The organism is Ruminococcus flavefaciens AE3010 (genome assembly GCF_000526795.1).
Taxonomy (GTDB): Bacteria; Bacillota; Clostridia; order Oscillospirales; family Ruminococcaceae; genus Ruminococcus; species Ruminococcus flavefaciens_D.
This window is the reverse complement of sequence record NZ_JAGT01000001.1, coordinates 1-57,445: the sequence shown is the minus strand read 5'-3', so window position 1 is coordinate 57,445 and position 57,445 is coordinate 1. Positions and strand designations below refer to the sequence as shown.

The following is a 57,445-nucleotide window of genomic DNA, read 5'->3' as shown; positions in this document are numbered from 1 at the left end:
GGAAAAGCGAAGCCGCAAGTGCTGCGGTAGCTCCTGTCTTTTCAAACACCTCATAGAAATCGTTTATCTTTCCTGCTCCGCCGCTGGCGATAACAGGTATTGAGCAGTTGTCGCATACAGCCTTCAGCATGGGTATGTCAAAGCCCTCCTTGGTGCCGTCGGCGTCTATGGAGTTAAGGCATATCTCGCCTGCTCCAAGCTTTTCTATGGTGTGTACCCAGTCGATAAGGTCTATGCCCATATCCTTGCGTCCGCCGTTTATATAGACAGTCCACTTGTTGTCGGCTATCTTCTTGGCGTCGATACCTACGCAGATACACTGGCTGCCGAAAATGTCAGCGCCGTCCTTGATGAGCTGAGGATTCTGAACAGCCTGAGAGTTTACGGAAACCTTGTCCGCACCTGCTCTGAGAGCCTCACGTATATCGTCAACGGTCTTTATGCCGCCGCCTACTGTAAGTGGTACGAATACCTTTTTTGCCGTATCTCTTACAACGTCGAGGAAAACTCCTCTTCCCTCAAATGAAGCCGTGATATCGTAGAAAACTATCTCATCAGCTCCCTGCTTGTTGTACTCCTCGGCACACTCCACAGGGTCGCCCACATCACGGACTCCCTCAAAATTTACACCCTTTACTACCTTACCGTTACGCACGTCAAGACAAGGTATTATTCTCTTTGCAAGCATTGCTTCACTTCCTTTTTATCCGTTCTTTGCTTCTTTGTACATCCTTATTGATGAAAATACCATGACAGGCAGTGCTATAAGAACTGCTATGCCCAATATCCTCCTCAGAAAATCAGGCAGGTCTATGCCGATTATCTTGGAAAAAATAATGATAAGGGAACATATACTGCCCACCAGCAATGATATTATCCATGCCTTAGTAGGTTTTACATCGTTCATATTATTTCTCCGCATATTCAACGGCTTCTCTGAGATCCAGAGTGCCCTTATATATTGATTTTCCGCATATTGTGCCGTAAAGTCCCATTTCCTTGCAGGCGATGATGTCCTCCATGGTGTGAACTCCGCCGCTTGCAACAATATTAGCTCTGCCCTCGGTGGCGTCAGCCAGCTTTTTCAGCTGAACGCGGTTTACGCCCGAGAGAGTGCCGTCCTTGGAAATGTCCGTGAAGATGAAGTACTTCACTCCCGCTTCTATCATTTTGTCTGCAAGGTCGATGTAGTGTACGTCGGAGCTTTCCAGCCAGCCCTCTGTAGCCACCATTTCATTCATTGCGTCTATCCCAACTACTATCTTTTCGCTGCCGAACTTCTCAACGGCTTCGCGGACAAGCTTGGGATTTTTCAGCGCTACGGAGCCGAGGATAACTCTTGTGATACCCATGTCAAGGTACTCCTGAATGGTCTGTATGCTGCGGATACCGCCGCCCAGCTCTACCTTTAAGTTAGTCTTTTCGGCAACGTCCGTGTATATCTTTGTGTTGACAGGTCTGCCCTCCTTGGCACCGTCAAGGTCTACCATGTGTATCCACTGAGCGCCTGCTGCTTCAAAGCTCTTTGCAGTCTCGAGGTAATCACTTGCCACCTTTTCAACAGTGGAAAAGTCGCCCTTGAACAGTCGGACGCAGTTGCCGTCTTTAATATCTATTGCGGGGAAAATTATCATTTTTATTCTCCTTAAATAAGTTTATTTCGTATCATATCGGCATACTCAGCCGATAATCCGATAGCTTCAAAATAGCTTTCAACATTGCCGAAGCGCTCTGTGAACAGTTCAATGAAGACATTCATGCTCTTCTCATTTGCAAGCACGATATTTTTGTCCACATCGGGGTGTGCCGCCAGAAAAGCTTTCAACTTCTCCTTGTTGTACTCGCGGCTGACAACGTAGTCACTGACTATGTCATCACGGTCAGCTCCGCAAGCCATTAGTATTATTGCACTTACAACGCCCGTCCTGTCCTTGCCTGCCGTACAGTGGAAAAGAACACCTTTATCTGCTTCCGCAAGGACTTTCATCACCTTCGGCATATTTTCTGCCGCGGCTATGCTCATATATGACAGCGGAACAGCTTCAAGGCTTTCGGGAACACCGCTTCCCTCAATTATCGGAAAGTGATGATACTCAAACTCAGCCATATCCGCCAGAGTATTTGGAGTTTTAAGCCTTTCCGCTTCCGTGCGCATATCTATTACAGCAGTTATGCGATTTGAAATAAGCTTCTCAACGTCATCGGAAGTGGGATTTACAGGAACATCGCTGCGCCAGAATACGCAGTTTTTCGTCATTCCGCCGTCAGCTGTTTTGAAACCGCCAAGCTCCCTTGTATTAGCCGATGATAAAAGCAGGCTCTTATATACCATCGTCACGTTTCCTCACTTTATCTTTGCAAGTATGTCCGAATACGCCTTGTCCCAGTCCTTTTGCGGATTGTCGAGTACAATGCTTTCGATGTCAAGTCCGCGGAGTATCTCCACCTCGCGGCGCTGTCTCTCTTCAAGAGCTGATATGTAGCCGTCAAAGCCGCTGAGAGCCTGCGATCTGCCGTACTTGCCATTGCAATGATAGTCGATAACGGCATTGAGCCAGTCGTCATCACGCTCTGCGGACGCTCGCTTCACGCTGTCATACACCTCGGTGTTTCGCAGGTACACAACAAACGGCGAGAGCGTAGCGATAATGCCGCATATCTCGCGGATATAAGCTTCGGAGACAGTCACGTCAAAGCCAAAGCGCATCATTGTCTCGCACATAGGATTCTGCAAAAGCACACAGTTGAAAACAAAGCCAACATTGCAGTTCCGCGCGAAATCACGCCATTTATCAAGCATTATCGGTCGCTCTTTCTCCCATGGGAGAAAGTCATATATCTTGTATTTCAGCAGCTTTTCAAACAGTTCGCCGCTGAATGCTCCGAGCGGTACGATATACCCTCCCGACTTCCGCTTGCTCTGTGCAGCGATAAGTTCGCGCTGGGGAGCGTTAAAGCTGCCAAGGTCACTCTCCGTAAGATATGCATCGAATTCATAGTCCGCAGGGTGAGCCCCGCTGCCCTCGTCGATGAAGGTCATACCGAGCTGCTCCGCGATATATCGGGCTGTGGTGCTCTTACCGGAGCAAGGCAGCCCCTCTGCAATTATCAGCTTTCTCACCTGATAAGTCCTGCGAAGCTGCGGAGAATTTTAAGTCCTGTTTCGCCCGATTTTTCAGGGTGGAACTGTGCTCCGTAAACGTATTTGCCGTCGTAAACAAGTGCTGGAACACGTCCGCCGTACTCAACGTAAGCGGCTATATCCTTATCCTCGCAGTGAGCCTTGTAGCTGTGTACAAAGTAGACGTACTCGTTGTCGCCCACATTTTCAAGAAGCGGACAATCATTGAGCTTTTCAAGCTTGTTCCAGCCCATGTGAGGTATTATAAGCTCGGGCTCTTCCATTTTGCGGACGCTGCCGCCGATAAGTCCCAGACCGTCGCACTCCTCGAACTCGTAGCCCTTGTCGAATATGAGCTGCATACCGAGGCAAATGCCGAGGAAAGGCTTTCTTGCGGCTTCCTCCTTGATAGTGTCCACAAGTCCTGTGGCTTCAAGCTTTTTCATGGCTGCGGGAAAGGCACCCACACCGGGAAGTATAACTGCGTCCGCAGCCTTTACGGACTCCTTGTCGCTGACAAGCCTGCTTTCAAGTCCAAGGTAGTCCAGTGCATTCTTGACGCTGAAAATGTTTCCTGCGCCGTAGTCGATTATCGCTATCATCAGAGAACTCCTTTCGTGGAGAGCGTTGAGCCGTCCTTGTTCTCGGTAACGGCTGTTTTCAGTGCGTGTGCAACTGCCTTGTAGACAGCCTCTGCCTTGTGGTGGTCATTGCTGCCATAGAGCAGATTGATGTGCAGGGTCATGCCCGAATTGAACGCAAATGCACGGAAGAACTCCTCCGTCATGCAGAGGTCGTACTCGCCGCAGCTCTGATTTGTAAAGTCGCAGTTGAACACAAGGAAGGGTCTGTTGCTCAGGTCGAGACTTGCCATTGCAAGGGACTCGTCCATAGGGATATAAGCCGTACCGTAGCGGACTATGCCAGCCTTTGTACCGAGAGCCTGTCCCAGTGCCTGTCCCAGAGCGATACCTGTGTCCTCGATTGTGTGGTGGCAGTCAACGTGCAGGTCTCCCCTGACCTTGACAGTCATGCTGATACCGCTGTGTACAGACAGAGCTGTGAGCATGTGGTCGAAAAACCCAATGCCCGTGTCGATGTCAGCCTTACCCTTTTCGTCAAGAGATACGGATATCTTGATCTGAGTTTCCTTGGTAACTCTTTCTATTTCAGCCTTGCGCATTGCAGCCGCCTCCTTTATTTACTGAAGTATTTTTCAAGCACTTCCATAAAGCGCTTGTTTTCCTCTGCGCTTCCGGTTGTTATACGGATAAAGCCCTTGAACTTTCTTATTGCTATTGAATTGTCCAGCATGAACTTGTATATCTTTTCAAACTCGTCTGTCTTGATAAATACGAAGTTGGTGCATGGCTCGTAAACCTTTTCAAAGCAGCCGTACTTCTTATCAAGTGCAGCGATATCAGCATATAGCTTCTTTGTATTGGCAACTATAATGTCGCGGCACTCTTTCAGGTACTCCTTTTCGCTGAGTATATCAGCGACTATGGTCTGTGCAACCGTATCATTGTTGTATGGAGACTTTGCTGCACGGATAGCATTTGTGATAGTCTTATTTGCAACTGCAAAGCCGAATCTTACAGCAGCCATGCCGATAGCCTTCGAGCAGGTCTTGAGGATAATGAGATTGCTGTAATTATCCACCTCTGAAAGTACTGACTGATCCCAGAAGTCCATGTAGGCTTCATCAAGGATAACCAACACATCTTCAAGTGACTCGATTATCTTTCTGACAGCAGCCCTGTCCAGTCCAAGAGAAGTGGGGTTGCAGGGGTTCGAGAAGATAAGCCCTTTTGCGCCCTTTTCCTTACAGAAAGCAATGAGCTTGTCAACGTCGATAGTAAGGTCTGCTTCTTTCTGATAGGTCTCCACATTTACCTCATAGAGCTGTGCGTAGAACTCATACATGGAGAAGTCGTGGGATACATTCACGATAGTGTCCCCTGCTTCAAAGAAGCAGCCCTCGATAATGCTTATGAGCTCGTCGGAGCCGTTGCCTGCACTGATAAGCTCCTCGGGTATATTGTAGAGCTCCGAAAAAGCCTTTGTGGGAGCTTTTGCAAGGCAGTCGGGATAGCGGTTGAAGTCTATCTGCGAAATGCTTCTGCCTATCTTTGCTTTGAGCTCATCGTTGAGGTTGAAGCAGCTCTCGTTAGCGTCAAGTCGTATGTCGTAGTGTCCCGTTATGGGATCGTAGGGCACTAAATTTACCAGCTTTTTGTTCAGTTTGTAACTCATGATTTATCCTTTCCGAAAAACGCCTATAGGGCAGCCGTTTTCCAAGCCGCCCCATTGCGTGATTCAGTCTTCAAATCTTACCTTTATAGCATTAGCGTGAGCGGTAAGTCCCTCGCGCTCTGCGATAAGAACGATGTCGTCCTTTGCCTGTCTGAGAGCGTCCTCAGTGTAGTAGGTATAAGCAGTACGCTTTGTGAAGCTTGCTACGCCAAGGGGCGAGAAGAAACGAGCAGTACCGCTTGTGGGCAGGACGTGGTTAGGTCCTGCGTAGTAGTCGCCGAGAGGCTCGGAAGCATAGTGACCGAGGAATATAGAGCCTGCATTGTCAAGGCTTCCAAGAAGCTCGAATGGATTCTCCATGAGAACTTCAAGGTGCTCGGGAGCTATCTCGTTTGCCAGTTCAACGCACTTCTCACGGCTGTCAGCGATGATAACTGCGCCGTAATCCTCCAGTGACTTCTCGATGATAGACTTTCTGGAGAGATATTCCTTCTGGCGGTCTATCTCCTTTATCGTATCGTCAGCAAGCTTTTCGCTTGTTGTTACCATAATTGCGGAAGCAAGCACATCGTGCTCTGCCTGTGACATAAGGTCTGCCGCAGCGAACTTTGGATTTGCGCTGTCGTCAGCAATAACCAGTATCTCGCTGGGACCTGCTATCATGTCGATATCAACAACGCCGTAGAGCAGCTTCTTTGCAGTAGCTACATAAATGTTTCCGGGGCCTACTATCTTGTCGCACTTTGGTATCTCCTCAGTGCCGTAAGCAAGTGCAGCAATAGCCTGTGCGCCGCCTGAAAGGAACACTCTGTCCACGCCGCAGATAGCAGCTGCAACAAGGATATCCTTGTTGGGAGTACCGTCCTTCAGCGGAGGAGTTACCATGATTATCTCCTTGACGCCTGCGATTTTAGCAGGGATAGCATTCATAAGAACGCTTGACGGATATGCAGCTGTACCGCCGGGAACATAGAGACCTACCCTGTGCAGTCCGCGGACACGCTGTCCCATGATAACGCCGTTCTCCTTGGGAGAGATAAAGCTCTGCTCCACCTGTCGCTGGTGGAAATCAGCAATGTTCTCCTGTGCGTTGAGGAGTGCGTCAACCAACTCCTGATCTGCCTCTGTGAGAGCATCGTTGATGACCTCACGGGGTACTTCGTAATACTGTGGAAGATTGCCGTCAAATTTAAGGGTATAGCCCTTTACAGCCTCGTCGCCCTTTTCCTTGACGTTCTCGATTATTTCGGAAACGACCTCTGTGACCTTTTTATTGGTCTCGCCGCTTCTCTTTTTCAGGTCGCTGAGGAAAGCAACTTCGTCAGTGCCGTTTGCAAATATTTTCTTCATCAGAGATTCTCCTCTATAAGTGTGATAAGTCTGTCTATTTCAGCGTGTCTCATTTTGAGACTAACAGTGTTTGCAATAAGTCTTGCGGAGATAGGTGCAACGTCCTCAATTACCTCAAGTCCGTTTTCTTTGAGAGTAGTACCTGTCTCAACTATATCAACGATACCGTCTGCAAGCTCAAGGAGCGGTGCAAGCTCAACAGAGCCCTCTATCTTGATTATCTCGGTATCCATGCCCTTCTTCTCGAAGAAGCTTCTTGCCACGTTGGGGTACTTTGTGGCGATAGTTTTTATGCCGTAGCCGCTGTAGAAGTCGTAGCCCTTCTTTGTTGCAAGAGCGAACTTGCACTTTCCGAAGCCAAGGTCAACAAGCTCATAGAACTTGCCCTTCATCTCCATGATAGTGTCCTTGCCAACAACGCCCATGTCGCACACGCCGTGCTCAACATAGGTGATAACATCGTTTGCCTTTGCGAGAACTACTTCAAGATTTGCGTCAGGTACAGGAAGTATGAGCTTTCTGCCCTTTTCGCGTACAGCTGTACAGTCAAATCCAAGCTTTTCAAGGAGATCTACTGTGTCCTTTTCAAGTCTGCCCTTTGTAAGAGCCATTCTTATAGGCTTGTTCATATGTTTACCTCCTTGCTCTCGCCGTCGATAACTACTACCTTTGCTATCTTCTTCTCCATTGCGTACTCACGGACGCTTTCAAGGTCGTCGAAGAGAGCATTCTCAACTACCAGTCCCTGCTCGCGAAGCTCGCTTGCAGCCTTGAGAGCAGCTACCTCGCAGCCCTCCTCGGCATATACGATAACGTCAGCCTTTGGCTCGGCAGGAAGCACGTCGCTCTTTTCCATGAGCTTTGCAACAGCGTTGATGTTTACAGCAAAGCCGATAGCGGGAACGTCATAGCCGAACTCGGAGATAAGCTTGTCGTAGCGTCCGCCCGAGAGTACCTCCTCGCCGTGTCCCTGTAAATATCCCTTTATGATAAGACCTGTGTAGTAGTCGGTCTTGTTTACAAGTCCAAGGTCAACGGTGATAGAACCGTCGCCGCCGCAGAGCTCGGAAGCGTCTGCGTATACCTCTCTCAGCTCGTCAAGGATACGCTTGATATTGTCGTCGGGCATGAGCTCCTCAGCCTTTTCAAATACCTCCTCGCCGCCAAAGAGCGCGGGAAGCTTTTTAAGCGCATTTGTAACGGCTGAATTGCCGAAGCTGTCCAGCAGATCGTTGAGAGCGGGGAAATTCTTGTTCTCGATGAGCTTTCTTATGCTCTCCTTGTCCTTTTCGGAAGCGTCAAGCTTGCTGACAAGCTCCTTGAATATGCCTATATGACCAAGTTCAAGGGAGAACTCCATGCCGAAGGAGCTGAGTGAATCAACTGCTGTTGATATAACTTCAAGATCGGCTATTTTCAGCTGTGAGCCTATAAGCTCGATACCTGCCTGAACTACCTCGTCGCTTCTGCCCTTTAATGAGGGCTCTGTGGTGTATACAGCCTGAGCGTAGCAGAGCTTCAGAGGAAGGTCTGCGTCTCTGAGACGTGTTGCCACTATTCTTGCGATAGGCATTGTGGTATCGGGACGCATGACCAGGAGCCTGCCCTTGCTGTCAGTGAGCTTGTACAGGTTCTCCTGGGGAAAATAGCGTGAATTAAGGTTGAATACGTCAAAGAACTCCAGACCGGGAGTAATAGTCTCGCTGTAGCCGCGGCTCCTGAAAATTCTCATGAGAGTATTCTCTATATTTCGTCTTACTATGCACTCTCCGAAGAGCAGGTCCTTTGTGCCCTCGGGAGTGATAAGGTCATAATTTTTCATCAGTAACCTCCTTGGTCAAACACTTTAGTCTGCTAACATGATAATATGATAACATATTACTACAGAAAAGTCAAGTTAAAAGAACGACATTTGAGTGGATTCGGGTAAATCACCAAACGCCCCTATACTTTTCAACATATCTATTGTTGTTTTTGACGCTCCGCTTTCGGACTGGAATTCCTCGATAGACATGAATCCGCCCTTCTGCACAGCCTCGTAAATGCCCTTTGCAGCGTTGTCTCCGACGCCGCTCATAGCCGAGAACGGTATCCTCAGCTTGCCGTCCTCAACAAGGTAGTCCGTAGCATGGGACTTGAACAGGTCAATGGGCAGAAACTCATAGCCTCTGGACATCATTTCGTTTGTAATGAGCAGGATATCGTAGAGAGCGCTGTCCTTGTTGGTCTTGTCGTTGCCCAGAGCCTTTATCTCCTCTATCTTGGCACGGACTGCACCAATGCCCTTTACAGCCAGCTCCGCGTCAAAGTCTTCACCTCTTACGGAGAAGTATGTGGCGTAATACTCCAGCGGCATATGGAGCTTGAACCAGCCCAGCTTTATAGCCGCGATAACGTAAGCAGCCGCGTGGGCTTTCGGGAACATGTACTTTATCTTCAGACAGCTCTCGATGTACCACTCAGGTACATTATGGTCGCGGAGCATCTGTATTATTTCGGGTGTGAACTGCTTGGGAGCTTTGCCCTTACGTGTCCACTCCATTATCTGGAACGCCATTTTCGGCTCGACGCCCTTATATAAAAGGTAGGTCATAATTGAGTCACGGGTTCCGATAACGTCGGAAATGGTACATACGCCGTTATCTATAAGGTCTTTCGCATTGCCCAGCCAAACGTCGGTACCGTGTGAAAGTCCCGATATTTGCAGGAAGTCGCTGAACTTTGTGGGCTTAGCGTCCAGAAGCATCTGTATGGTAAAGCCCGTACCCATTTCAGGTATGCCGAGACTTCCCGTCTTGCAGTAGATGTCCTCGGGAGTAACTCCCAGCACATCGCAGTTGGTACACATACGGATAACATCGGGGTCAGATGTGGGAACGTCCTTTATCTTGATGCCCGTAAGGTCTTCAAGGTGCTTGTACAGCGTAGGAACAACGTGTCCAAGCTCGTCAAGCTTCAGTATGGTATCATGGAGAGAATTGAAGGTGAAGTGAGTGGTGATTATCTCCGAATCCGCGGTGTCGGCAGGGTGCTGAACTGGTGTGAAGTCGTAAACGTCGTAATCCGATGGCACAACGACCATTCCGCCCGGGTGCTGTCCTGTAGTTCTTTTGATACCTGTACAGCCGATAGCGAGACGGCTCATTTCCGCATTGTTAAGAGTGATGCCGTTCTCCTCGCAGTACTTCTTAACGTAGCCGTAGGCGGTCTTTTCAGCAACAACGGAAATAGTTCCCGCCTTGAACACGTTGGATTTTCCGAAGAGCTTCTCCGTATAGCGGTGAGCCCAGAACTGATACTCATCGGAGAAGTTAAGGTCGATATCAGGCGCTTTATCGCCGTCGAAGCCGAGGAAGGTCTCGAATGGTATATCGTGTCCGTCACGGTTCATGTCCTTGCCGCAGTCGGGACACTTCTTTGGCGGCAGGTCAAAGCCCGAGCCGTAAACACCGTCCAGCAGGAACTCACTGTGCTTGCAGTTGGGGCATACATAATGGGGCGGAAGCGGATTTACCTCTGAGATACCCGCCATAGAAGCCACGAAAGAGGAACCGACAGAACCTCGGGAACCTACAAGGTAGCCGTTCTCAACGGAGTTCCACACAAGCTTCTGAGCGATGATATACAGCACGGAGAAACCGTGCTTGATGATTGACGAAAGCTCTCTGTCAAGGCGCTTGTCAACCAGCTCTGGCAGCGGATCGCCGTATATCTCATGAGCCTTGTCGTGAGTTATCTTAACAAGCTCCTCCTCCGCCCCCTCAATGGTGGGAGTAAAAGTGCCCTTTGGTATAGGTCTTACGACTTCGATCTGATCGGCAATGGCATTGGTATTGGTGATGACTACTTCCTTAGCCTTGTCCTCGCCCAGATACATGAATTCCGCCATCATTTCCTCGGTAGTTCTCAGATACAGCGGAGCCTGCTCCTCTGCGTCCTTGAAGCCCATGCTGGCAAGGATTATCTTACGGTAGATTGCGTCCTTGGGATCCATGAAATGCACATCGCAGGTAGCACAGGTAGGTATGCCAAGTCTGTCACCCATTTCAACTATATAGCGGTTGAAATCTCGTAGCTCCTCATCGTCCTTTGCCACGCCGTCACGGACCATGAACGCGTTATTGCCGATAGGCTGTATCTCAAGATAATCGTAGAACCTCGCCATATTGTCGATGTAGTCCTGATCGCGTATATCCAGCATAGCCTGAAATAGCTCGCCTGCCTCACAGGCGCTTCCGTAGATAAGTCCCTCGCGGTGCTCGATGAGCTTTGATTTCGGTATAAGGGGCTTCTTGTAGAAGTATTCAAGGTTGCTGAGTGAAACAAGTCTGTAGAGATTTTTCAGACCTGCCTGATTTCTTACAAGTATGATGAAGTGGTAGCTTTTCAGCTTCTTTGTCTCTATTTCTTCAACAAGGGTATTGAGCTGCTGCACGGACTTGAAGCTTCTTTCACTTTTCAGTCTGCCAATAAGCTCAATGAATATCTTTGCCAGCATAAGAGCGTCGTCTGAGGCTCTGTGATGGTCGAATTTTCCTAATTTCAGCTGCTTTGCCACAAGGTTCAGCTTATGGCGTCCCATTTCGGGAAGCATGGACTGACACATTACAAGAGTGTCCACCCATGTATATTCAAAATCAATGTTCTGACGCTTGCAGACCTGATTTATCATATTGGTATCGTAGCGTGCGTTATGAGCCACAAGAACAGGCTTATCTCCGCAGAACTCCATGAACATGCGAAGCGCTTCTGCCTCGTCGGGAGCGTTTGCAACGTCTGCGTCGCTTATGCCTGTGAGCTCGGTTATCCTCTCGGGGATATGAAATCCCGGGTTGACTTTTGTATTGAAGTCATCGACAACCTGCATATTTTTAAGCTTTACCGCACCTATCTCGGTGAGGCGGTCATTGCGGAAGCTCAGTCCCGTAGTCTCAACGTCGAATACTATTATCTCGTCGTCAAATGAGCGGTCATCACTGCCGTAGACTGCCATATCCCGCTCTATATCGTTGACGATATATGCCTCCATGCCATAGATGACCTTGAAGTTCTTGGGCATATTATACATACAGTCCGGGAAAGCCTGCACATTGCCGTGGTCGGTTATAGCCATAGCCTGATGTCCCCAGCTTGCCGCCCTGTTGATAAGAGCAACGGGGTCTGTTACGGCGTCCATAGCGGACATATTGCTGTGGCAGTGAAGCTCAACACGCTTCTCGGGATAGTTGTCCATTTTGGGGATACGCTTTACCTTTATGAGAGAATTCGCGGATATAACGATATCTCTTGCGTAGGAGTCATAGTCCAGCTTGCCCGATACAAGGAGAGTTGCCCCACTCTTTATGGAGCCCAGCTTCATCTCCTCGACCTCTTCGTTCTTTGCGAATATCTTTACTTTCAGTGAGCCGCTGTAGTCGGTAATATCATAGGTGACAACGGTCTTTTCGTTGCGGACTTCTTTGAGCTCAGACGCAAAAACATCGCCTACAACAACCACCTTGTCTCCGAGACGCTGTACCGCTTCACATATGGATATGGGCTTTTCGCGGATAGCTCTGCCCTTGACTATCTCTGCTGACTCAGCGTCGAAGTCCTTATCAAGAGCCGTAACGTCAAGTGTGGCTGTTGGGATAACGGACTTCATTTCCTCAGTCTTTATCTCGTCGGGAGTCTTGTCGGGTATGAGCTGATTGCTGTAATCGGGCATATCAGCTTCGATACGCTCTATCATCTCGTCGTACTGCTCAACGCTCACCGAGGTATCGCCGTCAAGGACTACCTTGACTCTCACGCCGAACTGGTTGTATATCATTCGTGAAAAGCCCGTGCAGAAATTGAACTTGTCCAGTATATCTCTTCCGCCGTGGACTATCCTTATGCGGAGTTCCCCGTTTCCGAGAGACACGTCCGCATCATCAAGGAAGCCGTTGACTACAGGGATATCGCGCTTCAGCAGCTTCAAAAGCTCGCCGTAGCACTCCATGCCGAACTTCTCGGAGGGATAACGGCAGGCAAGTCTCACCTGCTCCACCTTTATGGCAGTCTCAACTGCTTTTTCAAACGCGAATATATCATCGCTTGGGACTACCTCGTCAAAACGTGCATGGAAGCGGATATTTTCAAGATTTTCACTGTATGTAAGCTTGAATATCTCGCCGCTGAGCACGCTCTCGGGCAGTTCAGATGTATATTCCCTGAGAAATTCGGATATTTTGACCTGCATTTTAAAACTCCCTGCTGAAAGAATAATTTAAATATACACTTTGGAAAGGACTATCAGAGCTTGTCTATCTCTGCAAGAAGCTCGGGAACGATGTCCTCTTCCTTTATCTTGCGCTGTGAGCCGTCCTTTTTGAAGATGATAGCACAGCCCTCGCCGCCTGCGATCCCCACATCGGCTTCACGGGCTTCTCCGGGGCCGTTGACTATACAGCCCATAACCGCTACTGTTATGTCTTTGTCCATGTCCTTGACCGCTTCTTCCACCTTTTTGGCAGCTCCCACAAGATCGATACGTGTTCTGCCGCAGGTAGGACAGGATACTATCCTTACGCCGCCACGCTTGCCGATACTCTTTAGTATATCCTTGGCAGCTGCTATCTCGCGGATAGGGTCATCGGTAAGGGATACACGGATAGTCTCGCCGATACCGTCGCAGAGCAGCGAGCCGATACCGATAGCGGACTTGATAAGTCCCATTCTCTCAGTACCTGCCTCGGTAACGCCCAGGTGGAGAGGATAATTGCACTTCTGAGCGGCAAGCCTGTATGAAGCTATCATCTTGTTTACGTCCGAGGACTTTATAGAAATAACGATATCGTTGAAGTCGAAATGCTCCAGCATAGCAGCGTGTCCCATAGCGCTCTCAACAAGAGCTTCAGGTGTCGGAGAGCCGTACTTTGCAAGTATCTCCTTTTCAAGAGAGCCCGAATTAACGCCGATTCGGATAGGCAGATTCCTTGCACGGCAGGCATCAACTACAGCCTTTACTCTGTCCATGCCGCCGATATTTCCCGGGTTTATGCGTATCTTGTCAACTCCTGCTGCTGCTGACTCGATAGCCAGCTTGTAGTCGAAATGTATATCCGCAACGAGAGGTATCTTCACTGCTTCCTTGATAGCAGGTATAAGCTTTACAGCTTCCATGTTGGGAATAGCTGCGCGGATTATCTCGCAGCCTGCCTTTTCAAGCTCAACAGCCTGCTTTACGCTGCCCTCGATATCGTCCGAGCGCATGTTCAGCATGGACTGAATGTATATATGTTTTCCGTCGAGGACGCAGTCCCCTACCTTAACAGGTCTGACATTTCTCATAATACTTCTCCTAATCATAATGTTATTTTAGCTCCGTCCTCAGTAACAGTGACCTGTGGGAATATCTCACGAAGCTCCTCCTCATAAACTGAGGGCTCCTTTTCCGCAGGGCTGTAATGGGTGAGCCACAGCCGCTTCACATTTGCTGCCGCCGCTATACTGCAGGCGTCCTGCATGAGCATATGGCATTTCTCGTTCATGGACTCCTTTTTGTCGGAGCTTCCGTACATACCCTCGCATATAAAAAGGTCGGAGCTCTCGGCAAGATCTTTCAGCTCCGCTATGGGAAGAGTATCAGTCGTATAGGTTATCTTTATGGGAGGGCGCTTTTCTCCCGTAACAGCCTCGGGAGCAATGCTCCTGCCGTCACTGAGTGTCACTGTCTCCCCTGCGTGAAGCCGTTTCCAGTACTCCACGGGGATACCAAGAGCTTTGGCGTTCTGTGGCTGAAACTCAGGCTTTCTTTCAAGTGAAAGGCTGTAGCCGAGACAGGATACCCTGTGGGAAAGGGGCAGAGTCCTTATTTTCAGCATTGGGTCTATCATCTCAGCCGCGAACTCATAAGGCTTATCCTCGGGAAGTCCGTGGAGCCTTACCTCATAGGGCAGAGCACCGCAGACGCTCATAAGGCTGCCTATTACGGACAGGCAGCTCTCGGGAGCAGCTATATCAAGGGGCTCGGTGCGGGAGCTGTTTCCAATGGAGAGCAGCAGTCCCGGAAGTCCCGTAACGTGGTCTGCATGGCAGTGAGTAATGAGCAGAAGCTCTATCTTACTCATTTTCAGCCCGTGCTTTGCAATGGCTACCTGTGTGCCCTCGCCGCAGTCGATAAGGACTGCCTTTCCGTTGTATTCGGCATACAGGCTGGTAAGGAATCTGTCCTTTAAGGGCAGCATCCCGCCTGTTCCCAATAAGCAGATATCAGGCATCTTATCCTCCTGTAATAAGTCTTGCTATATCGTTGTAGGTTGCGAATATCATAACTCCGAAGAGGAGCACCATGCCTGCAAGGTGAACGTAGCCCTCATGCTCTGGCTTTACGGGCTTGCGGCGTATGAGCTCGATGAAGCAGAAGAGAAGACGTCCGCCGTCAAGTCCGGGTATAGGAAGAAGATTGAATATACCAACGTTGATGGTGATAAGGGCTGTCATATAGATTATCTTGTAGATAGCGTCAGCAATGGACTCATTGTCCTTGGTCTGCTCGCTGATAGCTGTTACGACACCTACAGGTCCCGATACATCTTCCTTATTGAGCTGTCCTGTCATCATCTGTTTCAGTGAAAGACCGACAATATGGCTCATGGACATGAATATGTCTCCCGAGCCCTTTATTACAGTAAGAGGATTCTTATCCTTGTATACAACGCCGAAGTCGATAACTCCGCCGCCCTCAGCCTTATCCTCGAAGAACACATCATTGAGTGTAAGCCTTTTGCCGTCACGCTTTACGACCACCTTGTGTCCCTCATTGCTTGTTATTGAATCAAAGATATAGTTCAGGTCGAGAGTGCTGTATATCCTTGTACCGTCAATAGAAATAAGCTTGTCACCGTGACGAAGTCCGGACTCATAGCTTGCGGCAAAATATGTCACTGTGCCGTCATCGTTGCGCTGACCGCTGAAACCCTTTATAGTAGTTGTGGGTACCTGATCCATCATGCAGACAAGTATCATCAGCATAACGATCCCAAGTACAAAGTTCATTGCAGCTCCTGCCACAAGGACTACCATACGCTTCCAGAGCTTTGCATTTCGGAAGCTTCTCGGGTCGCTGTTGGTGGCGTCCTCGCCCTCCATTGCGCAGTAGCCGCCTATAGGCAGAGCTCTCAGAGAATACTTGGTCTCGCCCTTATGCTTCTGGAGAAGCTTGGGACCCATACCCACAGAGAACTCCAGCACCTTTATGCCGCTGAGCTTAGCGCATATAAAATGTCCGAATTCATGGACTGTAACTATCAGTCCGAATATAAGTATCGCAATAATAATACCCATGTTGCCTGTTCCTTTCTTAATGCAGCTTATTTCGCTGCGATGCGCTCCCTTACGTATGCTCTTGCCGCAGTATCGGCTTTCATAACGTCATCGTAGCTCTTTATCTCCGAGGGCTCGAACTTATCAAGCACCGATGATACGGTCTCGCCTATCTCTATGAAGCTTATCTCGTCATGGAGAAATGCCTTGACTGCTTCCTCGTTGGCTGAATTTACCAGACAGGGATAAGCTCCGCCCCGCCTGATAGCCTCGATAGCCGCAGACAGACACTTGAATGTGTCGTAGTCGGGCTTCTCAAAGGTGAGCTTTCCATAGTCTGTAAGAGAAAGTCTTCCCGTAGGACAGCTCATGCGGTTCGGATAGAGCAGAGCATACTGTATCGGTATTTTCATATCGGGAACGCCCATCTGAGCAATTACGGAGTAGTCGTTGTACTCAACTGCTGAGTGGACTACGCTCTGGCGGTGTACCACGATCTCTATCTGTTCGGGAGCAAGGTCAAAGAGCCATTTCGCCTCAATGAATTCAAGTCCCTTGTTCATAAGTGTAGCAGAGTCGATGGTGATTTTATTGCCCATCTCCCAGTTGGGGTGGTGGAGAGCCTGAGCCTTTGTTACATTTTTAAGCTCGTCGTAGCTCCTGCCGAAGAAGGGGCCTCCCGAAGCCGTAAGGATTATCTTGCTGAGCTGCTCCCGCTTGTTGCCCTGTAAGCACTGGAATATAGCCGAGTGCTCGCTGTCAACGGGATAGATCTTCACGCCCTTTTTCGCAGCTGCGTCCATTACCAGCTCGCCGCCTGCCACAAGGGTCTCCTTGTTTGCAAGGGCAAGGTCCTTGCCTGCGTCAATGGCTGTAAGAGTGGGCAGAAGTCCCACCATACCCACAACGGAATTGAGAATGATATCAGCTTCGTCAAGAGAAGCCAGCCTGCAAAGTCCCTCCATGCCGCTGTAGAGCTTTACATCGAGGTCGGAGATTCGGCGTTTCAGTTCGCCGTACTTCTCCTCGTTGTAGATACATGCATAGGCAGGACGAAAACGTCTTATCTGCTGCTCAAGAGCTTCAATGCTACTGTGTGCGGCAAGTGCTGCGACCCTGAGTCCGTGCTTCTCGCAGACCTCTAATGACTGCGTACCGATAGAGCCTGTGGAACCAAGTATCGACACTGTTTTATTCATTATATTTTCCCCTTTTCGCGGAAATAACTTCCCGATTGATATTAAGACAAAAGTCCTTTATAAAATGCGAAAGGGACTATCCGTGAATAGTCCGTTTCAGAAATATCACTGTACGCCGAATAAGGCGATAAATGCATAAAATGTAGGCAGCACGAAAAGCACGCTGTCAAAGCGGTCCATAAGTCCGCCGTGTCCGGGCATTATCTTTCCGTAGTCCTTGAAGCCTATCTGACGCTTTACCATAGAAGCGGAAAGATCGCCGACTGTGCCGATTACTGCGCATACAGCTCCCGTCGCAAAAGCGATAGCTGCTCTTTTAGCAGTAAAGCCGTAGTATGCCGAGAATGCAATGGCATAGACAACAGCTGTAGTAACGATACCGCCAACAAGTCCCTCGATAGTTTTCTTGGGGCTTATCTCGGGGCAGAGCTTGTGCTTGCCGATAGCCACGCCTGTGAAGTATGCTCCCGTGTCTGCTATCCATGCGCCGCACAGTCCCATAACGAGCAGGAAAAGTCCGCTGACTGTATAGGTGCTTCCTATCAGCATGGGCTTACCGAGACGCTCGATGCGTATCATAGTCGTCATTGCCTGCGGAACAAGCACCATGACCGCAAGTACGAAGAATACCTGCTCATAGCGTATCTCCTTGTGTTTTTTCAGCCATGTGATGAAGATAACAAAGGCTGCAAGGAGAACTGCGCAGAACACATAAAGAGTATACGCAGGGTCTATTATTGTATTCTCGCCGTACATCCTGAAATCTGTCAGATAGTACTGAACGTCCTTTGCTTTATGGAAATAGCCGTACAGAAGCGGAACGGCTATGCCGCAGGCTTCTGCTGCCAGAAGTATCGGGATACACTTGTGGAGCTTCACCGCGCGGAGAAGCTCAAAGAGCATTACTGCGATAATTGCTGCAACCGCAATTGGGAGCACTATAGTAGCATGAAAGCAAAGTACGATACCCAGCAGTACAACGCCGACTGCTCCCGAAATAATGCGAGTAAGCATCAGACACCTCCGAAGCGGCGGTTTCTCTTTGCGAACTCGATGATAGCCTTGTCAAGCTCCTCGGGAGTAAAGTCAGGCCAGAGAACGTCGGTATAGTAGAACTCCGCATATGCACACTGCCATATGAGGAAGTTGGATATTCTCTGCTCGCCGCTTGGACGGATAAGCAGGTCAACGTCGGGATAGCCTGCTGTGTAGAGGTTATCGGAAACAGCCTGCTCGTTTATATCCTCGGGCTTAATCTCACCGTTTGCAGCCTTCTGTGCAAGAAGCTTCGCAGCGTGAGTTATCTCGTCACGGCCGCCGTAGTTTACAGCCATGAGAATGGTCATTTCGTCGTAGTCTGCGGAGTCAGCCTCCAGCTTTTCCATCTTCTCGCGGATATCGTCAGCAAAGGCGCTCTTGTCGCCGAGGAACACCATTCTTGTATTCTCGCTGAGGAAGTTTCTAACGTCTGCAAGATAGTCACGGAAAAGGTTCATGAGAGCGCCTACCTCTTCCTGCGAGCGCTTCCAGTTCTCGGTTGAGAAAGCGTAGAAGCTTATGGTCTTGAGTCCGATATCCTTGCAGTGACGGACGATAGTACGGAAGTTCTTAGCTCCCTCACGGTGTCCCAGTGAACGGGGCAGTCCGCGCTTTTTTGCCCATCTGCCGTTGCCGTCCATGATAAATGCTACATGGTCGGGAAGCTTCTCGGGCAGTACGAGCTCCTCCGATCCAGTTTTATCTTTTTTTCCGAATAATGCCATATTTCACCAATTATACTGTCATGATCTCTTTTTCTTTGTCTGCTACCATTTTATCAACGTCAGCACACATCTTGTCTGTGAGATCCTGAACCTTCTTCTCGCAGTCCTTCAGGTCGTCCTCTGTGATCTCGGAGTTCTTCTTCATTGTCTTGTACTTCTCCATAGTATCACGTCTGATAGAACGAACAGTTACCTTACACTCCTCGCCGTACTTCTTGATGCTCTTGCAGAGCTCCTTACGGCGATCCTCAGTGAGCTGAGGGAATGCAAGACGGATAACGTTTCCGTCGTTTACAGGCTGGATACCGATGTCGGAAGCCTGTATAGCCTTTTCGATAAGCTTGAGTGTTGACTTATCCCATGGCTGGATAACAAGGATTCTTGCCTCTGATACGGAAATAGCTGCCATCTGATTGACAGGTGTGGGAGCTCCGTAGTAATCTACCATTACCTTATCGAGTACGCCCGGGTTTGCTCTTCCTGCACGGATAGAAGCAAATTCGTTTCCGAGAGCATTAAGGCTCTTGTTCATTTTTTCCTTAGCGATATTAAGCTGTTCTTTCATTGTTGTTCATTCCTTTCGGTATTAGTCTTCGTATACAACGGTTCCGATGTCAGCACCCATAACAGCATCATATATGTTATCGGGACGGCTGAGATCGAATACCAGCATCTTCATGTGATTGTCGCGGCACATAGCAGCAGCTGTGCTGTCCATTACGCCGAGGTCCTCGCCGATGACCTGTGAGAAAGTAAGAGTGTCGTACTTCTTTGCGTCGTCATACTTGTGGGGGTCTTTATCGTATACACCGTCAACAAGAGTTGCCTTGAGGAGAATATCCGCCTCTATCTCAACCGAACGAAGCGCAGCAGCTGTATCTGTTGAGAAGAAGGGGTTTCCTGTACCGCAGCCGAAGATAACTATTCTTCCCTTGTCCAGATGTCTTACAGCTCTGTTGCGGATATAGGGCTCTGCGATAGCAGCCATCTGAAGTGCTGTCTGAACTCTGACAACACAGCCGAGAGACTCCAGTACGTCTGCAAGTGCAAGTGCATTCATTGTTGTTGCCAGCATTCCGATATGGTCTGCACGGGTCCTGTCCATAGCTCCGCTTGAACGGCCTCTCCAGAAGTTACCGCCGCCGACTACTACTGCTACCTGAGCACCTGCATCGGAGCACTTCTTTATGCTCTCACATATCTCTGTAACTACGTCATAGTTGAGACCTGTTTTCTTGTCGCCTGCCAGAGCCTCGCCGCTGACCTTTAATAAAATTCGTTTATACTTTGGTTCCATATAAGCACCTCACAAAAAAATATCTATAGTATATTTTACACTAATTTTATAATAATGTAAAGTATATTCTTTCAAAAAAATCATTTTTACCGAAAAATTTTACAAGAATTTTTTATTTCCGTCGAACAGTTTTTTATCAACATCTCCCATTGTATATTATGCTTAAAAATGTTGAAAATTTATCGTTACGATTTTCTTTTATTTTTCCTTGACAACTGCCGCTCACCGTGGTATAATATAAAAGCTGATTAATTCGGCAGTAAAAAATGGAGAGGTATCGAAGCGGTCATAACGAGGCGGTCTTGAAAACCGTTTGACTTAACGGTCACGTGGGTTCGAATCCCACCCTCTCCGCCAATTTTTTTATCGGTGAGCTTCTCGCTCGTCGGTTTGCGGATTTACCCAAGTGGTGAAGGGGCTCCCCTGCTAAGGGAGTAGGTCGGGAAACCGGCGCGAGAGTTCAAATCTCTCAATCCGCGCCATACCTGTATCTTCGGATACAGGTTTTTTATTATCTTTAATTTTATCTCGTACATCATGAATTTATTATTTTTCACATAAAACAAGTATAGTTTCTGCATGAAATATGCTATACTCTCATTAAAGGAGGCGATCAGCATGAAAAAAATGATCGGATTCAATAAGGGCGTAAACTTTGGCGGCTGGCTTTCACAGTGCAATTACGAAAAAGAGCACCTGGACACCTTTATTACTGAAAACGACTTTAAAATCGCTGCTTCATGGGGCTTAGACCATATCCGTGTCCCATTTGACTATAATATACTTGAAAACGAGGACGGCTCTTTCAGCGAGGAGGGCTTTGCTTACCTTGATATGGCTGTTAACGCCTGCAAGGCAAACGGTCTCAATCTCATTCTCGATCTTCACAAGACCGCAGGCTTTTCCTTTGACTATTACGCTGAAAATGAAAGCGGATTCTTCGACAGTCAGGAGTATCAGGAGCGCTTCTACCGCCTGTGGGAAGAGGTGGCAAGACGCTACGGCTCACTTACTCCAAATGTAGCCTTTGAGCTTCTCAATGAGGTCACTGATGCAGATTTCATCGGTGCATGGAACAGGATAGCCAATGAGTGTATCCGCAGGATAAGAAAAATAGCTCCCAACATTCTCATTCTTGTGGGAAGCTACTGGAACAACAGTGCTGCTACGGTTCAGTATCTGGACGCGCCTTACGACGAGAACGTTTTCTACAATATGCACTGCTATGAGCCTCTGAAGTTCACACATCAGGGAGCTTACTGGACTACAGATATCATTCCCGAGGAGCGTATGGCTTTCGAGGAAAGCGTTACCTCCGAGGAGTACTTTGAGGAGCTCTTCTCCACAGCTATCGCCAAGGCTGAAAAGCACGGAAGCGGTCTTTACTGCGGTGAGTACGGCTGTATCGACGTTGTATCTCCCGAGGATACCATAAAGTGGTACAGAACTATCAATGCCGTTTTCAGAAAGCACGATATCGGCAGAGCAGCATGGAACTACAAGGCTATGGATTTCGGTCTCTCAGATGACAGACTGAAAGATGTCCACGATGAGCTCATAAACTTACTTTAATACAAAAGCTATCCCCTTTGCTTATGCAAAGGGGATTTTTTGCATTCTTTAATTGTATGACTCATCGGTATAGCCTGTGGGATCAAAGTATATATAATCCAAAGGCTGGTCGATATTTATGCTCGATACTTCCATTGAACGTATATCATCAGCATCACCGCTGCTTATTGCACGCTCTGAATACTTCAGAACTATACCTGTTCTGAGATCAACATATTTTTCGGCAGTATAATAACCGTTATCGATGCTGATAACTGCGCACTGTCTGCCAAGTATGGTCTCGGTTCCCGCAATATACCATGTATCAAAATTATGGATATAAGAAGTATTCGTATACAGGCAGTCCTGTCCTAACTGTCCGAATACTATATCAGAATAGTTTCCGTAATTCTGTATGACGCCATCAGAGTCATACCAGTCGATATAGCGGTAATTATCGGGAACATAATTCTCTGGGATACCTGTTTCAAAATAAGGTGCCTCTGAATATGTCTTTGAAATATTATCTGCGCTTATCCATCTTTCGTCATACGAATATAACGTTAAATGGTTATTATAGCCCGGCTCATCCATCTCATAATCCACGTAGATATATTTTCCCTTGTTGTCTGCCAGACAATGCTCGTTTTTGCTCCAGTTATCCGCACCGTAAGTGCCGTTTATAGTGAATGTAAGCTCGGCTGTATCAAAGTATCTGCATGAATTGAGCAGCAAATGATAGACGTAGCTCTTGTTTTCAAGAGTGTTGAGTTCATCAAATCCGGACGCTCCAAGTACTTTTGATGCATACTTTTCCACGTCTACCTTATTGAAGCTGTACACGCCTCTTGCACGATCATTTTCGATCTCTGCACAAGCAGCTGCTGCTTCTTCATAGCTTGGATAAATTATATTCTCATGGAGCTGCAGATCTCCCGTCTCTGCGTCAGCAGCAGTTTTTCCGTCTAATACAGGACCTTTATCCTCACTATGCTCTGTGCCGTTTTCGTCGTTTTGAAGTTTAACATTGTATGCGGCTATCTTCCAGACGTCGTTCTCGGGAAGGAGCTGTATATCTGCTGTCACTCTCTGTCCGTCAGGTCTCTCGTATACTCTCTTGCAGGTCACAAGCTTTTCAAGGGATACGTGCTCGGAATTCTCGTCATACATAACTCTGTTCATTGTAAGAAGCTCGCCGCTGTTTGTAAACTCTGAGGAAACAAGCTTATAACCGCTGAAATTATATATGCCGTCAAAGTTGTATGCGTATGAAGCATTTGGCTCGCACTGACTCTGCACGTAGACCCTGCCGTTGTATTCGATAAAGGTCTTTACGTACTTGTTAGCCATTGAATCGTCCCTGAAATCGAAGCCAACTTCGTGGCTGCTGAGGTCGCCGCCGAGATAGCTGTTGGCTGTCTCGTAGATGAAAGTCTCCCTGAGTACGTCATTGACCTCTGTCATGCTGTCAAGTCTTTCATCTGTAACTGCGAAATAATACTTGGTAAGATTTACAACGTCACCTGCAACATCATTGAATTCGTCCTTATTGAAGTATATCTCATCGCTAAGGTCTACACAGTCAATTGTCGGGTACTGTGGTCTCTGGATCATTTCAAGATTACCCAGAAGCTTATCCACAGCTGCATTATCCTCAAAATAAAGCGCATCTGTTGTACCTTCAACAGTTGAAGCCGTCACATTTGGGTCGCTGCTGGGGTTCATGGGCTGTATCTTTGAGGAGCGCGAAAGCAGTACGCCGCCGCATACTCCGCCGAACAATACGATCGCTGCCGCTGCCGCTGAAAAATACCTGTACAGCTTTGGACGGTTATAGCGCTCGACACCCTCTGCACTTACGGTGAATCCGTCATCAGTGCGTTCTTCCTCGCTCTCCCCTGCCTTTAATATATTGTACTTTCTTCTGCTTATTTCATATATCTTTTCTTTTCTCTTGTCATCCACTGCCTTGTACCTCGTAGATATAGTTTCTATATCTTTTTCCTTACCGCTGAATATCATATCAAGCTCGTCTTTCATATCCTATCCTCCTATCTTGCAAATCCTGCCTGTAACAGCAGCTCACGCAGTCTTTTCACTGCGCGGCTGCATCTGGCGCGGACATTATCGGACGAAAGCTCCACTATCTTTGCTATTTCCTTTGAGCTTCGTCCGTAGAAGTACTTCTGTATGATTATGGTAGAGTCGGGCTCGCCCAGCTCACCCACTTTATCGTAAAGCAGCTGCCGCATCTCCGAAGTCTCAGCTGTCTCGGCAATGTTCTCGTCGGAGATGAACTCCTCATTGTCGTCCATTGCCACATTGCGCTCCTTGTGCCTCGCTACTCTTCTGTATGTATCTACAGCCTTATTACGTGCAACGGTTGCCACAAAGGCTTTAAGGTCGCCGTTTATCTCTTCCTGCTTGTCAAAATAGAAGAAGCAGTGAGCAAATACATCTCCCACACATTCGTCTATATCCTCAGGCTCGGCATAAGACCTGAGCCTTGCATATACTATAGTATAGACGTAGTTGAAGTATTTATCGTAAAAGGCTCGCTGTCCCCTTTCGGGTGCAGATTTAAGCATCTGCCGCAATTCAATATCATTCATATATCTCACTCCTGCTCATGTACATGATTATTGGTATTTCCCCTTTCACTAATACTAATCGCTTTCAGCTTCAAAAACGAAACGTCAGCAAATTTATTTTTATTATTTAACCATATAACGACAAAAAAATCCATTATGGGTATTTACTTTTTCAAGGAAATATGATATTATATTAGTATTATAGATATGGTTAGTCATTTTTTTAACAAGGCAGTTATCATGCCTTTATACAATGGGGGGGGTCGTTATGCAGTTCGTTCTCTGTGCTCTTATCGGCTATCTCTTCGGTAATATCAATCCTGCTTTCATCATATCAAAGCTGAAAGGGTTCGATATCCGTCAAAGAGGGTCAGGCAATGCGGGAGCTTCAAATACTGTTATCACTGTAGGAAAAAAAGCAGGGCTTTTTGTTGCTCTTTTCGATATATTCAAGGCTGTTGCAGCCTCGCTTCTCGGAGCTTATCTGTTCCCTCAGCTCAGGTTCGCAAAGATACTTGCAGGCTCATGCTGCATACTGGGACATATCTTCCCTGTACTTATGAGATTCCGCGGCGGAAAAGGTCTGGCTTCTCTGGGGGGAACTATCCTCGCATTCAATCCCATAGTATTTGTACTGCTTCTCGGCTTTGAGATGCTGCTTGGCTTCTCCGTGGACTATGTCTGCGTTGTACCTGTTACAGGCTCGGTGATCTTCACTATGATATATGCACTGCTTACGGGAGACCCTGTTGGCACTACCATACTTTCCGTTGTGGCTCTGGTCATTCTCTTCAAACATATCGAAAACTTCAAGAGAATACAGAACGGCACGGAGGCTCATATAAGCTTCCTCTGGAAAAAGGATCAGGAGATCGCAAGGATACGAAAAAACACAAACGATTAAAAAGTCCCTTCGGGGGCTTTTTTGTGACCATATGCGTCAGCCGCAGCGCTCCAGTACTCAGCGGCAGTTAGGAGTCTTTCTTATGCAGAGCAAATCCTCGGATATGTGCGAGGGACCTCTCGTCAGCAAAATCATTCTTTATACTATCCCTATCATTCTCACAGGCGTTTTGCAGCTTCTCTTCAATGCCGCAGACCTTGTGGTGGTAGGACGGTGCTGCGGAAGCAATTCCGTTGGCGCGGTAGGCGCTACAGGCGCACTTATAAACCTTATGGTAAACCTGTTCATCGGTCTTTCTGTGGGCGCAGGCGTTACCGTGGCTCACGGTATCGGCTCGGGAAGGAGCGAGGACGTTCACAGAACAGTACATACTGCCATACCCACTGCACTTATATGCGGAGCCCTGCTCACTGTTGTAGGCTTGCTCTTCTCCGAGACATTCCTGAAACTTATGGACACTCCAAAGGAGCAGCTCAGTCTCGCCACTTCTTATATGAGGATATACTTCTGCGGTACTATCGCGAGCATGCTGTATAACTTCGGCTCAGCCATTCTCCGAGCCGCAGGCGATACAAAAAGTCCGCTGTACTACCTTACCGCCGCAGGCTTCCTCAATGTTATACTGAACCTGATTTTTGTCATATTATTCCATATGGACGTGGCGGGAGTTGCACTTGCCACGGCTATATCCCAGACCTTTTCGGGACTGCTCATAGTCCGCGCTCTTATGAAGAGAGAGGACGCCTGCCGACTGGATCTTAAAAAGCTCCACATCTACGGCAGACAGCTCAAGCGTATTCTACAGATAGGCTTCCCCGCAGGTATACAGTCCTCACTTTTCGCAGTATCCAATGTTATAATACAGTCCTCTATAAACTTCTTCGGTCCAGTTGTTAACACGGGAAACGCCGCTGCTCAGAATATAGAGGGCTTCGTGTACACATCTATGAACTCATACAGCCAGACCTCCCTGAACTTCACAGGTCAGAACTATGGTGCAGGGAAGCTTGACCGTATCAAAAAAATCATGTGGATATGTCTTATCGCGGTATTCTGTACGGGAATGGCAATGGGGCTCACAGCTCTGCTCTTCGGCAGGCCGCTGCTGTCCATCTACATTACTGACTCTGAAGAGGCTATAAAGTACGGCATGGTGCGTATGACCTACATTATGATACCATACTTCCTCTGCGGACTTATGGATGTGACCACGGGACTTATCCGCGGTCTGGGAAGCTCCGTGCTGCCCATGCTCATTACTGTGCTTGGCGTTGTTGGTATTCGTCTTGGCTGGATATACATTGTATTCAGGATACCACAGTACCACAGCATCAAGAGCCTGTATCTCTCCTACGCAATCTCATGGCTTGCCACATTCGGAGTTGAGCTCATAGTATTCCTGATACTCATGCGCAAGCTGAAAAAACAGCAGATATGAGGTCAGCCATGAGCCGTTAGCTTGTATGGGCGCACAGTTAAGCAGTGCCCCAAATCTTTGATTTGGCTGGCAATGCTATATGCAAAGCTGTGCACCCGCAATATCCGACTGATAACAGCATGAATCAGCCCCGAGGCATTGCCTCGGGGCTGAACTTTTATATGCGTTCTTAGCCGTCTTTCTACTTTTTAATAATAGAGCAGGAAGTAAAAGCTGCTTCTTCCTCGCGGATAAAGTAGCCCTGCTCGGCACTGCACACAGGACACTCCTTGGGAGGCTCGCTGCCAACATGGATATGACCGCAATTAAGGCATATCCACCGCTGCTGTGTGTCGTCGCTGCGGAAGAGTTTACCCTCACGGTAAAGCTCCGCGTAATAGGCAAAACGCTGCTTATGCTCATTCTCTATCTCAGCTATGGCACGGAACTTCTGTGCCGCCTCCGTGAAGCCCTCATCGTCGGCTATACGTGCAAAATCGGGATACACCACGATGTGCTCTTTGTCCTCTTCCTTTTGTGAAGCGTCAAGAAGCTGCTGGATATCCTCGAATACATCGGCGGGATAGCCCGCGGTAACGTCCACGGTCTGCCCTTCGGCTTCTTTCATAAGCTTCCAGAACACCATTGCGTGGCGTTCCTCCTGCTCGGCTGTGAACCTGAACATTCGCTCGATTCCTATGAGCTTCTGCTGCTGTGCTATAAGCGCTGCCTGATAGTACCTCTGACGTGACTGGCACTCACCTGCAAAGGCCCGCATGAGATTCATGCGGGTCCGGCTTTTGTTGAGATCTGTTTGCATTATACCACTTCCTTTCAGAAACAGTATCTGCAAATTTTTTCAGAATATTCCGAATATCAATCGTCAAGTATGGTATAACGGTACTTCATGATATTCTCGGGATTCTTCAGTCTGATATTCTGGATATGTCCGCACTGCGGGCAGGCATCACAAATGACCTGACTTCTCTTTGGTTTCAGCTTCATCTCTTCGCCCTCGGGATAAAACTGAACCGCATAAGGCGTCACAAGGGTTCCTCTTACGACCTTTGTCGCACAAAACTCACAAACATTATCCATTAAATCGCCCCCCTTGTAAATAAAAATAGTATTTTTTCTATTATACCACATTTTTAGCCTTATGTCAACAAAAAGAGCGGACTAAATTGTCCGCTCTTTAATGAATTCAGCTTTTTATCATATTTCGTTAACTTTTCTCTTAACGTAAGATGTGTGGAGAACCTCATGTGCCTTGTGGCTGCCGGGCTTCTCGAAGAATTCCTCGTAAACCTTCTTGATAGCAGGGTTCTCGTGAGACTGTCTGAGAGGCATTGACTTGTCGAGGTTGTAGAGCACCTTAGCTCTCTCTTCTCTGATGTCAACGAAGTTTCTTACGCCCATAGGAACCTGTGGCTGACCGCCGCCGTTTACACAGCCGCCGGGACAAGCCATGATCTCGATGAACTGAGCGTCGCACTTGCCTGCTCTAATATCGTCAAGAACCTTTCTTGCGTTAGCAAGACCGCTTGTTACGATAACCTTTACCTTGTTGCCGGCAACGTCGTATGTTGCTTCCTTGATATCCTTAGTACCACGAACCTCCGGGAGATCTGTTACGTTCTCGCCTGTGAGTGTGTATACAGCTGTTCTGAGAGCAGCCTCCATAACACCGCCTGTAGCGCCGAAGATAACGCCTGCACCTGTTGAGATACCCAGCGGATCATCGAACTTCTCATCGGGAAGTGAGTTGAAGAGGATACCTGCGCGCTCGATCATTCTGCCAAGCTCACGTGTTGTGAGAGCATAGTCAACATCAGGTACGCCTGCTGCGCTCTGATCGGGTCTGCCGATCTCGAACTTCTTAGCTGTACATGGCATGATAGATACCATAACGATGTTCTTGGGATCGATGCCCATCTTCTGAGCATAGTATGTCTTAGCTGTTGCACCGAACATCTGCTGTGGTGACTTACAGCTTGAAAGGTGATCGAGAAGATCAGGATAGTAGTGCTCACAGAACTTTACCCAACCTGGTGAGCATGATGTGATAAGAGGAAGTGTTCCGCCGTTTGAGAAACGATCAAGGAACTCTGTAGCTTCTTCCATGATTGTGAGGTCAGCAGCAAAGTCTGTATCGAATACCTTGTCGAAGCCCAGTCTGCGGAGAGCAGCTGCCATCTTGCCTTCTGCGTTTGTGCCGATAGGATTGCCGAAGCACTCGCCGAGACCTGCACGAACAGCAGGAGCTGTCTGTACGAGAACTGTCTTCTCGGGATCAGCGATAGCTGCAAGAACTTCCTTGGTGTAGTCCTTCTCGGAGAGAGCACCAACAGGACATACTGCGATACACTGTCCGCAGGATACGCAGCTTGTCTCGCCCAGTCCCATATCGAATGCAGAGCCGATATATGTCTTGAATCCACGCTCGTTAGCACCGATAACGCCGATGCCCTGTGTCTTTGCACATACTGCTACGCAACGGCGGCAAAGGATACACTTGTTATTGTCACGGTACATATGAGGAGCAGAATTGTCTACCTCGTACTCGTTCTTTACGCCGTCATACTTTGTAGCGTCCTCAACGCCGTAGTCCTTAGCAAGCTTCTGGAGCTCGCAGTTGCCGCTTCTTACGCAGGAGAGGCACTTTCTGTCATGAGTTGAAAGGATGAGCTCGAGAGTCTTCTTTCTTGACTCGATGACCTTTGGTGAGTTTGTGAGGATCTCCATATTGTTGGAACATGGGTATACGCAGCCTGCAACCAGACGGAAGCCTCTGCCCTCGTTTACCTCTGTAACGCAGATACGGCAGGCACCGATCTCGTTGATCTCCTTCATATAGCAAAGTGTAGGAATCTCAAATCCAGCCTTGTGAGCAGCTTCAAGAACAGTAGTGCCCTTGGGGACTTCAAATTCAACACCGTTGATTTTTACTGTAATATTTTCCATTACTATTCCTCCGCTTACTTCTTGATGATTGCCTTGAACTTACATGTAGCGATACAAGCACCGCACTTCACGCACTTAGTCTTGTCGATCTCCATTGCAGCAAGCTTCTTGCCGGGAGCGATGTAATCTGTTCTTGTGATAGCGGAAGCAGGACACTGCTTAGCACACATACCGCAGCCGATACACTTATCCTTTTCGATCTCGAAGCTGAGGAGGTCCTTACATACGCCTGCAGGACACTTCTTGTCAACAACGTGAGCGATGTACTCATCACGGAAGCATCTGAGTGTTGAGAGAACAGGGTTAGGAGCAGTCTGACCGAGACCGCAGAGAGAGTTAGCCTTGATGTGGTAAGCCAGCTCTTCAAGCTTGTCGAGATCCTCAAGAGTTCCCTTGCCCTTTGTGATCTTGTCAAGGATCTCCCACATTCTCTTAGTACCGATACGGCATGGTGTACACTTACCGCAGGACTCGTCAACTGTGAACTCGAGGAAGAACTTAGCGATATCTACCATACAGTTATCTTCGTCCATAACGATAAGTCCGCCTGAACCCATCATTGAACCGATACCGATAAGGTTATCGTAATCGATGGGAATATCGAAGTTTGAAGGATCGATACATCCGCCTGAAGGACCACCTGTCTGAGCAGCCTTGAACTTCTTGCCGTTGGGGATACCGCCGCCGATCTCTTCGATAACTTCGCGGAGCGTAGTACCCATAGGAACTTCTACGAGACCTGTGTTCTTGATCTTGCCGCCGAGAGCGAATACCTTAGTACCCTTTGACTTCTCGGTACCCATTGATGCGAACCACTGTGCACCGTTGAGTATGATCTGTGGGATATTAGCATATGTCTCAACATTGTTGAGGATAGTTGGCTTCTGGAAAAGACCTTTTTCAGCAGGGAAAGGAGGTCTTGGACGGGGCTCGCCGCGGTTACCCTCGATTGATGTCATAAGAGCTGTCTCCTCACCGCAGACGAAAGCGCCTGCACCGAGACGGAGGTCGATATCGAAGCAGAAATCTGTTCCGAAGATGTTCTTGCCCAGCATGCCGTTCTCACGAGCCTGCTTGATAGCGATGTTAAGACGCTCAACAGCGATAGGATACTCAGCACGGACATAAATATAACCCTGTGTTGCGCCGATAGCATAACCTGCGATAGCCATAGCCTCAAGTACAACATGGGGGTCGCCCTCAAGTACTGAACGGTCCATGAATGCGCCCGGGTCACCCTCGTCAGCGTTACAGCAAACGTACTTCTGGTCAGCGTTGGGAACGATGTTGCGGGCAAGCTTCCACTTCATACCTGTTGGGAATCCGCCGCCTCCGCGTCCGCGAAGACCTGAATCGAGGATTGTCTGGATAACGTCCTCGGGAGTCATAGTTGTTAGGACCTTACCGAGAGCCTCATAACCGTCACGTCCTATGTACTCGTTGATATTTTCAGGATTGATAACACCGCAGTTTCTGAGAGCAACACGGTGCTGCTTTTTGTAGAATGAAGTATCGTCAAGAGACTTGATCTCGTCGCCTACGACTGTCTCCTCATAGAGGAACTCCTTAACAGGGCTGCCGCCGATGAGGTGCTCGTCAACGATACGTGGGATCTCCTCTACCTTAACGCGTGAGTAGAAAGAGCCCTCGGGATATACGATCATGATAGGACCGCGCTCGCAGAGTCCGAAGCAGCCTGTCTTAACGATCTGTACCTTATCTGTAAGTCCCTTATCTGCAAACTGCTTTTCGAGCTCCTCAATGATCTTGGGTGAGCCTGAAGATGTACAGCCTGTACCGCCGCAGACAAGGACGTGTCTTTCATATTTTGAAGAAGCATTGCCATGTGTTCTGAGAGCAACCTCGCCCTTCATGCTGTCTCTGACAACCTTGAGTTCTTCAAGAGTTTTCATAAGTTAACCTCCTAAATGGTAATGTTTGGAATCAAGCGTATTTTTCAATGATCTTGTCAACGTCGTCAACAGTAAGACGTCCGTAAACGTCCTCGTTAACTGTGAGGACGGGTGCAAGACCGCAGGCACCGATGCAGCGGCAAGCGTCAAGTGAGAACTTACCGTCGGGTGTGCATTCTCCTCCGCCTATTCCAAGCTTTTCCTGAAGCTTATTGTAGATATCTCCGGAACCCTTAACATAGCAGGCTGTACCGAGACAGACAGAAATTGTGTACTCTCCCTTTGGATACAGTGAGAACTGAGCGTAGAAAGTTACAACGCCGTAGATCTTCTCGAGCGGGATACCTGTGTTGTCGGAAATAATTGCCTGAACCTCGATCGGAAGGTAGCCGTAAATTTCCTGAGCTTTCTGAAGGATAGGCATAAGAGCACCCTTGTCGTTCTTCTTTTCTTCGATGACCTTGAGGAGCTCAGCCTCCTGCTCTGGAGTACCCTTGAAGGGAACAGTTGATTTAGCTGAATTCATTTAATGGACCTCCTTGTGTAATAGCTGTGAAAAATGTAACAATGTCGAACATAAAAAATTTATGAGACAAAATATCATATCTCACATATCTTAAGTATTATACCATATATCACAAAAAAATGCTATCTCCATTTTAGCCTAATTAGCCTCTAAATTACTGTCTATTTTGCACAATGTTTGCCAATATAAAGCTTTTGTATCGCCTTAACATTTACATCTGTCAATGCACATAGTTCGCCGATAGGTTTAGTCCCGTGCTCGCTTACACTTTACAAATGTCAGTGTTTGTGTTTTTTATGAACATTAAAAATTTATTATCTTACTGCTATTAATTTATGTTCATTTATTTTCTTTGAATATTTCACGGTTTATCTGCCTTTTTACGTTGCTCAGGATATGATTTTATTTATATATGTAAATACTTATTTACGCAAAATTCACAAATTTAATACTTTCAGAATCATTGACAAATCACTTTTCCTATTGTATAGTAAAATTACATTATATACATGATCAAGATACTTTTCGCTTATGAAGGTATGTTCTGCACTGCGTACCCGCATAAGCCCGCATCGCCGCAACGGCAAGGAGGAACTTATGAGTTTACCAAACGATCCCGTGATCTTACTGAGCTATATCAATACACTTCTTCGTGATGAATACTCATCTTTCGAGGAGCTCTGCAAAAGTCTCTGTACATCTTCCGAGGATATAAGTACAAAATTGAAGGGTATCGGTTATGTATACGATCCAAATACAAATTCATTTAGGTAGTATGCGCCTAAAAATGCGTATACTCGGTCGGCTCAATGCCGAATGGGAGGGCTTATGAAAACAATTATCAAACGAATCACGGCAGCTGCGGCTTCCGCTGTTATCGCCGTGTGCTCCGCAGGCTTCAGCAACAGCTTCGGAGCTGACACAGAAGAGCCACCGCTTTTCAAAGTACATTTTGAGCTTGGCGACGATGTTACAATCGTTCCCGACGACGACGGAAATGTCCCCGAGATAAAAGACGTGGAAAAGGAATACAACGCCGCAGTATTCATGCCAAAAGCCGAGCTTGAAAGAGAGGGCTATTACTTTACTGGCTGGACTGCCGACAATGTCTACGGCTACAAGGGCGGTATGGTTTATCGTGTTCCCGATCACGATGTTACTATAACTCCTGTCTGGAACAAAAAGGGTGATAAAGACGTACATACAGTCAAGTATAGCGTCGAGCTAGACGGCGAAGTAAATGAGGAGTACGAAAAGCTTGTTCCGCCTGATAAAGGCATTTCAGGCAGCTTTATCGAGATCTCCATGTATTCATTCCCACGGGACGGATACAAGCAGTACGGCTGGACTGACGGCACTCACCTTTTTAAAGGTCAGGAATATATAATCATTCAGGACGAAGATATCACTCTTACTCCTAACTGGTATAAGAAGTACCTGCTTACATATACCGTTGGAGACGCAGACAGAGTCAACGGCGCCACAAAGCAGGAATACGAGGTAATAGAAACAGGCGAGGTCAATCTCCAGAACAGCTCTCGTTTCTCACGAAACGGCTTTGAGATAATCGGCTGGCACTGTGAGACTGACGGTAAGGACTATAAATGCGACCAGAAGTTTGTTATGCAGTCAAGCGACGTTATTATGACACCTATCTGGTTCGCCATCAATTACAACGTTGTATTCTTTGCCAACACCAAGTCCGACGATGACGATATAAGAATAAAGGGCAAGACCGATACCACCATAACGATCCCCGAGTGCACAGCTGTCAATGAGGGCTATACATTCGGAGGCTGGGAGAAAGACGACAAAATATATCAGCCCGGCGACGAGTACCTTATCGTTGGCGAAAAGCCCGGTCTCGGCGTTTTCTTCAATGCTGTATGGACTCCCGCAGGCAGTGAGCCAACAACAACAACAACATCATCATCATCATCTGCCACAACGACAGTTACGACTACAACTGCAACATCTACTTTAAGCGCAACTTCAACTTCCACATCAACGACCACTGCTCCCACAACCACAATTTCAAGCGATATCAAGCCGTATTCATATGTTGTAGTTGTACGGGATAAAAAGACAAATGAACTCATCAATGACGTTGTTTTGAACGCAAGCTGGTATGTTGCATATGAGATCAACGGACAGGATGTATCTACAGGTCCTCTTGAACTCATTGACACCTCTAAAGGAAATCCAGCTGTTTTCAGCTATGAAAAGTACAAAGACGCCAAGAAGTGCAGTTTCTCCATAGACGGAGTACAGGGTGGATCACCTTACATCTTCAACAATGAAGACTGCGTTATTGAATCAGATGATGAAAAGCACATCGTTTACTACAATGTTTACCTGACCAAGCCCGATATCTCCTACGGAGACGCAAACTGTGACGGCAACGTTGATATGTCCGATGTCGTACTTATCATGCAGGCTCTTGCAAATCCCGACAAATATGATGTGGACGGCACTTCAGAAAACTGCCTCACAAAGGCAGGCAGGCTCAATGCAGACGTAAACCAGGAGTCCCCTGGCCTCACAACTGATGATGCTTTAGTCATTCAGATGTATCTGCTGGGTTTGGTAGACAAGCTTCCGCTGATCTAAGAAATTATCCGCTAATAAAAAAATACACCGAGAATATGAGAAATTTCCTCACGTTCTCGGTGTTTTGCTTTATATAATTCCAAGTCCTTCAAGCAGGAGCTTCAAGCCTATGAGTATCAGTATGATACCGCCTGCTATCTCGGCTTTCTTTTCGTACTTGCTGCCGAACCTGTGACCGATAAAAACTCCCAGCAGCGAAAGTGCAAAGGTTATAACGCCTATCATGGTCACTGAGAAAAACAGGTCTGTCTTTTCAGCGGCAAAAACTATTCCTACAGCGAGTGCGTCAATGCTTGTTGCAATGGCAAGCATTGTGAGTTCCTTTAAGTCCAGCCTGTACTCCCTGCCGCCCTCGTCATCTTCGTCATCATGCAAAGCTTCCCATATCATCTTTCCGCCGATAAATGCAAGAAGTCCGAAGGATACCCAGTGGCTGAAAGAGCTTATGACATTGGCAAAGCGGCTCCCGAGGAAATAGCCTATAACGGGCATTACTCCCTGAAATACCCCAAAGAACAGAGCCGTGATAACTCCGCCTTTAAGGTCGAGCTTCTTCATGCTCAGCCCCTTACAGACCGAGACCGAAAAGGCGTCCATTGCCAGTCCCACCGAGATAAGAATAAGTTCCGCTAAATTCATAAAAACGATCCTCTCAAAACAATCAGGATACTATACAGCACCCGAAACTTCAAGTGCTTATTATATACTATATGAAACAGGAAGTCAATATATTTCTGTTTGTCCGAAATAACTCATAAAACATATTCAAATATATAATCGTCCATGACATAGCCGTTTCCTATGTCAGTTACGACTTTGTCCACTATCTCAAATCCTGTCTTTTTATAAACGGCTATGGCTCTGTCGTTGTGCTTGTTTACTGTGAGGTATACCCTCTTCTTACCGAGAGCTCTCCCCTCCGCAAAGACACGCTCCAGCATTTCTGCTCCGATACCTCTGCCCCGCTTATCGCTTCGCAGGTAGAGCTTGCTGAGGAAAAAGCGGTCGCCGCTCTCGGGCTTTAAGCCTATGTAGCCGCAGAGCTCCCCGTCCTCACGGACTGCAAGATAGTAGTAGCCCTGCTCTTTTATCTGGGACTGCATAGCCTCATAGGACTGAAACTTTTCCACCATGTAGTCTATCTGTCCGTAACTGATCATACCCACAAAGCACTCGTGCCATATTTTGTCTGCAAGCTCTGCCACCTCGCGGAGCTCGCTGTCTGTTGTTACTTTTTCAATTGTAATACTCATGGTTCTACTCCTGTATTGCAAAAGGGACAGTTTATACTGTCCCTTTTATATCTTATTCTTCGTCAGGCATTTCCCAGTTGTGGTAAACGTTCTGAACGTCATCGTTCTCTTCGAGATGCTCCAGAAGAAGATTCATCTTCTTGATGTGATCCTCGTCTGTAAGTGTTGTATAAGTTGAAGGGATCATTTCCGACTCGGCAGAAATAACGTTGTAGCCCTTTGCTGTAAGACCCTCGCGGAGAGCATGAACGCTCTCGGGAGCGCACTCGATCTCAACTGTTTCCTCGTTGATGTCGAAGTCCTCACCGCCGAACTCGAATACGTCCTCCATTACCTTGTCCTCGTCAAGACCTGTGTTCTCAAGGACAACGATGCCCTTGTTTGTGAACATGAAAGATACGCAGCCGATAGTACCAAGATTGCCGCCGAACTTATCGAAGTAGTGACGGACTTCACCTGCCGTTCTGTTACGATTGTCTGTAAGGCACTCTACGATAACAGCTACGCCGTTAGGACCGTATCCCTCATATGTGATGTTCTCGTAGTTGTTCTTGTCGCCGTCGCCTGCTGCTTTCTTGATGATACGGTCGATATTATCGTTAGGCACGTTGTTGGACTTTGCCTTTGCGATAAGATCACGAAGCTTAGCATTGTTATTTGGGTCGGGACCGCCTTCCTTAACTACAACAGTGATCTCACGTCCGATCTTGGTGAAGATCTTACCCTTTGCAGCATCGGTAGCTTCTTTCTTACGTTTGATATTGTTCCATTTTGAATGACCTGACATAGTTTACACTCCTATCTGTTAATGATTAAATCTATCTCGTTTTCATCGGGTTCCTCAAATATACCTGCGAACTTCTCTGCAAGACCATTGTCAACGTAATAGGCGCTGATCTTACCCTCGGCTATGAGACCGTTGCGCTTTGCAATGCGCTCCCGCCACAGCTCGTCGGATACTTTTAGGTAGTGCAGCTCGCAGTGTATACCGTTCTCCCCGAAAAATCTCCTTGCATATTCGCGTTCAGCCCTCGTCCAGAAGCCCCAGTCGAGGACAACATTCGTACCTGTTCCGACTATTTCCAGTGCCTTGCGGTAAAGCAGCTCCTCTGCACGCTCCACATAGGTATCAAGCATTTCGCCTGCGCCCTCGGGAAAAAGCGCCAGCGTTATCTCGTCCACCGAGAGTATGACCGCTTTGCGCTCAGCTCTCAGTTTCTGTGCATATGTGGATTTTCCGCTGCATATCTTTCCGCAGGTCATGATGACATCAGCCATTTTCATTATCCTCCAAAGTCATCATCACAGCAAAAAGCTCTTTTATACGCCGGTCCTGACCTGTGAGGTAAAGGTAGCCGAAAAGGCACTCCACAGCCGTGGCTCTGCGGTATTCAGCCGCGTCCGCGTGCTTTGGCACAGTGTTTCCCGTAGCATTCCTGCCCCTTTTCAGCACTGCAAGCTCATGTTCGCTGAGCTCCTCAGCCAAAAGGTCATAAGCCCTTGACTGGAACTCCGCACAGACAAGCTTTATCTTTGCGGAATGGAGCTTGGCAACAGGCATATTCGCCTGACGAAGCAGATGCTCCCTCACAAGAGTATCGTAAACGCTGTCACCTAAAAACGCAAGTGTCAGCGGACTGTACATGTTAGCTTCACGCTCTGTAAGTTTTTCTGTGCTCATATCAGTTTACAAAGTCGAACTCAAAGCCCTCAAGGCTTACGGTGTCGCCCTCCTGTATGCCCATTTCCTCAAGCTTTGCGATTATGCCGCTGTTGATAAGCACACGCTGGAAGTACTGGAGCGACGAATAGTCGTCGGGATCAACAGTACGCATGATAGGACGTATCCACGGCGCGTCAACGAAGTAAATATCGTCTTCGACAGTGATCTCGAACTTCTTGTCAACGCCCAGCATCTCATCAAGCTCTTCCTGTGGTATGGGCTCTGCTTCAAACTCTCTGATAGGCGGCAGAGTATCAAGTACCTCTGAAACCTTTTTGATAAGCTCAGCCGTACCCTGAGTAGTTGCAGCTGATATGCAGAAAAATGGTATATTCTTGTCCTCAATAAATTTGCGGAATCTCTCTATCTGCTCCTCAGTCGCCATGTCTGATTTATTGGCAGCCACGATCTGAGGACGCTCGGCAAGCTCCTCGTTGAACTTTGCAAGCTCAGCGTTGATAACGACAAAGTCCTCGCAGGGATCGCGTCCCTCAATGCCTGAAACATCGACTACATGGACAATAAGTCGGCAGCGCTCAACGTGTCTGAGAAACTCGTGTCCCAGTCCGACGCCGTCTCCTGCGCCCTCGATAAGTCCGGGGATATCAGCCATTACGAAGGACTTTTCCTCCTCTACCTTTACAACTCCCAGAACAGGAGTCAGGGTAGTAAAATGGTAATTTGCTATCTTAGGCTTTGCAGCACTTACAACAGAGATAAGTGTGGATTTTCCAACATTGGGATAGCCCACAAGTCCCACGTCCGCAAGGAGCTTCAGCTCCAGTGTGACCTCGAACTCCTCACCGGGATAGCCCGGTTTTGCGAATTTCGGTATCTGACGGGTAGATGTGGCAAAGTGGACATTGCCCTTGCCGCCCTGTCCTCCGCGAGCCAGAACCTTGGGCTCGTCCGTGGACATATCCGCCATTATCCTGCCGCTTTTCGCGTCACGGATAACTGTACCTCTCGGTACTTTTATGATAAGGGGCTGTGCGCTCTTACCCGTGCAGTTCCTTCCGCTGCCGTTTTCACCGCGGGCAGCCACATACTTTCTCTTGTATCTGAAATCTATCAAAGTCGAGAAATTATCATCGACCTGAAAGATAACATCTCCGCCGCGTCCGCCGTCGCCGCCGTCGGGACCGCCTGCCGCTACATACTTTTCACGGTGAAATGACACAGCGCCGTCGCCGCCGTCGCCCGCTTTGATCTTTATTTTCGCCTGATCAACGAACATTTCCGACCTCCCTTTCTAAAGAAAAATCCCAAGCTAAAGCTCGGGATTTATTGTCACGTTATGGCTGTTACTGCTCAATCTCGTAAACAGAAACCTTCTTACGGTCACGTCCGTAACGCTCAAACTTTACCTTACCGCTTACTGTAGCGAATAATGTATCATCTGAACCGATGCCGACACCGTTACCAGGATGGATATGTGTACCTCTCTGGCGAACAAGAATGTTACCTGCCTTAACGAACTGGCCGTCAGCTCTCTTAACACCAAGTCTCTTAGCCTCAGAATCACGTCCGTTCTTTGTAGAACCGCCGCCCTTCTTATGAGCAAAGAACTGCATACTAATCTTAAACATACTTACACCTCCGAAATAGTGATTTTGATAGTTTTAGGGTATTCTTCCAGTATAGCCTCAAAATGCTGTTTTAAAACATTCAGCAGACGTGATGAATTCTCACTGACCTCTCCGCATATACATTCGATAACGTTATCGCCCACATTTACGTCGGGCTCCATACCGAGCTCATTGAGAATATTTGCAGTAAGCTGTACAGCTGAGGAAACAGCAGCACAGACAACGTCTTTACCGGCCTCGGCATGACCCGAATGGCCGCTGAACCTAAAGCCTGTCAGAAGCCCCTGCTTTTCATAAAATTCAGCGCGGATCATGATCAAGCCTTGATAGCTTCGATCTTTACCTGTGTGTAAGGCTGTCTGTGACCCTGCTTCTTCTTCTCACCCTTCTTGGGCTTGTAAGTGAAAACAGTGATCTTCTTAGCCTTGCCGTTCTTCAGAACCTTTGCGCTTACAGCTGCACCGTCAACATAAGGTGTACCGATCTTGAGTCCATCGTCTGCTCCGAGAGCTACTACCTTGTCGAAAGTAACTGTCTCATCAGCCTCTGCTGCGAGCTTCTCGATGAAGATGATATCTCCCTCGTTTACCTGATACTGCTTTCCGCCGGTTTCAATAACTGCGTACATATTGTGGCACCTGCCTTTTCAATAAACTCGCTGTTACAGGCGTGTGAACGCACAACTTTAAAGCCTGTTTACAAGCGGCAATAATATTTTATCACAATAGTACGGCTTTGTCAAGCTTTTTTTACTATTTCTCCGCAAAATACTGATTTTTTATTTCACCAGTGACAAATGTCACTTATTTAGTGACATTTGTTATATTGAAAAACAACTCAGGGCATTGTATAATTTAAGTGTGATCAAAAGCTGACGTCATGAGGACGTTGCTGCGGAGCTTGTTCAGGCAGAAATTGATCAAAAAGAATGGAGTGGATATCATGAAAAAATTCTTATCATATATTTTAACTGCAATTTGCTTTCTTTCGCTCATATCGTGTACTTCGCCCTCTGAGGATATGAACAAAGTCGCTGACATTGCTGATGAGGTGCAGGATTATGTTCAGAAGGCCTATGATACAAAGGTTGAATTTGTTTCCACGGATCGAATAAATGATGATTACTATTACACCTATAAAGACGTAAACGGTTTTGAATTTACAGTCGATCTTAATTGTATACAATGCGATTGGTGGCCCAAAAGGACATATAATGCGAGCGATAATTATATAGCGGGATACCTCAAAGCTCACCCAAAAAATTTAAATGTATTCAAAATGGAAGGTCACGATTTCAGAACAGAAAAACACGGACAATATGTACTTTACTACGACAGTTATTATGATATTGATGAAGCTGCCGAATTTGCCCTTAAATACATAGACAAGATAGAGCTTCCCAAAATAAACTATGCTAAAAAGCCTGAATCGCTCTCATATATGAACAGTAAGCGTGTAAAATTGTATTTCAAGCCCAAAGGCTTAGACTACGAATGGAATAATTATAAATCTATGGAGTTTCCCTACGAATCATACCAACCCCCGGAAGAGCTCTCGAAACAGATCAAATCATGGCATATACAGCAGCTTCAGCGGAATGATGATACCGAACATCTTTCTCGGATACCCGATGAGGATATAAAAAAATACGGCAAATAACAATAAAGCCTGAGTGAAAACTCAGGCTTTTTATTATGCTTACCAGACTCTGTAGCCCTCGTGGCCTATCTTGTAGGAAGTACCGGGAACATAGAGATCGCTTGGTTTGAGCTCCTGACCTTTCTCCTTAGCGGTATCGATAGCTCTCTTGAGCTCTCTGAATGCCACACTGTTGGTAACGATACGTGTCACGCTCTCCTGACTGGGACTTGTGCTGAGGAACTCAAGCACTGCCTGCTGGAGATAGAAATAGGTACGAAGCTGGGTCTTCTTGAATTCAAGGTTCTGCTGATCGTCGCCCTCGCCCTCGATGAGGAAGAGGCTGTCGCCCTCACGGTAGCCAAGTGTAAACTTTGCAAATATCTCGGGGATAAATACTCTTATCTCGGCAGCAAGGTTCTTGTCGCCCTCAACCAGTTCCTCAAGCTTATCAGCCATTGCAACATACTCTTCGTGATTGTTGATCTTTTCCATTGTTTTGATAGTCTCTTTGGCAGCGTTCATTACCAGCTCCTTATTGAACGGGCACTGGTCGTCCTCACGCTGAACGAAGATAGCGTACTGCTTTTCGGAAACAAATGTCTCCTCGGCATGCATTTCCTTCTCAACATATTCCTCAAAGTACTTCGGGAGCTCTACGCATACAGAACCGTTTATACGTACCTCGATGATCTTCTTCTCCTTGTACTTTGCAAGGTATATTCTAAGCCAGTAGTACTTCTTTGAGCCGAGATACTTCGGTATCTCTGTTCTGAGGAAGTTCACCAGCATCGTTGGTGGCTTGTCCTTTACGCCTATTCTTACAACGGACTGGCAGTACATATCGAAGTCGTAGTGCTGTCTGAGGAAATCAACAGGAACGTGGATAGGATTCTTCTTATTGATTGACTGATCGAGCGGGTGCCATACGCCGCCGAAGAATATCTCAACAGCCATATTTGCAGCCTCGGTCTCGTCCTGACCCTGCGAGTCAACAGGCTCGATGAGGGGCTCGTCGAAATCGTCATGCTTTATGATGAAGACGGTCTGAAGTATCTTTACACCATCGCTTTCGTCCAGCTTGCCTACCTGTACGTCGATGGTAAAGCCCTTTGGCATGATTATACAATCATCGTAAAGAGTTCCGTTGAGCTTTGCGTTAAGACCCTCCAGCACGGCGTTCTTTACTTCTACCTTCGGATCAAGTGCCTGTACTTCCTCGGTCTTCTGATTGTTCTTCTTCTTGAAAATACCCATTTTCTATTCTCCTTAATATGATAATATCAATATATGCTCTGCATAATATTAAACTGTGAATTTAACTGCTGCCCAGCCCTCGCGGACTTCGGGCTCGGGATCCTTGAAGCCAACAGACTTCAGTGCATCTATCACCTCATCCATGCGCTCCTCGATGATACCCGAAACAATAAGGATACCGTCCTTTCTCAGGTAGCGCAGGAAGCTGTCCTTCATGGCAATGAGCACATCAGCAACTATATTTGCTGCGATTATGTCGTACTTGTCGTCGATCTCGTCGGCAAGCTTTTCATCTGTGAGGATATTGCCGAAATAGGTCTTGTAAACATCGGGTGAGATGTGGTTCTTTACTGCATTTTCAAGGGCAGTTACCGCAGCGTTCTCCTCGATGTCAACTGCAACAGCGCTTTTTGCACCCAGAAGCATTGCTCCAATGGAGAGTATACCGCTTCCGCAGCCCATATCCAGCAGCTTGTCTCCCTTGTTCAGGTACTTTTCCAGCACCTCGAGACAAAGCCTTGTGGTATGGTGCTTGCCTGTGCCGAAGCTTGAAGCAGGGTCTATCTCAAGGATTATCCTGCCGTCGGAGTTGTCATAGTCCTCCCATGAGGGCTTTATGACCAGCTTCTCACCCACCTTGAAGGGCTTGAAATACTGCTTCCAGTTGTTTGCCCAGTCCTCCTCACGGATACTTGACATCTCGGCTTCAAGCCTGCCGTAAGCGCCTTCGGTATCGGCTGCCTTCATCTCGGCAAGCATGGACTTGATAGCGATGAGCATTTCTGCTCCCTGTCCGTTTGACGGGATATACACCGTGATACAGGTCTCGCACTCGGAGAGTCCCATAAGGTCGTCATCGATATAGTCCCACTGACCGTTTTTGTTTTCAAGGAACTCCTTGAAGTCCTCGGGGTCCTTTATCGAAAAGCCCTTGATGCCGATATCTCCCAGCTTTGAGCAGAGAAGCTCAATGCCCTCGGTAGTCGTATAGATGTTGACTTCTGTCCATTCCATTAGTTAAATTACTCCTTAATTGCAAATAAGCATAAGATATAAGAGTACATCATCGCTGTCAACAATGCCGTCGCCGCTGATATCGGCAGCAGCTATCTCAGAGCTTGTCAGCACCGAGATGCCCTCAGGGAGCATGCCGAGGCTGTTGAGGTACTCATTTATAAGCGCAAGGTCATAGGCATTGAAAGCTCCGTCGTTATTGACGTCGCCTGTGTCAAAGATCTCAGGCTCGCCTGCGTAGCAGAGCTTTGTGAGCTCCACATATCCGCGTTTGCCGTTTATCTTTACCTCGCCCACTGTTCCGCTGACGCTGAGCACATTGACAACGTTTCCGTCTGTCAGTAAAGCAATAGCGTCTTTTTGAGCTTTAGCGTCCGACCATACCTTTACAGGCGCACTGTCGCAGCAGTAATACTCTCCTGCCTTATAAGTCACAGTTGTAACGGCAGGACGCGGAGTGGTCTGCGCTTTTGTAGTCGTTGTAGTTTTTGTCGTGGTCTGCACTGCTGTTGTAGTAGTCAGTGCAGCAACTGTTGTAGTTGTAATAGAGGAAGTTACTGTAGAAGCTTCAGGCTCTTTCTCGATAATTTTGAGAGGCGTAAAGCCGCTGTAGGGATTTTTGCCCTTGATAGCCTGAAAAACAGTTATGTTTTCGTTGTCGTATGCTTCAAACATAAGTATCTCGTCCTTGGCAGGGTCAGCCATATAAACGTCGTCACCGATGACACCGTCGATATACACCCAGTGTCCGCCAACGTTGCATATAACATACAGTCCCTTGTCGAGATATTCTTTTATCTCAGCCGCTTTTCCGCTCTGAGTATCCGACTTGAAGCTCAGATTTGACGTAGCAATGCTGACCTCGGGGATAGCCTTGTTGACGGACGACCATGAACTGAGTCCGCCCCACTGGTTGAAGGCTCCCATATCATCGAGAGTCTTTGCAAACACACCGGGGTCAAAGCTTTCGGTATCCTTCGCTCCCGAAGCCACCGCAGCCATTGCGATAGAGGTTATATAGCAGCCTGAGCTGCGCACTGTAGAACCGCCGATGGCATAGCTGCCCCAGCTTTCGTCATTCTGTCTCCAGAGTCTGAAGTCTTCGGCTCCGTGAGCCTTGATATTCGTCTGACATACTCCTGCCAGCATTCCGATAAGGATAAATAATGCAAGCAGGACAGAAAATATGCTTTTTTCTTTTACAGTTCGCATAATCCAACCTCCGTATAAACGTTATCGGCTTGTTATGCGTCTCCTTTTTTTAGACTCTCTGAACATATCATATGCCCTGATATATTCGTTCATAGCCTTTTCTTTTTCTTGCTCATTCAGAGCAGCCTCGCCGTAGACAGTCCTGTCAAACAGCTCAGCAGTCTCCCCGATATCCGCGCCGGACATCTCATGTACGAGAGCCGCCGCCTCTTTTGAGGTATTGACGTTTTCGATGCCGTAGAGCCTGCAAAGCCTGTGCATTACAGCTATTACAGTGTCCTTTGGCATACGCTTTTTGCTGCTGATAATAAACCATCTGTGTGACAATCTCGGATAAGCAAAAGCAAACAGCAATACCAGCAATGCGCCTGCCAGTATAAACAGACCTGCTCTTGAAAGCATATCCGTAGCAGTCGAGTCTTTTTTCGTTACCGCTTCTCCCGCATCAGCGACCGTAGGCTCAAAGCTTGCCCAGCCATATCCCCTGATATAGAGCTCGGGGAAGCCGTGCAGATCCTTTGCGCGAATGGTATAATTGGTGTCCTTGGCATATTTGCCGCCTATATGCTCTGTCATATTGTATCCCTCGCAGTATCTTGCGGGAATACCTGCGGCACGGGCAAGGAGCACCATGGAAGTTGCGTATTCGTAACAAACTCCTGTTTTTGTCCTGAAAAGGAAGTCCTCGGCGTTTTCGCCCTTTCCTTTTCTGTATTTCAGGTCATAGACGTAATTGTTATTGTAAAAGTAAGCCTCAATGGCTAATGCCTTTTCGTATTCTGTTTTACAGTCCTGGGTTATCTCATCGGCAAGAGCCTTTATATCGGTCTTTCCGCCGTAATCAAGAAGATATTCCAAATAATCTTCATAGAGAGCGCAGTCAAGATCTGCATATCTGCATTTCTGCCTGTAATCCTCGGAGCTTGAATCGTCAAGATTCATGTAGAGGACATTGCTTGTGTCTTCGAGAAGCTCCTCATAGTCGAACTGCGCCAGCTGATCTATGAACTCATTGTTTCGTGAGCTCATAAAGAAAGTATCCTCATCGTAGCTGAAGGTGTACTTCTCGTCAGTGGCAAATCTGCTGTCAACGGCATAGACAGTACCGCCGCGGAGAGCGACCACGTCGCCTCTTCTGGAGCAGTTTGTCATTTCAACGGCAAACTGTGGCACAGGAGCCATATCAGTACCCTGAGACATGCCGACAATAGCCGATAAGCTGTAGAACGCAGCCTCCCTGAGCTCAGGCTCGTCAAGACCGCTTTTCACAAACTCGGCAAGTCCGTACTTCTCAGAAAATTCGCTGTCAAGAGAAGCTGCCTCAAGAACAGCGCCTGCTATGCCCATATGGGCGCCTATATTCACAGGCGGCTTGCCTGCCTTTGAGCTGAATCTGCTGTCCATATCCTCAATGCTCCACTGATCGTTCTCAAAATCATAGGTAGAGCGTGTGGCAGTCTTTATACGCAGCGGCTCATCAGCCCTGACTTCATAGACTAAGGTCTGATCCTCATTGGAGCGAAACTGGTCTCCCGTAGAGGTATCACGGAAAACATCCAGCATAGCATTCAGCTTATCAGTGAACTGATCGGCGTCGATAAGCGTTTCAAGTACAGATCTGTCTGCTTCAACAGTTGGCTTGGGGAATATAGCAGCAGCTGCTGCAAAGATAACAGCATATACAGCAATAGGCTTCCATGACTTTCTTCTCTCAACGAATACCGTAGTCTCGGTATCCGTAAGCTGTCTGTAGTATACCATGAGAAGTACATACCCAACAGCCATAAGAATAATGAAGAGAGTCGGCATTTTTTCATATTCCTTACCGTATATGGAAAATGGAATTATGAAAATAAGGAAATTCATGAATATCCTGTATCTAATACGCGTGAAATAGTATATTACCGATCCCATGAACAGCATGAAGAGCAGATAGAATCCGACTGTATACCAGAAATTGAACTGCAGTGAATCCTGCGGTGTAAGGAACCAGAGTCCCCATAAGATCGGGTAATCCTCCCGTCCTATATTGAGGGCGAGCCGCACTCCCGCGCCGAACACGACAACAAGAGCTGTATACATGAAGAAGCCGATGAAGTTGTGCTTCTTCATATAATCAAATATCCTGAACATTATCCAGCCGAAAAGGACAGTACAAACTCCCCAGCCGACAGCGAAGAAATAACCTCGGGTATCGGTCTTGTCGCGGTCGCGGTAGTGGTACATGAGCGCAGTCATGGTCAGCACCGTATACCACAGTACGGGGTCTGTAAAGGTCCTCAGCAGGAACTTTTTCAGATTGAAATATGTCTTATTGGTTTCTTTCATATTTATACCATTTTGAAGTTATTATCCTCATCAAGATACCACATCTTCAAGGACGTGGTATTTACAGACGCAAAGGAAAGTCCGATTATACTTGTGTTCTCGGGATCCTGGATATAGTGAGTGACCTCTGCAAATCCGGGGCCTGCGTCTGTAGTTGCTATTACACAGGCACAGAACGAGCCTGAGTTATTGGAAAGATCGATCCTCTTATCGTGAACGACCTTTATAGCCAGTACCTTCAGCAGAAGCTGATTTGGATAATCGGGATTATCGACGCTTTCGCAGACTGTTTCTCCCGAAGCCGAACGATACACGAAATTGCAGGCAATTCCCTGCTTTACCAGAAGATCTAGCAATCCGAACACCGAACGGATAAGCTGCTCCTCACCTCTTACGGCATTTACGGGCGGTACCGCACCGTTGCGGTAGAGGTCAAGCACAAGCACAGGCTGTACCGAAGCCGCAGCCTCGTCCAGACGGACCATGAGCTTCTGCTTTTTTGATGAGAGCTTCCAGTTTATACGCTTTAAGGGGTCGCCGTGTTCATATTCACGGTGCTCATATCCCGGAGATGTATTTGCCGAGAACAGCATAGCTGTATCGTTTTCCTCATCATCGTCGCTTGTAAGCACAACGTCCGCAATAGCGCGGAAGAGCTGGGACGAGGACTTTATCTCCGGTATCTGAGGGATAACGCCTACGGAAACAGGCTGCGGAAGAGGCGTCTTGACTGCGAACTTCATAAATCCAAGGAAGCCGCAGGAATATACTGCATATATGCCTACCTCGCCGTTACCGCCTACCAGTGAGTCGATCTCCAGCCTGAATGTTCGTTTGTTCTCATTAAGCATACACAGCTTGCGCTTCTTTATGTTCTGAGCGAATATCTCGGAAGCATAGGGGCATATCTCCACGACAGAAACGGGAAAAGCTCCTGTTTTCTCCACCTTTACATCCACAACGAGCTTGCTGCCCTTTGGAACATAGGCATCACAGCTAAAGCTTACCTTTAAGCGGTTTCTTGCATAAAGGGTGATGAAAAGCGACACCAGAGGGGCAAACGCCACGAATGCAAGCAGTATGATACCCATTTCACCGTCGATATAAAAGGTGAATATATAAACAAGGAAAGCAACTGCAAGTACGCTTATAATACTCTTGAAATGCTTCATATTCAGTTCATGGCAGGAACAGCGCAGTTTCTGAGGACATTTTCAATGTATGCCTCGCCTGTGCCAAAGGCTGTCTTGCCCTGTGGGGAAAGGATTATTCTGTGGGCAAGGACTGAAACAGCCGTATTCTTTACATCATCGGGAGTAACATACTCTCTCTCATAGATGTACGCATAAGCCTTTGCAGCCTTGAAAAGCGCGATGCTTCCGCGGGGACTTATGCCGAGGACGGTATTTCTGTCCGTTCTTGTTGCCGCAACGATATCAACGATGTACTCCTTGACAGCGTCGCTGACACGGACGTTCTTTACCTCTTCCTGCATTGCAATGATATCGTCAACATGCATTACAGGCTCATTTATATTTACAATAGGATTGTTGTGTTCTGTTCTGCCGAGGATCTGCACCTCTTCCTCCATTGAGGGATAGCCCATGGAAAGCTTCATAAAGAATCGGTCCATCTGTGCCTCGGGAAGGTGGAAGGTACCGTATGTTTCAACAGGGTTCTGAGTTGCCATAACGAGAAAGGGCTTGGGAAGTTTGTGTGTAACGCCGTCAAGGCTTATCTGGCGCTCCTCCATAGCTTCAAGGAGAGCCGACTGTACCTTCGGCGAGGCACGGTTTATCTCGTCCGCAAGGAGGAAATTGCACATTACCGCGCCGTCGCGGTATACAAATTCGCCCTTATTGGAATCAAGCATAGTAAAGCCCGCTATATCGGACGGCATAACGTCGGGAGTAAGCTGGATACGGTTGAATTTTCCGCCTATGGAACGTGAAAGTGCTGTTATGAGCTGTGTTTTTCCCACACCGGGGACGTCCTCGAGAAGAACGTGTCCCTCACATAAAAGAGCGGCTATGAGCTTTATGACCGTGTCCTTTTTACCTACTATGACTCTGCCGACAGAGCCAGCGAGTTTACTAATATTTGCATTCATATTTCAGCACCTCATACTTTTGAGCATATTATCCAATTAAAACTATTATAACATATTTTCCAAATTACTTCAAGGGAAAACCATACGAAAAAAAACCTGTATTATTGTAACATCTCACAATAATACAGGTTCAATAATGTGGAAAATTTGTCCATTTAATTGTTTTCAGCAGCAGTTACGCTGATTTTTACCTCAATATCAGCAAAAGATATATGTTATATCAGTATCCTGACTTATTTCGAATCTTCCTAAAAAGCAAGATGACAGCCATGATAACAAAAGCAATAACAGCTACTCCGCATATTACCGCAATATATATCCAAACTATACTGACGTGACTGTTAACAATTATGATCGGTGATATCTCCTCATCTTCAAAGCCCATATCATGTGCCGCTTTTTCAAGTCTTGAAATTTGATCCTGCCTGAATGACGCAGGAGAAACACGTCCGTCAATATGATACAAAACAGGCATTTCGTCGGATCTGCCCTCCATATAATCATTCCACAGAGCACACTGATTCTCAAGATTCTCCTTTTCCGTTTCGTTGCCGACACAAAACGAAAAAACGTAAAATTCCTGCGGTCTGAAGCTCTTATCCGCCCTCATCTTTTCTATATCATCAGCCCCGCAGTTGTCGCAGAGAAAATAATATCTGTATGTGATCTCATTTTCTTTACTATATACTCTTCTGTGATGCCGTTCAATCACAGCCTCCTCGGTCTGGTAGAAGCAATATATCCGTCCGATATCGCCCTTTACAGCTCTTTCCTTTTCACAGCTTCTTATGTCATCAGTGTTCAGCTCTAACGAGCTGCCATTCAAGTATACAGCGGATTCAAACAGCGAAACAACAAACAGAGCGCATACTGCCATAATACAGGCGACCAGCGTTGCATTCTTCATTCTTTTCATGTGAATGATCTCCCTTTATCCAAAAACAACAGTGAAAGGTATTAATAATACCCCATATTTCTTCTTTTCTTCCTTAGCATATAAATTATCGTCCCCACCAGAAGCGCTCCTGCAAAAGGCGTCAGAAGCATCAATTTCACGCTTACCGGGCTGTCAAATATCAGAAGTGACGTTATCTCATTCTCTGCGAAGCCGTAATTTCTTGCAGCATTTTTGAACTCCGTAACATCATATTCGTAAAACGACTTTGGTGAAACACGCCCGTCTATAAAAAATGTATCAGGCATAGTATTGGTGCTGCCGTTCATATAATTGTCCCACTGAACACAAAGCTCGTCAAGCTCTTTCTTTTTATTCTCATCGTCGGTATAAAATGAATACACAGAGTAATTCTCGGGTCTGTAGCTCTTATCAGCTCTCATTTTTTCAATATCATCAGGACTTGCATTATCGAATATATAATAATACAGATACGAAATATCGTAATTATTCTTTGCATGCCTTGAATAAGTCTTAACTTCCTCTGTTCTGTACAACGATATCACACGGCCTGCTTTCCCCTCTATAGCTTTCTTCTCATTACAGTATCTCAAGTCATCAATATGCACATAGTAATGATCACCCTTGAAGTACGTGGCTATTTCCATGAGCCCCAGTGCAAATATAGCAGCAGCCGCAACGACCAATATCATGTAAGCAGATTTTATTGTACGATACATATTTTTCTCCCTATATCAAAAAACAGCGGCAGAATGCTCCGCCGCTGTCTGTAAAATCTTTGATTACTTGATCATCTTAGCGATCTCGTCAGCGAAGTTCTCTTCCTTCTTCTCAACGCCTTCGCCGCGCTCGTAACGGATAACCTCAACGACCTTGATAGAACCGCCGAGCTTCTTAGCCTCAGCGTCTACATAGCCCTGAACTGAGAGCTTGTCATCCTTAACGAATGCCTGCTCAAGGAGGCAGTTCTCTGTGTAGTACTTGCCAACCTTACCCTCAACGATCTTAGCGCGAACCTGCTCGGGCTTTGAAGCCATCTTAGGATCCTCAGCCATCTGAGCCATCATGATCTCCTTCTCCTTTTCGAGAACCTCAGCAGGAACCTGCTCACGGCAGAGATATGCAGCGTTAAGAGCTGCGGACTGCATAGCAACGTCCTTACCGATAGCTGCTACCTGATCAGCAGAAAGGTCTGTATCCATCTTTACGAGAACGCCGATGCTGCCGCCATTGTGGATATAAGAAGCAAGCTTACCCTCGAGTCTTGCGAAACGACGGATAACGATGTTCTCACGGATCTTCATACCGGCAAGCTCTGTAAGAGCCTCGCCAACTGTACCTGTACCGCCGCTGATAGGCATATTCTTGAGAGCCTCGATGTCAGCAGGATTCTTTTCGATGATAGTGTTTGCTACGTTAGCAACGAAGTTTCTGATATCGTCTGTATTAGCAGCGAAGTCTGTCTCTGTGTTTACTTCGAGGAGAACACCTGTCTCGCCCTTAACAACAGCTGCAACTACGCCCTCAGCAGCAGCTCTGCCGCTCTTCTTAGCCTGTGTAGCAAGTCCTTTTTCTCTGAGGAACTCGATAGCCTTGTCCATATCGCCATCGTTCTCTTCGAGGGCCTTCTTACAGTCCATCATACCAACGCCTGTGGACTTCATGAGTTCTTTAATTTCTGCAACGGAAACCTTTCCCATTGTGATTACCTCCTAAAATATATTTTAAATCCGCAAAAACCCGAAGTGTTAGTTCGGGTTTTTGATTGTTTTCAATGTTTTTTATGATTATTCAGCGTCAGCCTCAGCTGTCTCAGCTTCCTCAGCAGGAGCCTCCTCAGCAGCTGTAGCATCATCGCCCTGTCTGCCTTCGATAACAGCGTTAGCGATTGTGCCTGCGATAAGCTTTACAGCTCTGATAGCGTCATCGTTACCTGGGATAACGTAATCAACTTCATCAGGATCGCAGTTTGTATCTACGATAGCAACGATCGGGATGTTGAGCTTCTTAGCCTCAGCAACAGCGATCTTTTCCTTGCGGGGGTCAACGATAAAGAGAGCTGCGGGGAGCTTCTTCATTGTCTTGATACCGCCGAGGAACTTTTCGAGCTTCTCTATTTCAAGGTTGAGCTTAACAACTTCCTTCTTGGGGAGAAGAGCAAATGTGCCGTCCTCTTCCATTGTGTGGAGCTGCTCAAGTCTCTTGATTCTTGTCTGGATCGTCTTGAAGTTTGTGAGCATACCGCCCAGCCATCTTGCGTTTACATAGTGTGCGCCTGCTCTTGTAGCCTCTTCCTTAACGGAATCGCCTGCCTGCTTCTTTGTACCTACGAAAAGTACCTCGCCGCCCTGTGAAGCGATGTCGCGAACGAACATGTAAGCGTCCTCAAGCTTCTTAACTGTCTTCTGAAGGTCGATGATGTAGATTCCGTTTCTTTCTGTGAAAATGTATGGTGCCATTTTCGGGTTCCATCTTCTTGTCTGGTGTCCGAAGTGTACGCCAGCCTCAAGAAGCTGCTTCATTGATACTACTCCCATGGTGTAGTCCTCCTTAAAAATTGGTTATTATTAATCCTCCGCCCGACTTGGCTCAGCAGCAACGCAGATATCTGCGCACCAACCGCTGAAAGCACGGACGTGCGAATTGCCTTAATATTATATCATTTCAAGGCAAATATTTCAAGCTTTTTTGCAATGTTTATTTCAACAAACTTAAAAAACTATTTCTGCTGTTTTTTGTTAATTTCATACGCGTACTGTTTTCGGAGCGTTCCACCAGCACTACATCATCGCCAACTACCTTTATTTCCGAGCAGGCTATGACGGAGTCCTCCTCTTTGCCGAGGAGCCCCCAGAACCGAGCTCCGCCGTATATGATAAGAGACTTCACGCTACCGCTCTCTATGTCCAGCTCAATATCGTCGATAAAGCCCAGCCGCTCCCCTGTGGAGATGTCAATAACTTCCTTTCTGCAAAGCTCCTCAAATCCCAGAAGCATATCATCACCTCATAAGCGGTAATCAGTCGTTTCTGTTTAGTCCGCCGAGGACCAGCACCGTTACGAATATCATTATTACAATAAGTACAGCTGCCCAAACAAAGCGGAACTTAACGAAAAGTATGATAAGCACCGTAAAAATGACCGCCGCATATGCGAGAAATCGGCTGCGTATATCCTGCTTTTTCTTCTGTGCAGCGATCTCGCGCTCCTTTTCCTCGTCGTGTTTTCGGCGTATGTCCTCAAGCTCCTGCTTTTCCCGGGCGTCTATTTTTTCCTGCTCATTGGCAAATACTGCGTCGCGGACTGCATTCACGAAGCGCTCATACACCGTTTCAAGGCTGAGCTTTTCGTCGCCCTCTGCGTATTCAAGAGCTTTACGGGGAGATTCTCCCAGAAGCTGAGCAAACTGTCCGAAGAAGACCTCGTCCTCGGCAAAGTCATAGCCGAAATGTTCAATATAGTCATCGGCAAAGCTCTCCACCACCTCTTCCAGAAGCAGGTCGTTGCTGTTTCGGCAGCCGTTATATGCAAGGAACCGCGCCCAGTGAGCCTGCCAGCACTCGGGTGAGGCGTCGAGAATTATACCGCAGTACTCCTCGGCAGCTTCAAAATCCTCGTCTGCAAGGAATATATTCATTCTGCGGATAAGCTTTTCGGGAGCCGTCCGCGCTGATGCGGTATGTCCCTTGTCCCTGCGGCGGATAAGCCTTATGATCTCGGAAACAGCGCCTATCTTTCCTATATCCTTCACGGGATAGTCCGAAAGCTCCTCGGGGATATCCCCATCGGAAATATCACTTATGCAGGTAAGCAGCAGCTTTCTGCTGTCCTTATGTGCCGCCGAAACACACCTGCTCCACTGACTTTTCAGGTGCGGCTCCGCAAATTCATCTGCGTCACCGCAGACCACTATAAGAGCCTCCGCACAGCTGACAGCAGCATTTATGCACAGCTCCCCTGCCTGACCGCGGAGGTCATTCAGTGACTTAGGCGCATAGAACACGCTGAAGCCCTCTTCGCAGAGCTGTCCGTATATCTCCGAAGCGATAGTGCCGCCCTTTTCGGTCTCAGCACTGCATATGAACACGTCATAGCGCTCGCCGTTGCCCACACGCTCCGCATACTCTCTGCGCAGCTCGTCTATTGCCGCCGCCTCTCTGCAATATACCGCCTTTTGCTCGTCTTTAGCATAAGCAATAGCGGTAAGATAATTCACATCATCGCTCACAGGAGTCAGAGCCGCTCTGCGGCAGACAGGAACATTTACCGCAGCTTCAATGCTTTCCTCATATACTATGCCGCAGCGGCACAGTACCAGCTCCCAGAAGCCCTCGGGTTCATCGGGCGTCTCCGCGCAGAGCTGAGACAGCAGCTTTTCCGCTCCCTCAAAATCAGTTTTCTGACGAAGTCTGCGTGCTCTGTTGAACATATCAAGCTGTTCGTCATCATACCCCATAGGGAATGTCTGCCTTGAACCGCAGCTCTCGCACTCGCATACTCCCGTATCATTATCGGGCTGCAGTATCTCTCCGCATATCCTGCATAAAAGCTCCACAGGCTTCGCCTCCTTCCGTGTATAGTCTTAACTAATATATGCTGTACGTAAAGACAAAATGTCTCAAACCGCAATAATAAAGCAGGCAGCTGTGTATGCAGCTGCCGTAGGATCATTCTTCATCATCATCGTCGTCGCTGTCGCCGCCGTTTTTCTTGGCAAAGATAGCCGTACCAACTGCAAGAAGAATTGCAGCGACGATTATCATGAACAGTACGCCTCTCGGGAATCTGTCTCCCGTCTGCGGTGAATTAGCCGCTAAAAGCATTAATGCTGCAAACATTACAAAGTCTCCTTTATATTATAATTGTATCTTGGACTATTGTAGCACATAAGGCTTGTTTTGTCAAATATATTTTTACGAAGCGTCACACTGCAAAAGCCCGAGAGCATTTCTGCTCTCGGGCTCATGGGTCAGAATCTGAAATCGCGCTGACCGCCGTTCTTGATACTGTCAAGATATTCAATAGCACGCTGACGGCGCTTCTCGTCGGGTACGTTCTGTATCTCCTTTGCGATAAGAGCCTCGCCTACCGCCTTTGTTTCGGGTGAAGCGTAGTCCGAGAGGTACTCCTGCAATGTCATAAGAGCATTGGGGTGACAGCAATTCTGTATCTGTCCCACCTTGCACAGTGCCATGAAGCGGTCGCCTGTACGTCCCTCACGGTAGCAGGCTGTGCAGAATGAGGGGATATAGCCGCCTTCCATGAGCCACTTAACTACCTCGTCAAGTGAACGCTGGTCGGATACATCGAACTGCTCTGTATCGTGAGGACGCTCCTCGGGAGTATAGCCTGCGTAGCCGCCTACAGATGTTCTTGAACCGCCTGAGATCTGAGATACGCCGAGGCCGAGGACCTTTTCACGGCAGGCTTCGCTCTCACGAGTAGAAATTATCATACCTGTGTAAGGTACAGCTATTCTGATACAAGCTACTATCTTTGCAAATGTGTCGTCATCTATGCCGTTGTCGAATACATCGGGGTCAATATCCGACGCTCTCCTTAAACGGGGAACGCTGATAGTGTGAGGGCCTACGCCGTGAACGGCTTCAAGGTGCTCGGCGTGCATGAGAAGTCCTGCGAACTCGTATCTGTACTTGTCAAGTCCGAAGAGAACACCCAGACCTACGTCATCGATGCCGCCCTCCATAGCTCTGTCCATAGCCTCTGTGTGGTATGCGTAGTTGTGCTTTGGTCCTGCGGGGTGAAGAACCTCGTAGCTCGCCCTGTGGTATGTCTCCTGGAAGAGGATATAAGTACCGATGCCTGCTTCCTTGAGCTTGCGGTAGTTCTCAACTGTTGTAGCGGCAATGTTTACATTAACACGGCGGATAGCTCCGTTCTTGTGCTTGATAGAGTAGATAGTATTGATACATTCGAGGATATACTCGATAGGATTGTTTACAGGGTCCTCACCCGACTCGATAGCAAGTCTCTTGTGTCCCAGATCCTGAAGCGCGATTACCTCCTGACGGAGCTCCTCCTGTGAAAGCTTCTTACGGGGTATCTCCTTGTTCTGAATGTGATAAGGACAGTATACGCACTTATTTACGCAGTAGTTGGAAAGATAGAGAGGTGCGAACATAACTATTCTGTTGCCGTAGAAAGCCTGCTTTATCTCCTTTGCAAGCTCGTACATCTTCTCTGTCATCTCGGGGATATCACAGGCAAGAAGCACGCTTGCCTCACGGTGAGTAAGTCCTGCACATTCTACTCCCCTGCCTGTCTTTTTTGGTCTTGCCTTTTCGAGTATCTGCTCGATAAGCTCGCGGTTATTCTTGTTCTGGTCAGCGTATTCCAGCGTTGCCAGTATCTCCTCGTCGTTTATAAAATCGTCCGCATTCATTGATTTTACATCATACATATATATTTCCTCCAGTTTTATTTTGCCTTACAAGACATTGTTTTTACTTTAAGTTTAAATACAGCAGTACGTCCGAGTACATCGTTATCATACTCAAGCCCTGTCCTGCCTGCTGACTGATACATGATATATTCAAGAGCGGCTTTCTTTTCGTCGTTATCTTCTATAACGGAAAGTATACCATTACCGATAACGCTCATGTATTTTGCTGAATGACCGCAGGCTGTATCAGCTCCCAAAAGCTCATAGTTACCGTCGATCTCAAACCCTACTGAGGGCTCAGACTTTGCAAGCTCATACTTTCTGCCTGCAACAGCTCCGTGAAAATAAAATGTATATTCTCCATTGTCAACAGAATAACCATAGTTCACGGGGACTATATACACTTCACCATTATCGCAGAAGCCTATACGTATCAACTTCTCTTTAGCAATGAATTTCTCTATTGCTTTTTTATCAGTTATTTCTCTGTCAGCTCTTCTCATACCGTACACCGTTTTTACTTCTTTGATATAGCTGCTTTGACAGAAACACCGTTTATCTGTCCAAGCCTGCCTGTGAGACTGCTTATGACGTCGGGCTCGGCGTCAAGAGCCACGGATATGAGGGATATCCCTCTCTCCTTGTAGGGAAGCCCCATTCGTCCGATAATGATATCGCTGTAGTCATGGAGCACGTTGTTCACCTCTACTGCCGCAGACTGCTCGTCAATAACGATAGCCGCCACGGCAATGCGCTTTTTTTCCATTTCTCCTCCTTTCGGCAGAAAAACGGCAGTTTACAAAAAAAACCGCCCATAAACGGACGGAGCTTGACTGCATGGTTATACCGTACAACTGCCATCCGATAACAGAGTTTCCACCCTGCTGCCCGAAAACAATAATTTTAAAGAAGCCAAGAACAGAATAAATCCTGCCCTCCGCTATATTTATCATATCACTTTGACACAAATATGTCAATCAAATATGGTTAGTATAAAATAACATGTTTTGCCGCTCGTTTTGTGCAGCCTATCCAATGGTCAAGCCGTTTTTTAAAGAATTTATATAATTTTTCAAAAATCACTGGACAAAATCTTTTATTTGTGCTATACTATTCATAGATTTATTTTTGAGGTGATTATTAATGGGTTTATTCTCATTTTTCCAGGGCGGGGCTAAATATTTCGATAAAAAAATAGAGCCTAAGTGCGATTATTGTATGTATGGTAAAAGAACAAAGGACGGCAACAGAG

Annotated in this window: 58 protein-coding genes and 2 tRNA genes (1 of these 60 cut by a window edge); 8 read left to right on the top strand and 52 right to left on the bottom strand. The window is 47.3% G+C overall.

Annotation, left to right across the window (positions count from 1 at the left end):
• The 20 genes from hisF to pyrH all read right to left on the bottom strand — a co-directional run.
• Positions 1-688 carry the 5' portion of an imidazole glycerol phosphate synthase subunit HisF gene (gene hisF / locus N774_RS0100305; protein WP_019678610.1) on the bottom strand. 68 nt of this gene lie to the left of the window's left edge, so only the first 688 of its 756 coding nucleotides appear in the window; its start codon is at positions 686-688; its stop codon lies beyond the left edge, outside the window.
• A 15-nt stretch (positions 689-703) separates the two neighbouring features.
• On the bottom strand, positions 704-907 hold the full coding sequence (locus N774_RS0100300; RefSeq protein ID WP_024859317.1) for a hypothetical protein: 204 nt from the start codon (positions 905-907) through the stop codon (positions 704-706).
• A gap of 1 nt (position 908) precedes the next feature.
• Positions 909-1,634, bottom strand: coding sequence for a 1-(5-phosphoribosyl)-5-[(5-phosphoribosylamino)methylideneamino]imidazole-4-carboxamide isomerase (gene hisA, locus N774_RS0100295; RefSeq protein WP_024859316.1), 726 nt, complete (start codon positions 1,632-1,634; stop codon positions 909-911).
• 11 nt (positions 1,635-1,645) lie between these two features.
• On the bottom strand, positions 1,646-2,332 hold the full coding sequence (locus N774_RS0100290; protein ID WP_024859315.1) for a tyrosine-protein phosphatase: 687 nt from the start codon (positions 2,330-2,332) through the stop codon (positions 1,646-1,648).
• Positions 2,333-2,344: 12 nt separating this feature from the next.
• Positions 2,345-3,121, bottom strand: coding sequence for a hypothetical protein (locus N774_RS0100285; RefSeq protein WP_024859314.1), 777 nt, complete (start codon positions 3,119-3,121; stop codon positions 2,345-2,347).
• Positions 3,118-3,723 (bottom strand): imidazole glycerol phosphate synthase subunit HisH, encoded by a 606-nt coding sequence (gene hisH / locus N774_RS0100280; protein WP_024859313.1) that lies wholly within the window; start codon positions 3,721-3,723, stop codon positions 3,118-3,120. The genes N774_RS0100285 and hisH overlap by 4 nt, the downstream gene beginning before the upstream one ends.
• Positions 3,723-4,304 carry an imidazoleglycerol-phosphate dehydratase HisB gene (hisB, locus tag N774_RS0100275; protein ID WP_024859312.1) on the bottom strand — a complete coding sequence of 194 codons (582 nt, stop codon included), beginning with the start codon at positions 4,302-4,304 and terminating at the stop codon, positions 3,723-3,725. Before hisB ends, hisH begins: the two co-directional genes overlap by 1 nt.
• A 14-nt stretch (positions 4,305-4,318) precedes the next feature.
• Positions 4,319-5,377 carry a pyridoxal phosphate-dependent aminotransferase gene (locus N774_RS0100270; protein ID WP_024859311.1) on the bottom strand — a complete coding sequence of 353 codons (1,059 nt, stop codon included), beginning with the start codon at positions 5,375-5,377 and terminating at the stop codon, positions 4,319-4,321.
• A gap of 63 nt (positions 5,378-5,440) precedes the next feature.
• Positions 5,441-6,730, bottom strand: coding sequence for a histidinol dehydrogenase (hisD, locus tag N774_RS0100265; protein ID WP_024859310.1), 1,290 nt, complete (start codon positions 6,728-6,730; stop codon positions 5,441-5,443).
• The gene (gene hisG, locus N774_RS0100260; RefSeq protein ID WP_024859309.1) at positions 6,727-7,356 is read right to left on the bottom strand and encodes an ATP phosphoribosyltransferase; all 630 of its coding nucleotides are present in this window, start codon (positions 7,354-7,356) and stop codon (positions 6,727-6,729) included. The genes hisD and hisG overlap by 4 nt, the downstream gene beginning before the upstream one ends.
• Entirely contained in the window at positions 7,353-8,549 is a 1,197-nt protein-coding gene (gene hisZ / locus N774_RS0100255) for an ATP phosphoribosyltransferase regulatory subunit (protein ID WP_024859308.1), read from the bottom strand. Before hisZ ends, hisG begins: the two co-directional genes overlap by 4 nt.
• A 75-nt stretch (positions 8,550-8,624) precedes the next feature.
• The gene (locus N774_RS0100250) at positions 8,625-12,950 is read right to left on the bottom strand and encodes a PolC-type DNA polymerase III (protein ID WP_024859307.1); all 4,326 of its coding nucleotides are present in this window, start codon (positions 12,948-12,950) and stop codon (positions 8,625-8,627) included.
• Between the two features lie 53 nt (positions 12,951-13,003).
• Positions 13,004-14,041: a flavodoxin-dependent (E)-4-hydroxy-3-methylbut-2-enyl-diphosphate synthase gene (gene ispG, locus N774_RS0100245; RefSeq protein WP_024859306.1), complete on the bottom strand. Its 1,038-nt coding sequence runs from the start codon at positions 14,039-14,041 to the stop codon at positions 13,004-13,006.
• Positions 14,042-14,055: 14 nt separating this feature from the next.
• Positions 14,056-14,970 carry a ribonuclease Z gene (locus N774_RS0100240; RefSeq protein WP_024859305.1) on the bottom strand — a complete coding sequence of 305 codons (915 nt, stop codon included), beginning with the start codon at positions 14,968-14,970 and terminating at the stop codon, positions 14,056-14,058.
• A 1-nt stretch (position 14,971) separates the two neighbouring features.
• The gene (locus N774_RS0100235) at positions 14,972-16,036 is read right to left on the bottom strand and encodes a M50 family metallopeptidase (protein ID WP_024859304.1); all 1,065 of its coding nucleotides are present in this window, start codon (positions 16,034-16,036) and stop codon (positions 14,972-14,974) included.
• 26 nt (positions 16,037-16,062) lie between these two features.
• The gene (locus N774_RS0100230; protein ID WP_024859303.1) at positions 16,063-17,214 is read right to left on the bottom strand and encodes a 1-deoxy-D-xylulose-5-phosphate reductoisomerase; all 1,152 of its coding nucleotides are present in this window, start codon (positions 17,212-17,214) and stop codon (positions 16,063-16,065) included.
• Between the two features lie 105 nt (positions 17,215-17,319).
• Complete coding sequence (locus tag N774_RS0100225; protein ID WP_024859302.1) at positions 17,320-18,228, bottom strand: phosphatidate cytidylyltransferase; 909 nt, start codon at positions 18,226-18,228, stop codon at positions 17,320-17,322.
• Positions 18,228-18,977, bottom strand: coding sequence for a polyprenyl diphosphate synthase (gene uppS / locus N774_RS0100220; RefSeq protein ID WP_024859301.1), 750 nt, complete (start codon positions 18,975-18,977; stop codon positions 18,228-18,230). The genes N774_RS0100225 and uppS overlap by 1 nt, the downstream gene beginning before the upstream one ends.
• Positions 18,978-18,987: 10 nt before the next feature.
• Positions 18,988-19,542: a ribosome recycling factor gene (gene frr / locus N774_RS0100215; protein WP_024859300.1), complete on the bottom strand. Its 555-nt coding sequence runs from the start codon at positions 19,540-19,542 to the stop codon at positions 18,988-18,990.
• A 21-nt stretch (positions 19,543-19,563) separates the two neighbouring features.
• Positions 19,564-20,274 carry a UMP kinase gene (gene pyrH / locus N774_RS0100210; RefSeq protein WP_024859299.1) on the bottom strand — a complete coding sequence of 237 codons (711 nt, stop codon included), beginning with the start codon at positions 20,272-20,274 and terminating at the stop codon, positions 19,564-19,566.
• A 268-nt stretch (positions 20,275-20,542) separates the two neighbouring features.
• Here pyrH and N774_RS0100205 point away from each other — a divergent pair.
• The 3 genes from N774_RS0100205 to N774_RS0100195 all read left to right on the top strand — a co-directional run bounded on the left by N774_RS0100205 (position 20,543) and on the right by N774_RS0100195 (position 21,846).
• Positions 20,543-20,631: transfer RNA gene (locus tag N774_RS0100205), tRNA-Ser, on the top strand.
• 35 nt (positions 20,632-20,666) lie between these two features.
• Positions 20,667-20,756: transfer RNA gene (locus N774_RS0100200), tRNA-Ser, on the top strand.
• A gap of 136 nt (positions 20,757-20,892) precedes the next feature.
• On the top strand, positions 20,893-21,846 hold the full coding sequence (locus tag N774_RS0100195) for a glycoside hydrolase family 5 protein (RefSeq protein WP_024859298.1): 954 nt from the start codon (positions 20,893-20,895) through the stop codon (positions 21,844-21,846).
• 48 nt (positions 21,847-21,894) lie between these two features.
• Here N774_RS0100195 and N774_RS0100190 read toward each other — a convergent pair whose 3' ends face one another.
• Positions 21,895-23,865 carry a hypothetical protein gene (locus tag N774_RS0100190; RefSeq protein ID WP_024859297.1) on the bottom strand — a complete coding sequence of 657 codons (1,971 nt, stop codon included), beginning with the start codon at positions 23,863-23,865 and terminating at the stop codon, positions 21,895-21,897.
• A gap of 11 nt (positions 23,866-23,876) precedes the next feature.
• A complete protein-coding gene (locus N774_RS0100185; protein WP_024859296.1) occupies positions 23,877-24,437 on the bottom strand; it encodes an RNA polymerase sigma factor in 561 nt (186 codons plus the stop codon).
• A gap of 247 nt (positions 24,438-24,684) precedes the next feature.
• Between N774_RS0100185 and N774_RS0100180 the strand changes: the two genes are divergently transcribed.
• Positions 24,685-25,320: a glycerol-3-phosphate acyltransferase gene (locus N774_RS0100180; protein WP_024859295.1), complete on the top strand. Its 636-nt coding sequence runs from the start codon at positions 24,685-24,687 to the stop codon at positions 25,318-25,320.
• Between the two features lie 82 nt (positions 25,321-25,402).
• Positions 25,403-26,758, top strand: a complete 1,356-nt coding sequence (locus tag N774_RS0100175; RefSeq protein WP_024859294.1) for an MATE family efflux transporter — start codon at positions 25,403-25,405, stop codon at positions 26,756-26,758.
• Between the two features lie 181 nt (positions 26,759-26,939).
• Here N774_RS0100175 and N774_RS0100170 read toward each other — a convergent pair whose 3' ends face one another.
• From N774_RS0100170 to N774_RS0100150, 5 genes are all read right to left on the bottom strand, one after another.
• Positions 26,940-27,524: a rubrerythrin family protein gene (locus N774_RS0100170; protein WP_242836529.1), complete on the bottom strand. Its 585-nt coding sequence runs from the start codon at positions 27,522-27,524 to the stop codon at positions 26,940-26,942.
• Between the two features lie 89 nt (positions 27,525-27,613).
• A complete protein-coding gene (locus N774_RS0100165) occupies positions 27,614-27,835 on the bottom strand; it encodes a hypothetical protein (protein WP_024859292.1) in 222 nt (73 codons plus the stop codon).
• A gap of 117 nt (positions 27,836-27,952) precedes the next feature.
• Positions 27,953-29,701, bottom strand: a complete 1,749-nt coding sequence (locus tag N774_RS0100160) for an NADH-dependent [FeFe] hydrogenase, group A6 (RefSeq protein ID WP_024859291.1) — start codon at positions 29,699-29,701, stop codon at positions 27,953-27,955.
• Positions 29,702-29,715: 14 nt separating this feature from the next.
• Positions 29,716-31,575: an NADH-quinone oxidoreductase subunit NuoF gene (locus N774_RS0100155; protein WP_051463417.1), complete on the bottom strand. Its 1,860-nt coding sequence runs from the start codon at positions 31,573-31,575 to the stop codon at positions 29,716-29,718.
• A gap of 70 nt (positions 31,576-31,645) precedes the next feature.
• Positions 31,646-32,140 carry a complex I 24 kDa subunit family protein gene (locus tag N774_RS0100150; protein ID WP_024859289.1) on the bottom strand — a complete coding sequence of 165 codons (495 nt, stop codon included), beginning with the start codon at positions 32,138-32,140 and terminating at the stop codon, positions 31,646-31,648.
• 597 nt (positions 32,141-32,737) lie between these two features.
• Between N774_RS0100150 and N774_RS18605 the strand changes: the two genes are divergently transcribed.
• Together N774_RS18605 and N774_RS0100140 are read left to right on the top strand one after the other, a co-directional pair.
• Positions 32,738-32,914 (top strand): DUF4250 domain-containing protein, encoded by a 177-nt coding sequence (locus tag N774_RS18605; protein ID WP_080770389.1) that lies wholly within the window; start codon positions 32,738-32,740, stop codon positions 32,912-32,914.
• Positions 32,915-32,968: 54 nt separating this feature from the next.
• On the top strand, positions 32,969-34,750 hold the full coding sequence (locus N774_RS0100140; protein ID WP_024859288.1) for a dockerin type I repeat-containing protein: 1,782 nt from the start codon (positions 32,969-32,971) through the stop codon (positions 34,748-34,750).
• A 69-nt stretch (positions 34,751-34,819) separates the two neighbouring features.
• On the opposite strand, the gene N774_RS0100135 is transcribed toward N774_RS0100140, so the two are convergent.
• From N774_RS0100135 to rplU, 9 genes are all read right to left on the bottom strand, one after another.
• Positions 34,820-35,389 carry a manganese efflux pump MntP gene (locus tag N774_RS0100135; protein ID WP_024859287.1) on the bottom strand — a complete coding sequence of 190 codons (570 nt, stop codon included), beginning with the start codon at positions 35,387-35,389 and terminating at the stop codon, positions 34,820-34,822.
• 113 nt (positions 35,390-35,502) lie between these two features.
• A complete protein-coding gene (locus N774_RS0100130) occupies positions 35,503-36,003 on the bottom strand; it encodes a GNAT family N-acetyltransferase (protein ID WP_037280051.1) in 501 nt (166 codons plus the stop codon).
• Between the two features lie 52 nt (positions 36,004-36,055).
• Complete coding sequence (locus tag N774_RS0100125; protein WP_024859285.1) at positions 36,056-36,790, bottom strand: YebC/PmpR family DNA-binding transcriptional regulator; 735 nt, start codon at positions 36,788-36,790, stop codon at positions 36,056-36,058.
• Between the two features lie 11 nt (positions 36,791-36,801).
• Positions 36,802-37,281, bottom strand: coding sequence for an AAA family ATPase (locus tag N774_RS0100120; RefSeq protein ID WP_024859284.1), 480 nt, complete (start codon positions 37,279-37,281; stop codon positions 36,802-36,804).
• A complete protein-coding gene (locus tag N774_RS0100115) occupies positions 37,274-37,684 on the bottom strand; it encodes a Mini-ribonuclease 3 (RefSeq protein WP_024859283.1) in 411 nt (136 codons plus the stop codon). The genes N774_RS0100120 and N774_RS0100115 overlap by 8 nt, the downstream gene beginning before the upstream one ends.
• A 1-nt stretch (position 37,685) precedes the next feature.
• Positions 37,686-38,963 (bottom strand): GTPase ObgE, encoded by a 1,278-nt coding sequence (obgE, locus tag N774_RS0100110; protein WP_024859282.1) that lies wholly within the window; start codon positions 38,961-38,963, stop codon positions 37,686-37,688.
• 67 nt (positions 38,964-39,030) lie between these two features.
• Positions 39,031-39,315, bottom strand: a complete 285-nt coding sequence (rpmA, locus tag N774_RS0100105; RefSeq protein WP_024859281.1) for a 50S ribosomal protein L27 — start codon at positions 39,313-39,315, stop codon at positions 39,031-39,033.
• Positions 39,316-39,317: 2 nt separating this feature from the next.
• The gene (locus tag N774_RS0100100; RefSeq protein ID WP_024859280.1) at positions 39,318-39,629 is read right to left on the bottom strand and encodes a ribosomal-processing cysteine protease Prp; all 312 of its coding nucleotides are present in this window, start codon (positions 39,627-39,629) and stop codon (positions 39,318-39,320) included.
• Between the two features lie 2 nt (positions 39,630-39,631).
• Positions 39,632-39,943 (bottom strand): 50S ribosomal protein L21, encoded by a 312-nt coding sequence (gene rplU / locus N774_RS0100095; protein WP_024859279.1) that lies wholly within the window; start codon positions 39,941-39,943, stop codon positions 39,632-39,634.
• 314 nt (positions 39,944-40,257) lie between these two features.
• Here rplU and N774_RS0100090 point away from each other — a divergent pair, with 314 nt between their 5' ends.
• Complete coding sequence (locus tag N774_RS0100090) at positions 40,258-40,974, top strand: hypothetical protein (protein ID WP_024859278.1); 717 nt, start codon at positions 40,258-40,260, stop codon at positions 40,972-40,974.
• A 39-nt stretch (positions 40,975-41,013) separates the two neighbouring features.
• On the opposite strand, the gene N774_RS0100085 is transcribed toward N774_RS0100090, so the two are convergent.
• The 16 genes from N774_RS0100085 to N774_RS0100010 form a co-directional block, all read right to left on the bottom strand.
• Positions 41,014-42,210 (bottom strand): DUF6348 family protein, encoded by a 1,197-nt coding sequence (locus tag N774_RS0100085; RefSeq protein WP_024859277.1) that lies wholly within the window; start codon positions 42,208-42,210, stop codon positions 41,014-41,016.
• Between the two features lie 48 nt (positions 42,211-42,258).
• Positions 42,259-43,224 (bottom strand): 50S ribosomal protein L11 methyltransferase, encoded by a 966-nt coding sequence (prmA, locus tag N774_RS0100080; protein WP_024859276.1) that lies wholly within the window; start codon positions 43,222-43,224, stop codon positions 42,259-42,261.
• Between the two features lie 15 nt (positions 43,225-43,239).
• Entirely contained in the window at positions 43,240-44,436 is a 1,197-nt protein-coding gene (locus tag N774_RS0100075) for a dockerin type I repeat-containing protein (protein WP_024859275.1), read from the bottom strand.
• 21 nt (positions 44,437-44,457) lie between these two features.
• Positions 44,458-46,764, bottom strand: coding sequence for a transglutaminase-like domain-containing protein (locus N774_RS0100070; RefSeq protein ID WP_024859274.1), 2,307 nt, complete (start codon positions 46,762-46,764; stop codon positions 44,458-44,460).
• A 2-nt stretch (positions 46,765-46,766) separates the two neighbouring features.
• A complete protein-coding gene (locus tag N774_RS0100065; protein ID WP_024859273.1) occupies positions 46,767-47,936 on the bottom strand; it encodes a DUF58 domain-containing protein in 1,170 nt (389 codons plus the stop codon).
• 2 nt (positions 47,937-47,938) lie between these two features.
• Positions 47,939-48,874, bottom strand: coding sequence for an AAA family ATPase (locus N774_RS0100060; RefSeq protein ID WP_024859272.1), 936 nt, complete (start codon positions 48,872-48,874; stop codon positions 47,939-47,941).
• Between the two features lie 220 nt (positions 48,875-49,094).
• Entirely contained in the window at positions 49,095-49,790 is a 696-nt protein-coding gene (locus N774_RS0100055) for a hypothetical protein (protein WP_024859271.1), read from the bottom strand.
• A gap of 41 nt (positions 49,791-49,831) precedes the next feature.
• Positions 49,832-50,509, bottom strand: a complete 678-nt coding sequence (locus N774_RS0100050; RefSeq protein ID WP_024859270.1) for a hypothetical protein — start codon at positions 50,507-50,509, stop codon at positions 49,832-49,834.
• Between the two features lie 63 nt (positions 50,510-50,572).
• Positions 50,573-51,490, bottom strand: coding sequence for a translation elongation factor Ts (tsf, locus tag N774_RS0100045; RefSeq protein ID WP_024859269.1), 918 nt, complete (start codon positions 51,488-51,490; stop codon positions 50,573-50,575).
• Between the two features lie 87 nt (positions 51,491-51,577).
• Entirely contained in the window at positions 51,578-52,327 is a 750-nt protein-coding gene (gene rpsB, locus N774_RS0100040) for a 30S ribosomal protein S2 (RefSeq protein WP_024859268.1), read from the bottom strand.
• A 160-nt stretch (positions 52,328-52,487) separates the two neighbouring features.
• On the bottom strand, positions 52,488-52,787 hold the full coding sequence (locus N774_RS0100035) for a YlmC/YmxH family sporulation protein (protein ID WP_024859267.1): 300 nt from the start codon (positions 52,785-52,787) through the stop codon (positions 52,488-52,490).
• Positions 52,788-52,809: 22 nt separating this feature from the next.
• Positions 52,810-54,345, bottom strand: coding sequence for a hypothetical protein (locus tag N774_RS0100030; protein ID WP_024859266.1), 1,536 nt, complete (start codon positions 54,343-54,345; stop codon positions 52,810-52,812).
• Between the two features lie 112 nt (positions 54,346-54,457).
• Positions 54,458-54,628, bottom strand: a complete 171-nt coding sequence (locus N774_RS19380; RefSeq protein ID WP_196231506.1) for a hypothetical protein — start codon at positions 54,626-54,628, stop codon at positions 54,458-54,460.
• A gap of 131 nt (positions 54,629-54,759) precedes the next feature.
• Positions 54,760-56,211 (bottom strand): [FeFe] hydrogenase H-cluster radical SAM maturase HydG, encoded by a 1,452-nt coding sequence (gene hydG / locus N774_RS0100020; protein WP_037280041.1) that lies wholly within the window; start codon positions 56,209-56,211, stop codon positions 54,760-54,762.
• Between the two features lie 17 nt (positions 56,212-56,228).
• The gene (locus N774_RS0100015) at positions 56,229-56,696 is read right to left on the bottom strand and encodes a pyridoxamine 5'-phosphate oxidase family protein (protein ID WP_024859264.1); all 468 of its coding nucleotides are present in this window, start codon (positions 56,694-56,696) and stop codon (positions 56,229-56,231) included.
• A 14-nt stretch (positions 56,697-56,710) separates the two neighbouring features.
• Positions 56,711-56,959: a TM1266 family iron-only hydrogenase system putative regulator gene (locus N774_RS0100010; protein ID WP_024859263.1), complete on the bottom strand. Its 249-nt coding sequence runs from the start codon at positions 56,957-56,959 to the stop codon at positions 56,711-56,713.
• Positions 56,960-57,445: the final 486 nt, after the last annotated feature.

Bases quoted from the DNA above. Each gene is read 5' to 3' on its own strand.
- N774_RS0100300 (WP_024859317.1), bottom strand. From the start codon at position 907: ATGAACGATGTAAAACCTACTAAGGCATGGATAATATCATTGCTGGTG.
- hisA (WP_024859316.1), bottom strand. From the start codon at position 1,634: ATGATAATTTTCCCCGCAATAGATATTAAAGACGGCAACTGCGTCCGA.
- N774_RS0100290 (WP_024859315.1), bottom strand. From the start codon at position 2,332: ATGGTATATAAGAGCCTGCTTTTATCATCGGCTAATACAAGGGAGCTT.
- hisH (WP_024859313.1), bottom strand. From the start codon at position 3,723: ATGATAGCGATAATCGACTACGGCGCAGGAAACATTTTCAGCGTCAAG.
- hisB (WP_024859312.1), bottom strand. From the start codon at position 4,304: ATGCGCAAGGCTGAAATAGAAAGAGTTACCAAGGAAACTCAGATCAAG.
- N774_RS0100270 (WP_024859311.1), bottom strand. From the start codon at position 5,377: ATGAGTTACAAACTGAACAAAAAGCTGGTAAATTTAGTGCCCTACGAT.
- hisG (WP_024859309.1), bottom strand. From the start codon at position 7,356: ATGAACAAGCCTATAAGAATGGCTCTTACAAAGGGCAGACTTGAAAAG.
- hisZ (WP_024859308.1), bottom strand. From the start codon at position 8,549: ATGAAAAATTATGACCTTATCACTCCCGAGGGCACAAAGGACCTGCTC.
- N774_RS0100250 (WP_024859307.1), bottom strand. From the start codon at position 12,950: ATGCAGGTCAAAATATCCGAATTTCTCAGGGAATATACATCTGAACTG.
- ispG (WP_024859306.1), bottom strand. From the start codon at position 14,041: ATGAGAAATGTCAGACCTGTTAAGGTAGGGGACTGCGTCCTCGACGGA.
- N774_RS0100240 (WP_024859305.1), bottom strand. From the start codon at position 14,970: ATGCCTGATATCTGCTTATTGGGAACAGGCGGGATGCTGCCCTTAAAG.
- N774_RS0100235 (WP_024859304.1), bottom strand. From the start codon at position 16,036: ATGGGTATTATTATTGCGATACTTATATTCGGACTGATAGTTACAGTC.
- N774_RS0100230 (WP_024859303.1), bottom strand. From the start codon at position 17,214: ATGAATAAAACAGTGTCGATACTTGGTTCCACAGGCTCTATCGGTACG.
- N774_RS0100225 (WP_024859302.1), bottom strand. From the start codon at position 18,228: ATGCTTACTCGCATTATTTCGGGAGCAGTCGGCGTTGTACTGCTGGGT.
- uppS (WP_024859301.1), bottom strand. From the start codon at position 18,977: ATGGCATTATTCGGAAAAAAAGATAAAACTGGATCGGAGGAGCTCGTA.
- frr (WP_024859300.1), bottom strand. From the start codon at position 19,542: ATGAAAGAACAGCTTAATATCGCTAAGGAAAAAATGAACAAGAGCCTT.
- pyrH (WP_024859299.1), bottom strand. From the start codon at position 20,274: ATGGAACCAAAGTATAAACGAATTTTATTAAAGGTCAGCGGCGAGGCT.
- N774_RS0100195 (WP_024859298.1), top strand. From the start codon at position 20,893: ATGAAAAAAATGATCGGATTCAATAAGGGCGTAAACTTTGGCGGCTGG.
- N774_RS0100190 (WP_024859297.1), bottom strand. From the start codon at position 23,865: ATGAAAGACGAGCTTGATATGATATTCAGCGGTAAGGAAAAAGATATA.
- N774_RS0100185 (WP_024859296.1), bottom strand. From the start codon at position 24,437: ATGAATGATATTGAATTGCGGCAGATGCTTAAATCTGCACCCGAAAGG.
- N774_RS0100180 (WP_024859295.1), top strand. From the start codon at position 24,685: ATGCAGTTCGTTCTCTGTGCTCTTATCGGCTATCTCTTCGGTAATATC.
- N774_RS0100175 (WP_024859294.1), top strand. From the start codon at position 25,403: ATGCAGAGCAAATCCTCGGATATGTGCGAGGGACCTCTCGTCAGCAAA.
- N774_RS0100170 (WP_242836529.1), bottom strand. From the start codon at position 27,524: ATGAATCTCATGCGGGCCTTTGCAGGTGAGTGCCAGTCACGTCAGAGG.
- N774_RS0100165 (WP_024859292.1), bottom strand. From the start codon at position 27,835: ATGGATAATGTTTGTGAGTTTTGTGCGACAAAGGTCGTAAGAGGAACC.
- N774_RS0100160 (WP_024859291.1), bottom strand. From the start codon at position 29,701: ATGGAAAATATTACAGTAAAAATCAACGGTGTTGAATTTGAAGTCCCC.
- N774_RS0100155 (WP_051463417.1), bottom strand. From the start codon at position 31,575: ATGAAGGGCGAGGTTGCTCTCAGAACACATGGCAATGCTTCTTCAAAA.
- N774_RS0100150 (WP_024859289.1), bottom strand. From the start codon at position 32,140: ATGAATTCAGCTAAATCAACTGTTCCCTTCAAGGGTACTCCAGAGCAG.
- N774_RS18605 (WP_080770389.1), top strand. From the start codon at position 32,738: ATGAGTTTACCAAACGATCCCGTGATCTTACTGAGCTATATCAATACA.
- N774_RS0100140 (WP_024859288.1), top strand. From the start codon at position 32,969: ATGAAAACAATTATCAAACGAATCACGGCAGCTGCGGCTTCCGCTGTT.
- N774_RS0100135 (WP_024859287.1), bottom strand. From the start codon at position 35,389: ATGAATTTAGCGGAACTTATTCTTATCTCGGTGGGACTGGCAATGGAC.
- N774_RS0100130 (WP_037280051.1), bottom strand. From the start codon at position 36,003: ATGAGTATTACAATTGAAAAAGTAACAACAGACAGCGAGCTCCGCGAG.
- N774_RS0100125 (WP_024859285.1), bottom strand. From the start codon at position 36,790: ATGTCAGGTCATTCAAAATGGAACAATATCAAACGTAAGAAAGAAGCT.
- N774_RS0100120 (WP_024859284.1), bottom strand. From the start codon at position 37,281: ATGGCTGATGTCATCATGACCTGCGGAAAGATATGCAGCGGAAAATCC.
- N774_RS0100115 (WP_024859283.1), bottom strand. From the start codon at position 37,684: ATGAGCACAGAAAAACTTACAGAGCGTGAAGCTAACATGTACAGTCCG.
- obgE (WP_024859282.1), bottom strand. From the start codon at position 38,963: ATGTTCGTTGATCAGGCGAAAATAAAGATCAAAGCGGGCGACGGCGGC.
- rpmA (WP_024859281.1), bottom strand. From the start codon at position 39,315: ATGTTTAAGATTAGTATGCAGTTCTTTGCTCATAAGAAGGGCGGCGGT.
- N774_RS0100100 (WP_024859280.1), bottom strand. From the start codon at position 39,629: ATGATCCGCGCTGAATTTTATGAAAAGCAGGGGCTTCTGACAGGCTTT.
- rplU (WP_024859279.1), bottom strand. From the start codon at position 39,943: ATGTACGCAGTTATTGAAACCGGCGGAAAGCAGTATCAGGTAAACGAG.
- N774_RS0100090 (WP_024859278.1), top strand. From the start codon at position 40,258: ATGAAAAAATTCTTATCATATATTTTAACTGCAATTTGCTTTCTTTCG.
- N774_RS0100085 (WP_024859277.1), bottom strand. From the start codon at position 42,210: ATGGGTATTTTCAAGAAGAAGAACAATCAGAAGACCGAGGAAGTACAG.
- prmA (WP_024859276.1), bottom strand. From the start codon at position 43,224: ATGGAATGGACAGAAGTCAACATCTATACGACTACCGAGGGCATTGAG.
- N774_RS0100075 (WP_024859275.1), bottom strand. From the start codon at position 44,436: ATGCGAACTGTAAAAGAAAAAAGCATATTTTCTGTCCTGCTTGCATTA.
- N774_RS0100070 (WP_024859274.1), bottom strand. From the start codon at position 46,764: ATGAAAGAAACCAATAAGACATATTTCAATCTGAAAAAGTTCCTGCTG.
- N774_RS0100065 (WP_024859273.1), bottom strand. From the start codon at position 47,936: ATGAAGCATTTCAAGAGTATTATAAGCGTACTTGCAGTTGCTTTCCTT.
- N774_RS0100060 (WP_024859272.1), bottom strand. From the start codon at position 48,874: ATGAATGCAAATATTAGTAAACTCGCTGGCTCTGTCGGCAGAGTCATA.
- N774_RS0100055 (WP_024859271.1), bottom strand. From the start codon at position 49,790: ATGAAAAGAATGAAGAATGCAACGCTGGTCGCCTGTATTATGGCAGTA.
- N774_RS0100050 (WP_024859270.1), bottom strand. From the start codon at position 50,509: ATGTATCGTACAATAAAATCTGCTTACATGATATTGGTCGTTGCGGCT.
- tsf (WP_024859269.1), bottom strand. From the start codon at position 51,490: ATGGGAAAGGTTTCCGTTGCAGAAATTAAAGAACTCATGAAGTCCACA.
- rpsB (WP_024859268.1), bottom strand. From the start codon at position 52,327: ATGGGAGTAGTATCAATGAAGCAGCTTCTTGAGGCTGGCGTACACTTC.
- N774_RS0100035 (WP_024859267.1), bottom strand. From the start codon at position 52,787: ATGCTTCTGGGATTTGAGGAGCTTTGCAGAAAGGAAGTTATTGACATC.
- N774_RS19380 (WP_196231506.1), bottom strand. From the start codon at position 54,628: ATGTTTGCAGCATTAATGCTTTTAGCGGCTAATTCACCGCAGACGGGA.
- hydG (WP_037280041.1), bottom strand. From the start codon at position 56,211: ATGTATGATGTAAAATCAATGAATGCGGACGATTTTATAAACGACGAG.
- N774_RS0100015 (WP_024859264.1), bottom strand. From the start codon at position 56,696: ATGAGAAGAGCTGACAGAGAAATAACTGATAAAAAAGCAATAGAGAAA.
- N774_RS0100010 (WP_024859263.1), bottom strand. From the start codon at position 56,959: ATGGAAAAAAAGCGCATTGCCGTGGCGGCTATCGTTATTGACGAGCAG.